Origin of the sequence: Pseudarthrobacter sp. NamE2 (assembly GCF_005796205.1) — a bacterium.
In the GTDB taxonomy this organism is placed as follows: Bacteria; Actinomycetota; Actinomycetes; order Actinomycetales; family Micrococcaceae; genus Arthrobacter.
The window spans coordinates 1-46210 of record NZ_VAHN01000021.1 but is presented as its reverse complement, the minus strand read 5'-3'; the positions used below and the strand labels follow the sequence as shown (position 1 = coordinate 46210).

General features: G+C 66.7%; 40 protein-coding genes, 1 tRNA gene and 2 pseudogenes. 18 read left to right on the top strand and 25 right to left on the bottom strand.

All coding sequences use genetic code 11. The features are described from left to right. Positions 1 to 564, bottom strand: a pseudogene (locus FDW83_RS17995) (isocitrate lyase); the annotation flags it as partial. Between the two features lie 176 nt (positions 565 to 740). On the opposite strand from FDW83_RS17995, the gene FDW83_RS17990 reads away from it, so the two are divergent. Then, entirely contained in the window at positions 741 to 2228 is a 1488-nt protein-coding gene (locus FDW83_RS17990) for a helix-turn-helix transcriptional regulator (RefSeq protein ID WP_138139442.1), read from the top strand. 399 nt (positions 2229 to 2627) lie between these two features. Here the strand turns inward: FDW83_RS17990 and FDW83_RS17985 are convergent, their stop codons facing one another. From FDW83_RS17985 to FDW83_RS17975, 3 genes are read right to left on the bottom strand one after another with little or no spacing between them, the layout of a single operon-like run. Further along, positions 2628 to 3638: a TAXI family TRAP transporter solute-binding subunit gene (locus tag FDW83_RS17985; protein WP_171027614.1), complete on the bottom strand. Its 1011-nt coding sequence runs from the start codon at positions 3636 to 3638 to the stop codon at positions 2628 to 2630. Then, positions 3622 to 5064 carry a HAMP domain-containing sensor histidine kinase gene (locus FDW83_RS17980; protein WP_138139441.1) on the bottom strand — a complete coding sequence of 481 codons (1443 nt, stop codon included), beginning with the start codon at positions 5062 to 5064 and terminating at the stop codon, positions 3622 to 3624. Before FDW83_RS17980 ends, FDW83_RS17985 begins: the two co-directional genes overlap by 17 nt. Continuing rightward, positions 5061 to 5729, bottom strand: coding sequence for a response regulator transcription factor (locus FDW83_RS17975; protein ID WP_138139448.1), 669 nt, complete (start codon positions 5727 to 5729; stop codon positions 5061 to 5063). Before FDW83_RS17975 ends, FDW83_RS17980 begins: the two co-directional genes overlap by 4 nt. Before the next feature lie 240 nt (positions 5730 to 5969). On the opposite strand from FDW83_RS17975, the gene FDW83_RS17970 reads away from it, so the two are divergent. Then, positions 5970 to 7388 carry an MFS transporter gene (locus FDW83_RS17970; RefSeq protein ID WP_138139440.1) on the top strand — a complete coding sequence of 473 codons (1419 nt, stop codon included), beginning with the start codon at positions 5970 to 5972 and terminating at the stop codon, positions 7386 to 7388. A gap of 82 nt (positions 7389 to 7470) precedes the next feature. Here the strand turns inward: FDW83_RS17970 and FDW83_RS17965 are convergent, their stop codons facing one another. Next, positions 7471 to 8328, bottom strand: coding sequence for a hydroxymethylpyrimidine/phosphomethylpyrimidine kinase (locus FDW83_RS17965; RefSeq protein ID WP_138139439.1), 858 nt, complete (start codon positions 8326 to 8328; stop codon positions 7471 to 7473). Positions 8329 to 8532: 204 nt separating this feature from the next. On the opposite strand from FDW83_RS17965, the gene FDW83_RS17960 reads away from it, so the two are divergent. Then, on the top strand, positions 8533 to 9258 hold the full coding sequence (locus FDW83_RS17960; RefSeq protein WP_138139438.1) for a queuosine precursor transporter: 726 nt from the start codon (positions 8533 to 8535) through the stop codon (positions 9256 to 9258). On the opposite strand, the gene FDW83_RS17955 is transcribed toward FDW83_RS17960, so the two are convergent. The 6 genes from FDW83_RS17955 to FDW83_RS17930 all read right to left on the bottom strand — a co-directional run bounded on the left by FDW83_RS17955 (position 9255) and on the right by FDW83_RS17930 (position 15008). After that, a complete protein-coding gene (locus tag FDW83_RS17955) occupies positions 9255 to 10310 on the bottom strand; it encodes a type IV toxin-antitoxin system AbiEi family antitoxin domain-containing protein (RefSeq protein WP_138139437.1) in 1056 nt (351 codons plus the stop codon). The two genes, FDW83_RS17960 and FDW83_RS17955, sit on opposite strands and share 4 nt — an antisense overlap. A 155-nt stretch (positions 10311 to 10465) precedes the next feature. After that, on the bottom strand, positions 10466 to 11776 hold the full coding sequence (gene tgt / locus FDW83_RS17950) for a tRNA guanosine(34) transglycosylase Tgt (protein ID WP_138139436.1): 1311 nt from the start codon (positions 11774 to 11776) through the stop codon (positions 10466 to 10468). Between the two features lie 45 nt (positions 11777 to 11821). After that, complete coding sequence (locus FDW83_RS17945; RefSeq protein WP_138139435.1) at positions 11822 to 12550, bottom strand: SRPBCC domain-containing protein; 729 nt, start codon at positions 12548 to 12550, stop codon at positions 11822 to 11824. 48 nt (positions 12551 to 12598) lie between these two features. Further along, positions 12599 to 13633: a DUF6707 family protein gene (locus tag FDW83_RS17940; protein WP_138139434.1), complete on the bottom strand. Its 1035-nt coding sequence runs from the start codon at positions 13631 to 13633 to the stop codon at positions 12599 to 12601. 88 nt (positions 13634 to 13721) lie between these two features. Then, positions 13722 to 14261, bottom strand: a complete 540-nt coding sequence (locus tag FDW83_RS17935; RefSeq protein WP_138139433.1) for an NUDIX hydrolase family protein — start codon at positions 14259 to 14261, stop codon at positions 13722 to 13724. A gap of 9 nt (positions 14262 to 14270) precedes the next feature. After that, positions 14271 to 15008, bottom strand: a complete 738-nt coding sequence (locus FDW83_RS17930) for a VOC family protein (RefSeq protein WP_138139447.1) — start codon at positions 15006 to 15008, stop codon at positions 14271 to 14273. A 107-nt stretch (positions 15009 to 15115) separates the two neighbouring features. Between FDW83_RS17930 and FDW83_RS17925 the strand changes: the two genes are divergently transcribed. Continuing rightward, on the top strand, positions 15116 to 15718 hold the full coding sequence (locus FDW83_RS17925; RefSeq protein ID WP_138139432.1) for a YdeI family protein: 603 nt from the start codon (positions 15116 to 15118) through the stop codon (positions 15716 to 15718). 218 nt (positions 15719 to 15936) lie between these two features. Next, the gene (locus FDW83_RS17920) at positions 15937 to 17928 is read left to right on the top strand and encodes a glycoside hydrolase family 32 protein (RefSeq protein WP_138139431.1); all 1992 of its coding nucleotides are present in this window, start codon (positions 15937 to 15939) and stop codon (positions 17926 to 17928) included. Positions 17929 to 17972: 44 nt separating this feature from the next. On the opposite strand, the gene FDW83_RS17915 is transcribed toward FDW83_RS17920, so the two are convergent. Continuing rightward, positions 17973 to 19211 (bottom strand): glycoside hydrolase family 76 protein, encoded by a 1239-nt coding sequence (locus FDW83_RS17915; RefSeq protein ID WP_138139430.1) that lies wholly within the window; start codon positions 19209 to 19211, stop codon positions 17973 to 17975. Between the two features lie 134 nt (positions 19212 to 19345). Between FDW83_RS17915 and FDW83_RS17910 the strand changes: the two genes are divergently transcribed. The 5 genes from FDW83_RS17910 to FDW83_RS17890 all read left to right on the top strand — a co-directional run bounded on the left by FDW83_RS17910 (position 19346) and on the right by FDW83_RS17890 (position 25277). Then, entirely contained in the window at positions 19346 to 20137 is a 792-nt protein-coding gene (locus FDW83_RS17910; protein ID WP_138139429.1) for an SDR family NAD(P)-dependent oxidoreductase, read from the top strand. Further along, positions 20134 to 21345, top strand: coding sequence for an acyl-CoA dehydrogenase family protein (locus FDW83_RS17905; RefSeq protein ID WP_138139428.1), 1212 nt, complete (start codon positions 20134 to 20136; stop codon positions 21343 to 21345). The genes FDW83_RS17910 and FDW83_RS17905 overlap by 4 nt, the downstream gene beginning before the upstream one ends. Before the next feature lie 47 nt (positions 21346 to 21392). Continuing rightward, on the top strand, positions 21393 to 21938 hold the full coding sequence (locus FDW83_RS17900) for a hypothetical protein (protein WP_138139427.1): 546 nt from the start codon (positions 21393 to 21395) through the stop codon (positions 21936 to 21938). Between the two features lie 113 nt (positions 21939 to 22051). Continuing rightward, positions 22052 to 24862 (top strand): phosphoenolpyruvate carboxylase, encoded by a 2811-nt coding sequence (ppc, locus tag FDW83_RS17895; protein WP_138139426.1) that lies wholly within the window; start codon positions 22052 to 22054, stop codon positions 24860 to 24862. A 109-nt stretch (positions 24863 to 24971) separates the two neighbouring features. Continuing rightward, positions 24972 to 25277, top strand: a complete 306-nt coding sequence (locus FDW83_RS17890) for a hypothetical protein (protein WP_138139425.1) — start codon at positions 24972 to 24974, stop codon at positions 25275 to 25277. A gap of 5 nt (positions 25278 to 25282) precedes the next feature. Here FDW83_RS17890 and FDW83_RS17885 read toward each other — a convergent pair whose 3' ends face one another. The 3 genes from FDW83_RS17885 to FDW83_RS17875 all read right to left on the bottom strand — a co-directional run bounded on the left by FDW83_RS17885 (position 25283) and on the right by FDW83_RS17875 (position 27021). Beyond that, on the bottom strand, positions 25283 to 25900 hold the full coding sequence (locus FDW83_RS17885) for a DedA family protein (RefSeq protein ID WP_138139424.1): 618 nt from the start codon (positions 25898 to 25900) through the stop codon (positions 25283 to 25285). Between the two features lie 73 nt (positions 25901 to 25973). After that, the gene (locus tag FDW83_RS17880; RefSeq protein ID WP_171027613.1) at positions 25974 to 26687 is read right to left on the bottom strand and encodes a bacterial transcriptional activator domain-containing protein; all 714 of its coding nucleotides are present in this window, start codon (positions 26685 to 26687) and stop codon (positions 25974 to 25976) included. A gap of 133 nt (positions 26688 to 26820) precedes the next feature. Continuing rightward, positions 26821 to 27021 (bottom strand): hypothetical protein, encoded by a 201-nt coding sequence (locus tag FDW83_RS17875; protein ID WP_138139422.1) that lies wholly within the window; start codon positions 27019 to 27021, stop codon positions 26821 to 26823. A gap of 213 nt (positions 27022 to 27234) precedes the next feature. Between FDW83_RS17875 and FDW83_RS17870 the strand changes: the two genes are divergently transcribed. The 3 genes from FDW83_RS17870 to FDW83_RS17860 all read left to right on the top strand — a co-directional run bounded on the left by FDW83_RS17870 (position 27235) and on the right by FDW83_RS17860 (position 30117). Further along, positions 27235 to 27432, top strand: a complete 198-nt coding sequence (locus FDW83_RS17870; protein ID WP_138139421.1) for a hypothetical protein — start codon at positions 27235 to 27237, stop codon at positions 27430 to 27432. Between the two features lie 60 nt (positions 27433 to 27492). After that, a complete protein-coding gene (locus FDW83_RS17865) occupies positions 27493 to 27693 on the top strand; it encodes a hypothetical protein (RefSeq protein WP_138139420.1) in 201 nt (66 codons plus the stop codon). 87 nt (positions 27694 to 27780) lie between these two features. Beyond that, positions 27781 to 30117 (top strand): hypothetical protein, encoded by a 2337-nt coding sequence (locus FDW83_RS17860; protein ID WP_138139419.1) that lies wholly within the window; start codon positions 27781 to 27783, stop codon positions 30115 to 30117. Here FDW83_RS17860 and FDW83_RS17855 read toward each other — a convergent pair. Further along, positions 30114 to 31115 (bottom strand): RluA family pseudouridine synthase, encoded by a 1002-nt coding sequence (locus tag FDW83_RS17855; RefSeq protein WP_138139446.1) that lies wholly within the window; start codon positions 31113 to 31115, stop codon positions 30114 to 30116. The two genes, FDW83_RS17860 and FDW83_RS17855, sit on opposite strands and share 4 nt — an antisense overlap. Positions 31116 to 31213: 98 nt before the next feature. Here FDW83_RS17855 and FDW83_RS17850 point away from each other — a divergent pair, with 98 nt between their 5' ends. Continuing rightward, positions 31214 to 31837: a helix-turn-helix domain-containing protein gene (locus FDW83_RS17850; RefSeq protein WP_138139418.1), complete on the top strand. Its 624-nt coding sequence runs from the start codon at positions 31214 to 31216 to the stop codon at positions 31835 to 31837. After that, the gene (locus FDW83_RS17845; RefSeq protein WP_138139417.1) at positions 31830 to 32522 is read left to right on the top strand and encodes an SRPBCC domain-containing protein; all 693 of its coding nucleotides are present in this window, start codon (positions 31830 to 31832) and stop codon (positions 32520 to 32522) included. Before FDW83_RS17850 ends, FDW83_RS17845 begins: the two co-directional genes overlap by 8 nt. 17 nt (positions 32523 to 32539) lie before the next feature. On the opposite strand, the gene FDW83_RS17840 is transcribed toward FDW83_RS17845, so the two are convergent. From FDW83_RS17840 to FDW83_RS17830, 3 genes are read right to left on the bottom strand one after another with little or no spacing between them, the layout of a single operon-like run. Continuing rightward, a complete protein-coding gene (locus tag FDW83_RS17840) occupies positions 32540 to 33370 on the bottom strand; it encodes an Fpg/Nei family DNA glycosylase (RefSeq protein ID WP_138139416.1) in 831 nt (276 codons plus the stop codon). After that, positions 33363 to 38471, bottom strand: a complete 5109-nt coding sequence (locus FDW83_RS17835; protein ID WP_138139415.1) for a DEAD/DEAH box helicase — start codon at positions 38469 to 38471, stop codon at positions 33363 to 33365. Before FDW83_RS17835 ends, FDW83_RS17840 begins: the two co-directional genes overlap by 8 nt. Before the next feature lie 56 nt (positions 38472 to 38527). Further along, positions 38528 to 40081, bottom strand: a complete 1554-nt coding sequence (locus FDW83_RS17830) for an FAD-dependent oxidoreductase (RefSeq protein WP_138139414.1) — start codon at positions 40079 to 40081, stop codon at positions 38528 to 38530. 193 nt (positions 40082 to 40274) lie between these two features. Between FDW83_RS17830 and FDW83_RS17825 the strand changes: the two genes are divergently transcribed. Then, positions 40275 to 40736, top strand: coding sequence for a DUF4383 domain-containing protein (locus FDW83_RS17825; protein WP_138139445.1), 462 nt, complete (start codon positions 40275 to 40277; stop codon positions 40734 to 40736). Positions 40737 to 40874: 138 nt separating this feature from the next. Here the strand turns inward: FDW83_RS17825 and FDW83_RS17820 are convergent, their stop codons facing one another. From FDW83_RS17820 to FDW83_RS17800, 5 genes are all read right to left on the bottom strand, one after another. Next, entirely contained in the window at positions 40875 to 41513 is a 639-nt protein-coding gene (locus FDW83_RS17820) for a DUF4232 domain-containing protein (protein ID WP_171027612.1), read from the bottom strand. Positions 41514 to 41615: 102 nt separating this feature from the next. Beyond that, complete coding sequence (locus tag FDW83_RS17815) at positions 41616 to 42365, bottom strand: YcnI family protein (protein WP_138139413.1); 750 nt, start codon at positions 42363 to 42365, stop codon at positions 41616 to 41618. An 80-nt stretch (positions 42366 to 42445) separates the two neighbouring features. Beyond that, positions 42446 to 43072: a hypothetical protein gene (locus FDW83_RS17810; protein ID WP_138139412.1), complete on the bottom strand. Its 627-nt coding sequence runs from the start codon at positions 43070 to 43072 to the stop codon at positions 42446 to 42448. A 98-nt stretch (positions 43073 to 43170) separates the two neighbouring features. Next, a complete protein-coding gene (locus FDW83_RS17805) occupies positions 43171 to 44244 on the bottom strand; it encodes a nitronate monooxygenase family protein (protein ID WP_138139411.1) in 1074 nt (357 codons plus the stop codon). Between the two features lie 64 nt (positions 44245 to 44308). Continuing rightward, on the bottom strand, positions 44309 to 44527 hold the full coding sequence (locus FDW83_RS17800; RefSeq protein ID WP_138139443.1) for a hypothetical protein: 219 nt from the start codon (positions 44525 to 44527) through the stop codon (positions 44309 to 44311). A 197-nt stretch (positions 44528 to 44724) separates the two neighbouring features. On the opposite strand from FDW83_RS17800, the gene FDW83_RS17795 reads away from it, so the two are divergent. Then, complete coding sequence (locus tag FDW83_RS17795) at positions 44725 to 45075, top strand: hypothetical protein (protein ID WP_138139410.1); 351 nt, start codon at positions 44725 to 44727, stop codon at positions 45073 to 45075. A 149-nt stretch (positions 45076 to 45224) separates the two neighbouring features. Here the strand turns inward: FDW83_RS17795 and FDW83_RS17790 are convergent. Next, positions 45225 to 45314 (bottom strand) — tRNA-Ser (locus FDW83_RS17790). Positions 45315 to 45580: 266 nt separating this feature from the next. On the opposite strand from FDW83_RS17790, the pseudogene FDW83_RS19310 reads away from it, so the two are divergent. Further along, positions 45581 to 46210, top strand: a pseudogene (locus tag FDW83_RS19310) (HNH endonuclease); the annotation flags it as partial.

The window sequence follows — 46210 nt, the reverse complement described above, 5'->3', positions numbered from 1 at the left end:
ACCGGAGGCGCCGGCCTGGATCATGGACTTCATCAGCTCGTAGGCGTTCAGCGGACCGCCGAAGCCGGCCTCGGCGTCGGCGACGATCGGGACCAGCCAGTCCTCAACGGACTGGACGCCCTCGGAGAATTCGATCTGGTCGGCCCGGAGCAGGGCGTTGTTGATCCGACGGACAACGGTGGGAACGGAGTTGGCGGGGTAGAGGGACTGGTCCGGGTAGGTGTGGCCGGAGTTGTTGGCGTCCGCGGCCACCTGCCAGCCGGAAAGGTAAATGGCCCGGAGCCCGGCCTTGACCTGCTGCACGGCCTGGTTCCCGGTCAGGGCGCCAAGGGCGTTGGTGTAGCCGCCGGTCTTGTGCTCCCCGGTGAGCTGCTTCCAGAGCTTTTCGGACCCGCGGCGGGCCAGGGTGTGTTCTTCGGAGACGCGGCCGCGGAGGCGGACGACGTCGGAGGCTGAGTAGTCCCGGGTCACACCTTCCCAGCGGGGGTTGGCGGACCATTCGAGCTCCAGGGCGGCGGCCTGCTGTTCGGGCGTCTGTGGGGTGGGCTCAAATGCTGCAGTCATCGTTGATCTCCTTGATTGAGCTCCGGATCTGGCAGGTGGGAACCTCGCCTTTGAGGTTCCCACCGGCTTTTCCGGTGCGGGCTTTCTTTCCGTGACAACTACTTTTCGGCACTTTCAGCCCCCTTTCCAGATGAAAACGATGGAAAGAAACGCACATCTTCACGTATTCTTCAAAAATGTCGCCTTCAAGCTGGAACAGGGAAGTTTCGCGGCCGTCGCCCTCCGCGTCCACCGCCGAACTGGACGTCATCGCACTGGGCCGCCGCGTCCGCCATCTGCGCAAACAGGCCGGTCTGACACTCGATGACCTGAGCGCCGCCGTCGGGACCGCTCCCAGCCAGTTGAGCCTGATTGAGAACGGCAAGCGGGAACCCAAGCTGACCCTGCTGCAGCACCTGGCAGGGGCTCTCAACATCAGCCTTGATCAGCTCCTCGGGGCAGAGCCACCAAGCCGCCGCGCGGCCCTCGAAATCGAACTGGAGCGGTACCAGCGCGGACCGCTCTACGAGTCCCTGAATCTGCCCAAAATCCGCATCAGTTCGCGCCTTCCTATGGATGTCCTTGAGGCCCAGGTGGGGCTGTTGCACGAGCTGGAACGCAAGATGAATGAGCAGGTGGCCACGCCGGAGGAAGCCCGCCGTGCCAACGGCGAACTGAGGGCGATGATGCGTGAGCGGGGCAATTACTTCCCGGAGTACGAGGTCGAAGCGCAGAAGGTCCTCAAGGAGGTGGGCTACACCACCGGCCCGCTGAGCCAGCACGTTATCGCGGACATCGCCGCGCACCTTGGATTCACCCTGCACCACGTGGGTGATTTGCCGCATTCCACCCGTTCCGTGACGGATTTGAAGAACCGCAAAATTTACCTGACCCAAAGCCAGCGGCAGGACCACGATCCCCGCTCCGTGCTGCTGCAGGCGCTCGGCCACTACGTCCTGGGCCATGAAACGCCCCGTAACTACGGGGACTTCCTCGCCCAGCGCGTGGCCACCAACTACTTTGCCGCGGCCCTTCTCCTTCCGGAGCAGGCAACCGTGGAATTTTTGCAAAAAGCCAAGGCGGCCAAGGAAATCTCGGTGGAGGACATCCGGGACGCGTTTGCTGTTTCCTATGAGACGGCGGCGCACCGCTTCACCAACCTGGCCACCAGGCACCTGGGCATAACCACGCATTTCCAGAAGACGCACCAGAGCGGAATCATCTACAAGGCCTATGAGAACGACGGCGTGAGCTTCCCGCAGGACCACACCGGCGCCATCGAGGGCCAGCCGTCCTGCAAAGCCTGGACGTCCCGGGCGGTGTTCGATGTGCCGGACAAGTTCAGTGCCTACAGCCAGTACACGGACACCCCCTCCGGGACCTACTGGTGCACCGCCCGCACGGAGCGTTCGGCCACCGGCGAGTTCTCCCTGAGCATCGGGGTGCCGTACCAGCACGTGAAGTGGTTCCGAGGCAGGGAAACCAACGCCCGGGCCGCGTCCAATTGCCCGGATCCCACCTGCTGCAAACGCCCGCCGGCAGAGCTGGCCAGTGCTTGGGCGGGGAATGCCTGGCCATCGGCGCGGGCGCACTCGCACCTGCTGGCTGCCATGCCGCCAGGTGCCTTCCCTGGCGTGGACGAGACCGAGGTCTATAGCTTCCTGCAGTCCCACTCGGGCATGTGAGCTACTCAGTGGTTCCGGTGGTGACATGGTCTGCCATGTGGATGTTGCAAAGCGTCGCGGGCACGTCGAGGCAAAGCATGTCAACCAGCACCTCCCCGACATCTGCGCTGATTCCCGCCCATTGATCCTCGCTTTGCTCGCTGTTCGGGGTATCCCAAACAGTGGGGAGCGAGCGCTCCGGCCTGCGACGGCCGGAAGCGCGCATGTGGATAAGTAGCCGGAACGTGCCCAACGACCGCTCAGGTCTGGCGGGCTCTCCCGCATAGCACCGCTCGTTTTCCTGAAAAAAGTGAACCGGGGTTTGGGCCAGAGCCACCTGCGTGAGCAGGCGTTCCGGTGATTGCTCCCGTGAGGTGGGAGAGGGTTTGCCGATGTGCTGCAGAAAGTGAGAGAGCGTCGTTAGCCGTGCAGCTCCCTGTAGGCGTCCGCGGCGGCCGGATGCAGCGGGACGCCGGCGGTGTTGATGAGGGTTTCCGGGCTGAGGAACTGTACGCCGAGGCTGGACTGAGGGATCAGTTCGCCCGCGTGGTGCACCAGAAGTTGGACCGTCCGCTCCACCGTTGCGGCATCCAGGTCCGCACGGCACAGCAGAAGGTTCGCCGCTCCCACAGTCCACACGGCCGGAACACCAGGGTAGCTGCCCTCCGGAACAAGGACGCGGTCGTACTGGGCGCCGTGCAGGCGGCGCAGTTCAAGCAGCAGCGACGAGAGGTCCAGCAGCGCCAGTGCCATGTCCTGCCCCGCCGCGGTGATCGCGGCGGTCGGCACGCCGCCGGACCAGAACAAGGCGTCCACGGTGCCCGCCTTCAGGGCGGTGAGGCCGTCGTTCAGGCCCAGGCTTACGACGGCGATATCACCGTCCTTACCCGGCACTCCGCCGGCGGAGGTACTCAGTCCCGCCGCCGCCAGGAGCCGCGGGGTGGTGAGGGAGGTCCCCGAGCCCGGCTGCCCGGTGGCCACCCTGCGTCCGGCCAACCCGGAGATGGCGGTGATTCCGCTGTCCCGGCGCACCACGCAATGCACGTAGTTCTCGTAGACCTTGCCGAGGGCCGCGACTTCCACTGCACCGGGTTCCTGCGGCTGCCCGGCGGCATCGGCGAGGGCAACGGCGAAGGTGGCCCGGCCTGACCGCAGCTCCGCGATGTTGTCCAGGCTGCCTCCGGTGGACAACGCCCGCGCCGAGCCGGCTACTCCGTGGCGTTCCAGGGATGCCGCGAGCAGGGTGGAAAATTCCAGGTAGAAGCCCCCGGGTTCGCCACCAGCCACGGTCAGTTCGTCCGGGCGGCCTTCTCTGCAGGCGGCAAGGGCGGAGGGCAGGGTTACAGCTGCCGCAAGGCCAAGACCGGCTTTCAAAACCGCCCTGCGGGGAGGGGCAGCGTAAAGGCCCGCGACGTCACGCACGCAGACCACCCGTTCCGGGAACGGAGTCAGCGGGTGCAACAGAAAATTCAAGCCGGGCGGAGAGGCCGTGCGGGGTGGCGGTGCCCAGAACCAGGCGCCCGCCGTTCGCCGCGGCCAGCTCGTCAACTATCGTTATGCCCAGGCCTGTTCCCCGGACCGTCGCATGACGGGGCGAGCGCCAGAACCGTGTGGCAGCCAAGGTGCGTTCCTGCTCGGAAAGCCCGGGCCCGTCGTCGGAAATTTCCACGGCAACTGCGTTCCGGGCCACCGTAACCGAGGCGCTCACTGTGGCCCCGGGGGCGTACTTTATGGCGTTGTTGAGGAGCTCGGCAATCATCTGGGAGAGCTCCGCGGGCTGGCACGAGACCAGCATTGGGCCCCGTGGGGGCGGAGCCAGGACCAGCCGTGCTCCGGCCCGTTCTGCCGCAGGAATGGCCCGTTCCACTTCCCCCTGCAGCACAGGATACGGATCAACCGGCCCCGCAGCGGAACGGTGGCCAAAGCTGCCGAAGGCGCGCACGCTGTCCTCGCTGGCACGGTGCTCCGCGGCAGCAAGCTTCAATACCCCGTCCAGGATCTCCTCCACCCGCTCCAGTTCGGCCATCACGTTGTCCGCCGCGTCGTGCTCCCGGGCAGTCCTCAGTTCCAGCTGGAGCACGTCCAGGCGCAGCCTGAGCGCACCGATGGGATTCCGCAACTGGTGGGAGGTGTCCGCAATCAGCTGGCGCTGCGACTCGATGCTGTCGCTCACGGTACGGGCCATGGCAGTGAAGGAACGGCTCAACTCGCGCAGTTCCGGCGGCCCGTCCTCGGGCAGGCGCCCTGCCCGCCCCGTCCTGGCCAGTTCGGTCACCGCGGTATTCAGCCGAAGGACGGGCCGGAGCACCCACCCCGTGATGCGGGCCGCCGCCAGCAGGAGCACAGCGGCAAGTACGACGGCGGCAGCCGCCACCAGGAGCCAGCGTCCGCCGAGCTTCTGGCGGGCTGTGTCGAGGTCGACTTCCAGGACCACGCCGCCCAGCACTTGGCTGGCGCTGCCGAACGGGCGGAAGATGAGTTCCGAACCGGACCCGAACGGTTCCAGCTGTGCCAGCGCCGTATCACTGACGTTGAGGCCGGTCCGCGACAGCGCGTCCCGGACATCGGTCCTTCCGTCGCTGAGGCCGCCGGAACTGAGTGTCGCCTGCTGCAACCGAACCACGATCCCTTCACCGTACAGGGACGAGTACGTGTCCATCTCCCGTTGGAGGCGCGTGGTGTCCCCGTCACCGGCGGCATCGAAAGCCACCTGCGCCAACCGGTTGAGCGACGCTACCCGGTTGATCTGGACCTCCTGGGTCAGTTCCCGCGAGGCAGAACCCAGGATGGTGCCGGACACGAGGAAGACCACCAGCAGGCACAGTACGCTGAGGACCCCCAGGACGCGCAGCCTCACGCCGGATCCGCCTCCACCCGGTAGCCCACCCCACGGACATTGATGATGAACCCGGGTTTTTGCAGTTTGGCCCGCAGTCCCGTCAGGTGCACGTCCAGAGACCGGGAGGATGCAAGGAAGGCGTCACCCCACAGCGCATCGAGGATCTGTTCCCGCGTCATCACGGAACCGGCGTTCCGGGCCAGGAGGGCCAGGAGTTCGAACTCGGTGGCGGTCAGGGTGAGTACCTCGCCGTTCCTGGCGGCCGTCCGGCGGCCCAAGTCAATTTCCAGGTCGCCCAGGGAGATGGTGTGCGGGGTGCTTCCGCTGCCTCGGCGCACGCGCCTCGTGACCGCCTCGATGCGGGCCAGCAGTTCCACAAGCTTGACCGGTTTGACCAGGTAGTCGTCCGCTCCGGACCGCAGGCCCAACACCACACTGCGTTCGTCGTCGCGGGCGGTCAGGATCAGGATGGGGCAGTCCGTGACCTGGCGGAGCTTGCGCAGCACATCCAGGCCGTCCATGTCCGGCAGCCCGAGGTCCAGCAGGATTACCTCGTAATCGCGGTGCGCCAGCAGGGCGTCCGACCCCCGTGACACCCTGGCTGCCTTCAGGCCCGCCGTGGCCACTCCCGCTGCCAGCGCGCCGGCCATGGCGTCGTCGTCCTCGACGATCAGCACGTCCATTGCCATGTCCTTGTCCTTAAAAGCCGGGGTTGAGCCGCATCCCTCGCCTTTGGAGACTACCGCCTTGCGGCATTTTCCGGCGGGACAAGCAAATTCCCGCCGCGGGGAAGGCTGACCGGGGCCGAAACCTAAGGAAGTGTTAGGAAACCTGCTCCCGCGTTGGTTGTGCCCTGCATCACCCATAGTTTGGTGGGGGTCCTCCGCGCTTTCGGGAGACTGTCACACCAAGGAAGGTTCATGATGAGCACCGAACAAGCAGCGCCGCTGACGGAGGCAGCCCCGTCGGAAGCGGCCCAGACCCGCCGGGCGGTGGGCAACATCCTCAAAGGTTCCGCCGGCAACCTCGTGGAGTGGTACGACCTCTACGTCTACACCGTCTTCGCCGCCTACTTCCAGGCGCACTTCTTCAACTCCAAGGACGACCTGCAGGCCGGGCTGGAGGCAATGGCCGTCTTCTCGACGTCGTTCCTCATGCGCCCCATCGGTGCCTGGTTCTTCGGCCGCTACGCCGACCGGAATGGCCGCAAAGCAGCGCTGACCCTCAGCGTGACGCTGATGTCCGCCGGGTCCTTTGCAATCGCCGTGCTGCCCACCCAGGACGTCATCGGAATCTGGGCCATGGTCCTGCTGGTGCTGGTGCGCCTGCTGCAGGGCTTCTCCGTGGGCGGCGAATACGGCACCAGCGCCACCTACATGTCCGAGGCCGCAACATCCCGGCGCCGCGGTTTCTTCTCTAGCTTCCAGTACGTCACGCTGGTGGGAGGCCAGATGCTGGCCCTGCTGGTCCTGGTGATCCTGCAGAACGTCCTTGGCAATGACGCCCTCACCGAGTGGGGCTGGCGCATCCCGTTCGCCCTCGGTGGTGCAGCGGCGCTGGTGGTGCTCTGGCTCCGCCGTTCCATGGAGGAAACGGTCTCCGCGGACCAGATCCGCGCCGCGCACGTTCCGGTTGCGGGGGAGGCCCAGCCCGGCACCCTGAGGCTGCTCTTCACCAGGCACTGGAAGCCGCTGCTGGTCTGCATCGGTGTGACGCTGGGCGGAACGGTGGCGTTTTACACATACACCAACTTCATCCTGAAGTTCATGAACGATACGTCCGGCATCGCCAAGACAGATACGTCGGTAATCAACTTCTGGGCGCTGTTCATCTTTATGCTGCTGCAGCCCGTCTACGGCATGATCTCGGACAAGGTGGGCCGCAAGCCGCTGCTGCTCTGGTTCGGCATCACCGGCGTGCTCTTCACCTGGCCGCTGCTGTCCACCCTGTCCGGCACGAAGGACCCGTTCACCGCGTTCCTGCTGATGCTCGGCGGGCTCCTCATCGTGGGCGGCTATACCTCAATCAACGCGCTGGTGAAGGCAGAACTCTTCCCGGCGTCCATCCGCGCCCTGGGCGTGGGGCTGGGCTACGCCATCGCCAACTCGCTGTTTGGCGGGACGGTTCCGCTGATCGGCGCCGCGCTGCAAAAGGCCGGCCAGGTGGACCTCTTCTTCACCTATGTCACCGTCGCCATCGCCCTGTCCCTGCTTGTCTACATCTTCGCCCTCAAGAACAAGAAGGCCACGCACCTGGACCAGGAACAGGGCCACGCCTGGGACGCTGGGAAGGCGGTGCAGCCGGATGACGACGGCGACCGCCTGGCCGCTGCCAGCCGCTAAGTACGCCAACGCGCACCGGCGCCCGTTCCCTACTGGGGAGCGGGCGCCGGTTTTGGTGCAGGAAGTGAGAGAGGGTGTGGGGTCAGCGGGCGCCGCCCTGCCACAGGGCCTCGAACGGTGCCCCGGACGCCACGCGGTTCCGGATGCCGGCGGTGACAAATTCCTTGGCGGTCCGGGCGGCTTCCAGGGGCGAGGAGCCCTTTGCCAGTTCCGCGGTAACGGCAGCTGCGAGCGAGCAGCCCGCACCGGAGACCGCCACTTCGCCGACCTTGGGCGCAGCCAGGACTTCGAGTGTCTCACCATCGTAGAAGACGTCGACGGCGTCCGGGCCTTCCAGCCGCACCCCGCCCTTTGCCAGGACTGCTGCGCCGCTGAGCTCGTGGATGCGGACTGCAGCGGCCTTGAGCGACTCGACGTCCGTGATCTCCACGCCGGACAGCGACTCTGCCTCGAAGTGGTTCGGCGTCACGAAGGTGGCCAGGGGCAGGATCTGCGCCTTGAGGGCCTGGTCCGTGTCCAGTGCGTGTCCCGGCTCCTGTCCCTTGCAAATCAGCACGGGATCCAGGACCACGTTGCCAAAGCTGTTGGCCTTCAGGGCGCCGGCCACCGTCGCAATGGTGGCGGGGCTGCCCAGCATCCCGATCTTCACGGTGTCCAGCACGGAAGGCGCTCCCGACGCCGGGCCGTAGGCCGCCGTCGTCGCCTCCAGCTGGTCCGCGATCACCTGCTGGTCCACCGGCACGAAGCGGTGGTTCCAGCTGTCGTTCGGGTTGAAGGAGACGATGCACGTCAGGTTGGCAATGCCGAAGACGCCGAGTTCCTGGAAGGTCTTCAGGTCGGCCTGCGCGCCGGCGCCGCCGGTTGCTTCGGAGCCGGCAATGGTGAGCACGACGGCGGGACCGGCGGCGGAGGGCGTTGGGTCAACGGAAACGGAAGTCATGCTCCCATCCTGCCATCCGGCGTCGGACGTTTTCCTTGTGTTGCTGTACAGCGGCAGCTGAGTCGGGGTGTTCAGGGCCACAAGGCCCTTCCATGTGGCTGGCGGGACGGGCGGGTGGGAGAATAGCCCCACCAGTGCTAATACAGCCGGCCGCCCTCTGTAGTGACGGGCACCGAGCGAACCACTTTGAAACGGAATTCCTTCATGTCATCTGCATCAGGCCGTGACGCCCTGCCCAAAACCACATCCCCGGGTGCCGCTGCCCGCTTCGCGTCCGTCGGGTCCCCGTATTTCGGCATCATGCTGGCGTTCATGGCGGCAGTGCTGATCCTGTCCAACATCGGTGCTTCCAAGGGCGTGGTGCTGGGACCAATCGTCACCGACGGCGGATTCTTCCTCTTCCCGCTGGCATACATCCTGGGCGATGTCATCAGCGAAGTGTACGGCTTCAAGGTGGCGCGAAAGGCAATCTTCACCACCTTCGCACTGTCCGTCTTCGCGTCCCTCTGCTACTGGATAATCATCGCCCTGCCCGGGTTCGATGACGAGTTCGGGGCCTCCAAGCAGGCCGCGCTTGAAGGTGCCCTCGGCCCCGTGCCGCAGATCGTGCTGGCTTCGCTGCTGGCATTCCTTGCCGGCCAGACCATCAACTCCTGGATCCTGGTAAAGATGAAGGCGCGTTCCGGGGAGAAATCCCTGTGGGCCCGCATCATGGGGTCATCAGTCGCCGGTGAATTCGTCGACACCCTGATTTTTTGCAGCATCGCCGCCTCCGTAATCGGGATCACGGATTTTGGCACGTTTGTGAACTACGTGGTGGCGGGTTTTGTCTACAAGACCCTCGTGGAGTTCATCCTGGTGCCGGTGACGGCGCTGGTGATCCGCTGGATCAAGAAGCGGGAACCGAGTTACGGGGCCGCTGCCGCCTAAAAGCGTCGGATCGCCGAGGACGCCGGAACGGTGCGGGGACGCTGTTCCGGTTCAGCGTCCCCGCACCGTTCCAGCGAATGCGACGGCGGCACCCGGGCTTCGGCGCCAAAGGCCGGCTGACGTCGGAGGGCCGTCAGGATCCGGTTCTTGAATTCCTGCTCGCGGAACAGGTCCTTCCATTCCACCCGGACAAAGAGCCAGCCATCCTCGGTGAGCGCCTTCTCGCGCCGCCGCTCCTGGAAGAGGACCTCGTTGGTGGGCTTGTAGTCGAAGTACTTAACCTTCCCGTCGAATTCGAGGGCCACCTTCTTCTCTTTCCAGGCGAAATCCAGCCGGTGCCAGCCCACGCGGCTCCGCATCTCCACCTGGGCTTCCGCCCTCGGAAGTTTCAGCCGGGCAATGAGGTCCCGCGTCAGCGTTTCACCCGCCGATTCAGCCCGGGCATCCGCGCTGGCGAGTACCGCCCGGAGGTTTCGTACTCCCCGGTACCCGGACAGCCCGGCTGCAGCAGCGTGCATAATGGCGGCATCCGCCCCAAGCCGGAGCGCGCTGTCCACAAGAATCAGCGCCTGGCGGTAGTCGAGCATCATCGCGCAGTCCACCACTGTGCGTTCAAGGGTGGTCACCCGGAGCGTGCTGCGGGTGGTGACTTCCGTGGCCGTATAAGGCCGGGTATGGCCGCGGACATCCTTGCCAAGGCGTTGACGGGACGGTGACACCCGGAACAACAGATGGATCAGGTCGTCCACGTTCCACAGGAAGAGGCCGTGGAGCCGCGCCGCCGAGGTGTGGCTGTAGGTAAAGCCCCCGGCCGACGTCGTCAACGTCCCGTAGGCGTGTGCATGAATCAGCTGCACGCTTCGCATAGTGGGGGACTGTTTCTCCCACACGGCAGCGCGGATGTAGCAGCCGTGCCGCAGCCGGATGAGCTCGCCGCCGGTGACCAGCTGCCGGATAGCGCGGGAATGGAGTCCCTTGGCATGCAGTTGGTCCGTCCGCCAGAGATCTCCTGTAACAGGAAGTGGCCGCAAGGATGCGGGGAGCCGGGTCATCCACCCAGCTTCCGGTGGACTTTGCGCGGGATGCAGGGGACGCCGTCGATATGTGGAAAACGCCGAGGACGCCGGAACGCTGCGGGGACGCTGTTCCGGTTCAGCGTCCCCGCAGCGTTCCGGCGATTTCGACGGCGGGAGGCCGCCCAGGTGCGTCAGGAGTAGTACCGGCCCAGGGTCTCGGCCTTGAAGTCGAAGAACGTGCCGGACTCGATGGCCAGCCGGGCGTCGTCCACCATCTTCACCACGAACCGCTCATTGTGGATGGAGATCAGCGTGGCGGAGAGCATCTCCTTGGCCTTGAACAGGTGGTGGATGTACGCGCGGGAGTAGTTGGCGCAGGTGTAGCAGTCGCAGCCGTCCTGCAGCGGCCCGAAGTCGCGCTTGTATTTCGCCCCGGACAGGTTGAACCGGCCGTACGGAGTGTAGAACGCGGAGTTCCGGGCCACCCGGGTGGGGGAGACGCAGTCGAACGTGTCGGCGCCGTTCTCGATCGCGGTGAAGATGTCGTCCGGCTCCGAGATGCCCAGCAGGTGGCGCGGCTTGTCCTCCGGTAGCTCCTCGTTGCACCACCGGACAATGGTGCCCAGGTTCTCTTTCTCCAGCGCTCCGCCGATCCCGAACCCGTCAAACGGCATGGCACCAAGGTCGCGGCAGGCCTTCCGGCGCAGGTCCTCATACTGGGCGCCCTGGATCACGCCGAACAGCGCCTGGTACGGCTTGCCCACACGGGACCCGGTCAGGCGGAAGTGCTCCTCGATGCAGCGCAGTGCCCATAGCCGGGTGCGCTCCAGGGACTCCTCCTGGTAGCGGCGCGAGTTCTGCAGCGTGGTCAGCTCGTCGAACGCAAACATAATGTCCGCGCCGATCTGGTGCTGGACCTGCATGGAGATCTCGGGCGAGAAGCGGTGGCGGTCACCGTTCAGGTGGCTCTTGAACCAGACGCCGTCGTCGTCGATGTGAGCCAGCCGCTCTTTGCCCGGGGCAACGGCGTCATCCGGGCCGGACACATCCACCGACTTCATGTCAATGACCTTCTTGAAACCCGAGCCCAGGCTCATCACCTGGAACCCGCCGGAGTCTGTAAACGTGGGCCCGGGCCAGTTCATGAAGGCGCCCAGCCCGCCGGCCTCGTCCAGGACGTCCGCGCCAGGCTGCAGGTAGAGGTGGTACGCGTTGGCCAACAGTGCCTGCGCGCCAAGGTCCGCCATGGATTCGGGCAGCACTGCCTTGACGGTGGCTTTGGTCCCGACGGCGATGAACGCCGGTGTCCGGATTTCACCGTGCGGTGTGGTGATGGTGCCGGTGCGGCCCAGGAACTCCCCGCCGTTCTCCTCAACCTGGATGGCGGATGGCGGGCACGATTCCGCCAGCCGGGTGCCCACGGCGAAGGAGAACTGTGACTGGGCCGGCAGCGGACCTGCGGGGGAAGCGGTTGCGGGGACGGAAACGGGGTTGGCTGGCACCGTACCAGTGTGCCAGCAATCAGCCCGGCCCCGGGAAACGGGCTGTCAGCTCACGGGCTGCGAGGAGGAGTAGTGCTGCTCCCGCCAGGAGTCCCAGGAAGAGCGGATGGCATCCAGCTTCGCGGCGCCCAGGTCATAGGTGGAGGCGATGATGAAGGACCCGTCACCCTCCGCCCGGACGTCCTTGATGGCGGGATGGTCGGCCACCACCAGGAGCCCTTCGCCGTGCTCCGCATAGCTGCGTACCGTGACCCCCACCTGGTGGCTGGTGCGGTACCAGACCTTCCCGCTGATCTCCTCGCCGGTGCCCAGGGTCAGTTCGTAGGGCTCACCCGGCGCTGGCAGGCCGGCCAGCCCGAGCTTCTCGATCGCGGAGCCCTGCCCTTCCGTCAGGTGCAGGAAAAGGGTGTGGCGCCTGCCGTGCGGGTGGCGTTCAAGCGCGAAGCGCAGCTGCTGCAGGAACGTGAGCCAGCCCTGGGTGATGTCCTCATCCCAGGCAGCCCACTCCGAATCGTGGTCCACGGCGCCGCGGGTCACGCTGACCTGCGTGCCGCCCGGAACCGGATGCAGTTCGAACGTGTCGCCGCCGTGGACGGTCAGGCTGGTGTGGTCCGAGGACTCCTCCACGTCGGCCGAAAAGTAGATCTCCTTGATCTCGGCGTCCAGGTCCTCGGCCTGCCAGCCGTGCCATTCGGCCACCTTGGACGGTTCGCGCAGCATGGTCCAGACCTGCGGCGCATCGGCGTTGATCAGTACGCTGAGGTTGTTCGTCATAGCCCCGAATGTACAACTCCGGCCCGGCCCCGGGTAGGGGGAATTTCCCTATGAACGGACGGCCTCGAGCTCGTTGGTGATCCGGCGCTCGAGTTCGGTCATGCCGATGGTCTCCGAGCCTCCGTGGGCGCGCAGGAACAGCAGGGATTCGAGGCGCAGCAGCCGCCATTCCCGCTCGGCGTCGTGGTTGGAGTTGTCGATGGACCGGAAGATTTCCTTGTCGTACAGGTTGGGCTCGTTGAGCGACCGCTGCCGGACCTTGGCCGCCATCCGCGCCTTGAAGGGGTCCGTTTCCTGGTTTTCCGGGGTCCGGATCAGTTTCTCGTACACAGCGGCGCGTTCGTTCTGGCCGTCCTGCCGGCAGATGTAGCTGGCGAGGGCCAGCGATGCCTCCACCGATGCCCAGCGCCCGGGATTGCCGTCGTAGGGAAGGACAGTCAGGAGGTCGGCCACAGCCAGCGCATGGTCCGCATCCTTGAGCGTGATAAAAAGCTCGTGCGCAAGGTCAGTGAGGTCTTTCAGGCAGCTGCCGGACTTGAAGTTGACGCCCTTGGACAGCCGGTCCGTCAGCAGCAGGACGCCCACAGCATCGGGGTGGACAGCGGCGGCGGCTTCCACCACGGACTCGGGGGTGCCGTCCGGCGCCGGGATCAGGGCGAGTTCCTCCTCGCTGGGCCCGTACGCTGCCGGCGGGACAGGCGGCAGGGGAGGCACGACGACGGCGGCGGGCGCAGGTGCGGAGGGAGCCTCTGCACCGGGCTGCTCCTGCCCTTCATCCGTTGCGCGCACGGCTTCACTCGCCTGCGCGGGCTGAAGCGGCGGTGCGGCCGCGAGCGGAAGGCGGGTGGCGGCGTCGGGCGTTCCGCCCACAACCGTTACTGAGGTGCCCACGGCAATCCGCAAGGTTCCGCCTCCGGACAAGCTGGCGAGCACCAGGGCGGGCGCACCGAAATCGTCCTGTTCCACCTCCACCTGGTGGATCTCCGCCGTCCGCTCGCCGTCAGGCAGCAGGATGACGCTGCCGGTGGACAGGGTTCCAGCCTGCTGTTCACGATGGTGCCGGGCGGCTGGTGTTTCGGTCATGGGAGTCCTTACGTTCTCTTGCGGTCCGCCCTACAGTCTACAAAGGCGGGCTGACAAAACCGGGGACCCCCAGGTTCCCGGAGCGGTCTCAGGATCCTACGCCGGCGAAGGCCAGGGCCTGGCGGATCAGGCTGCCGCGGCCACCGGAAAACTCCATCTGGACGCCGGGGCTGAGGACTTCTTCGGGGGTCATCCACGTCAGCTCCAGCGCGTCCTGGCGCGGCTCGCATTCGCCGGTGACCGGGATGACGTAGGCCAGTGACACGGCGTGTTGGCGCTCATCGGTGAAACCGGTCTGGGACGGTGCCGGAAAGTATTCGGCCACGGTGAAGGGAACCGGGCTGATGGGGAGCTGGGGGAACGCCAGCGGCCCCAGGTCCTTTTCCATGTGGCGGAGCAGGGCGGCGCGGATGGTTTCACGGTAGATGACGCGGCCGGACACGAGCGACCGGACCATGGTCCCGTCCGCGTCGGCCTGCAGCAGTGTGCCCACCTCGTTCACGTACCCCAGGGGATCCAGCCTGACCGGGACGGCCTCCACGTACACCATGGGCAGCCGCCCGCGGGCCTCAAAGAGGTCTTCTTCTGAAAGCCAGCCGGGATTCGGGTCAGGGGTGCGCACGTTCATGGTTAAGTTCTACCCCATGGGAAGGTGCCGGGAGATCCAGACCGTAGCAGGCACCGGGGGCGCGTCGTCCCCGGTCGCGTCGGGGTTGGCGACGTGAAGCGTGCTGCCGAATGCCTCCTCGGTAAGGCTGACCTGGAACCCCGCCGAGGTGAGCCGGTCACGCAGCGGTTCCAGGGCGCCGTCGTACTCGAAGCCCAGTCCGGACCGCGACGGCCCGGCGGCCGGCCGCACCAGCAGGATGCCGCCGTTCTTGGCCGTGAAATCCGCCGTCTCGTCGTTGTCCGGCACCGGCCTCGGCCGCGCGCCGATGTGGCGGAGCGTGCGGGCGGCGGCGTCAGCGTCCTCCGTAAACCAGACCCCGACGACCGCCAGCGCCGGGTCCGCTCCGCCGCCCTCCGTGCCTGCCGCGGCTTTGTCAGCCAGGAAGCTGAACCCGTCCGGAGCGGTAATCCGGCAGGCATCGCCGTGATCCACGGTGACCAGTTCCGCGGGCGTGGTCCCGTCTTCCTGCGCGGCGAGGTTGGTGCGGCGGGCGAACTCGGCCAGGTCGCCAACCTCAACGGCCAGGGCCGTGGTCCCGTCCTCGGCCGCTCCGCCGGCTACCTCATGGACTGCCAGCCGTCCGGCCCCGGCATCATAGACGCGGAAGCCGCCGTCGCCCTCGGTCAGGACCAGGCCCAACGCGGTGAGCAGCCGCTCCCAGGACTCAATATTGGACGTGAAGTGCAGGGGACGGACGCGGAGCATGGCACTGACCTTCATCTCGGCAACGGGACGTAAGGCCATGATGCCACGGGCGGAACCGAAGGGCGGCGGAACTTGTGCCCTACGGCTGCAGGGGCAGAATGGGCCACATGGCCGTGGAACTTGAGGAACTGCTGGTGCCTGACGCTGCCGCCTGGCGGTCCTGGCTGGAAGCCAACCACAAGACGAGTCCGGGAGTATGGCTGGTCCTGCACAAGAAGGGCGGCAAGGTGACCGAACTGGACTACGCGGCCGCGCTGGATGAGGCGCTGTGCTTCGGCTGGATCGACGGCCAGGCCAGGCGCAGGGATGACCAAAGCTCCTACCAGCGCATGACGCCGCGCGGTCCCCGCAGTGCCTGGTCGGCCAGGAACGTCACGTATATCGCTCGGCTGGAGGAAGCCGGAAAGATGACCGACGCCGGGCGTGCAGCCGTGGAGGCCGCGAAAGCTGACGGGCGGTGGGACAAAGCCTATGCCGGGCAGGCGACGGCGGAGGTTCCGGCGGACCTTGCCGCAGCGATCGCCGCGGTTCCCGCGGCCCAGGCGATGTTTGACGTCCTCACCAGGACCAACCGGTTCGCCCTGATCTACCGGACAAACTCCGTCAAGCAGGCGGCCACCCGCGAGCGCAAGATCGCGCAGTTCGTGCAGATGCTGGCCCGCGGCGAGGCGCCCTACCCGCAGAAAAGGCGTCCGGACGCCGCACCATAGCCGGCTTCAACCGGCCCGCGCAGTTTTTGTCCAGATATGCAGGCCTCCCGGCGGTGGAAGCCTGCATATCTGGACAAAAACTCCCCCGCTCCAAGGGATAGTTGCCGCCATAGTTGGGCTCACGCGCAGCGGGCCGGTAGAATTGCTGGTTCATTTGCGCTGGTGCCGTTCCCCATCCCGGGGGACGGCACTTGTGTTTCAGCGACGGAATTGAAGCCATGCCCCGAAATCCTCCCGGAACCTTACTTCCTGCCCTTCAACGCTTCGCCCGCCGGAACCGCCTCCTCCTCTGGACGGTGGCCGCCGTTGTTGTGCTGGTTTTGGCCGTGTCCCTGGTCCTGGCCGGAGATGTGCGGCCCGGTCCCGCCGGGGCTGCCGGACGTGCCCTGGAAAGTGTGGCCGCCGCCCAAGCGGCGGCGAAGGATCGGAGCGGCGGGTACGCTTCCCTCTGGGTCAAGGGCAACGACTCCACGCTGACCGAGCGCGGCGGCAGCATCCGGGCGGAAGGCACCGAGGACGTACGCAGCATCGAATGCGGCACCGGCTGGCTGGCCGGCACCCGGGTGGAGGGGACGGTCTTCCTCCGCAGCAGCGTGGACGGGAGCGTGGAAAAGGACGCGGCCGCCGTCGAACTTCCGGACTGCATCAGCGCCGAAGCGCGCGACGCTCTGCTCGCCGACCTTGGCGTGGAAAAGGCCTGGCCCGCGCCGGATGCGGCCAGCCTGGCGGCGCCCGCGGAGGACCCCGGCTTCCGCCCGGCCTACCACCTCACCCCGGACCAGCGCTGGATGAATGATCCTCAGCGGCCGTTCTTCCTGGACGGGCTGTGGCACTACTACTACCTCTACAACGTGGACTACCCCGAGGGAAACGGTACGGAGTGGTACCACGCCACCAGCACCGACCTGGTGCACTGGAACAACGAGGGTGTGGCCATCGAGAAGTTCCGCAACGGCCTTGGCGATATCGAGACCGGGTCCGCAGTGGTGGACACCGAAGGGACTGCCGGGTTCGGCAAGGGCGCCGTGATCGCCGTCCTCACCCAGCAGCACGAGGGCGTCCAGCGGCAGTCCCTGTTCTACTCCACGGACAACGGCTACACCTTCCAGAACTATGACCGGAACCCCGTGATGGAGAACCCCGGGGCCGAGCACTGGCGCGACCCGCGGATCGTGCGCGACGTCGCCAATAACCAGTGGCTGATGCTGCTCGCGGAGGGCCACAAAATCGGCTTCTACACTTCGAAGGACCTCAAACAGTGGACGTACGTGTCCGCATTCGAGCGTGACGGGCTGGGCATCCTGGAATGCCCGGACATCTTCCAGATGGACGTTGACGGCGACCCTGCCAAGCGGACCTGGGTGCTGGCTGCCAGTGCCAACGGCGCGGAGGAGGGCCGGACCACGGGGCTGGCGTACTGGACGGGAACCTTCGACGGCAAGGGCTTCACGGCGGACGGCGACCACCAGTGGCTCGACGGCGGCCCGGACTTCTATGCCGCCGTCACCTGGGATGACCCGCGGCTGACGGACGGGCAGCGGAAGGCCACCCGGCACGCGATCGGCTGGATGAACAACTGGGCCTACGCCCGGGAGCTGCTTACCGGCAACTGGTTCGGAGCGGCTTCGGTGGTGCGGGACCTCCGGCTGACGTCCGACGACGGCCGGCCGGCTTTGGTGTCCGCGCCCACGCCGGCGCTGCAGTCGCTGGAGGGTTCGCCGGCGGCGGTGCCCGCCGGGGTGCTGGGTGATGGAGGAAGCCTGACCGACGACGGCGCGCTGGCTGTTCCGGACAGCGGTGCGTTCAAGGTGGACCTGGAATTCGAGCGGCCGGAATCCGGTGCCGGCGAGGGGCGTCTGCTCCTGCAGGGCGGCGGCAGGACTTACGCCACTGTGGGCTACGACTTCCGCGCGGGCAAGGCCTTTGTGGTCCGGGACGGCGACGCCGTTGCGAATGCGGGCAGGGGCGAAGACATCGATCCGTTGTACCGTGACGCCCGCTCAGTGGAAGGGCCGAAGGGCGGCGGCACCGTCCGCCTTACCGCTTATATCGACAGGTCTTCCGTGGAGGTGTTCGTCGATGGCGCCAGCGAAAGCCTGACCTCGCTGGTGTTTCCGCACGGGGGGAAGAAGGAAGCCCGTCTGGTCGCCGGCGGCGGGGAAGTGAAGATTAAGGGCGGCACGGTGACGCCGCTCGCGGGGATCCGCTAAGCAGGTCCGGTTGAAACCCGCCTGCCCCCCGTCCAGCCATACCCTTACCGGTTGATGGCGGCCGCTGCCTCCAGTGTCATCCACGCCTGCAGCTGGGTGGAGAGTTCGACGACGGCACCCGCCGGATACGTCACAACAGCCGGTTGCGCGGCATGGATGGAGAAAATGCTCCTGTCCCGGTGCTGTTGGGCGGCTTCGCCGCTGGCCAGGCTGCGCCGTCCATCCCAGAGCGCCTGCGCCGTATCCGTGACCAGGCGGGCGGCGGTATCGCGGGTTGCTTGCGGAAGCCTTGCATCCCGCGCCGCGAGCGCCAGGTATCGGCACAGGATTCCGGTGAACAGGCCGCCGTCGCCCGTACCGTCGCAGCGGAGGACCTGCGTGCGGTCTGAAGTTCCGCCGTCGGACGTGCCGGCAACCCGGGCGGGCACCGTCAGCAGCCGGTCCACTCCCGCCACCACCTCCGCCACCCGCGTGAGGTTGGCGTCCCCGCCCAACTCAAGCAGGGCTCCCAGCACGGGGCCCTGGTTGTAGGTGTAGACCGCCCGGTCAATGGTGACGTTGCCCGCAGCGTCCCACCGGGCACCATCGAGGTAGAGCTGCTGCGCCGGATCGAAAAGCGTGCGGTCCAGCCAGTCGATGAGGGACTGTGCTTTGGCGCGCTGTCCCGTGCGGGCGTAGAAGAGGGCAACCGGTGCGGTGGCTGGGGTGTTCTTGAAGTCCCGCTTCTTGCTCCAGAACACCCCGCCGCCCATGTGGCCGGTGCTGGCCGCATCGAACTGCAGCGTCAGGGACCTGAAGAGGGCAGCGTTTTGGCGGCGGCCCGGTTGCCCCGTTACTTCCGCCAGTTCGTCAAGCCGGAGTGCGGCGAGCGCCAGCCAGGCCATGTCGTCGTAATAGTTGTTGACGTACGTGTTCGCATTCCGCAGCCGGATCCCCGTCAGCAGCCGGGATGCCAGCCGCCCGGCGCCCGGGCGGGCGGGCCCGCTGGAGCGGGTTGCCGGTGCCGTACCTGCTCCACGTTCACGTTCGCCCGTGTCCACCAGGCAGTCGACGTAGTGGGCCTGCCACCAGTAGTGCCAGGGGAACTGCAGGGCTGCGCGGGCACTGAGCCACCGCAGTGCCGCCCGCCACCCCGGCAGGGACAGTACCTGTTCCCGGGTGACAACGGCCAAATGGGTACCCGGAAGGAACAACAGCTTCCGGCCAAAGAGCGTAGTTACGGACCGTGCGGCGTGGTTGGCGCGGCCCTGCCAGAGGTCGGCCATTGATCGGCTGGAGCTCATGGAACCACCTTAACCGGGGCCTCTTCCGCATCCGGGGAGCAGGGATGGTGCGGAGCGTGCGCATTTCAGTTAACATTCACTAACTGATACCCCGCTGCTGCCAGTGCGGTGAGGCGCCACATCAAGGAGGATGGATGGACATCACAGGCAGCGTCGCGCTCATCACCGGAGGTGCGTCCGGCCTGGGGGCCGCCACCGCCCGCGCGCTGTTCGGCGCCGGCGCCAACGTTGTGGTTTTGGATCTCCCTTCATCCAACGGGGCGGCGTTCGCGGACGAACTCAACAGCCAGGCGGACGGAAAAACCGCCGTCTTTGCCCCCGCTGACGTGACAAGCGAGACTGGCGTGCAGGCCGCCGTCGACGCCGCCGCCAGCCTGGGACCCTTGCGGGTTGTGGTGAACTGCGCCGGAATTGCCACGCCCGGAAAGGTGCTGGGCCGTGAAGGGGTCCTGCCGCTGGAGGCATTCAACCGGGTTGTGCAGGTCAACCTTGTCGGCACCTTCAACGTGCTCCGGCTGGCCGCCGCGGCGATGGTGGCCACGGAACCGGTCGCCACGGAAACCGGCGGTCCCGAGCGGGGCGTCATTATCAACACAGCTTCCGTGGCGGCCTTCGAAGGCCAGATCGGCCAGCCGGCATATGCGGCGTCGAAGGGTGCGGTAGCGGCCATGACCCTGCCCGTCGCCAGGGAACTGGCGCGCTCGCTGATCCGGGTGGTCACCATCGCCCCGGGGATCTTCGAAACCCCCATGATGGCCGGCCTGCCGCAGGAGGCGCAGGACTCGCTGGGCGCGCAGGTCCCGCACCCTTCCCGGCTGGGCAAGCCGGAGGAATATGCCAAGCTGGTGGCGCACATCGTGGACAACGCGATGCTGAACGGTGAGACCATCCGCCTGGACGGCGCCATCCGGATGGGGCCGAAATGAGCCCCGCCGGCAACGCCGTGGATTTGCCCGCTGCGGACTTTTACTCCTACGAATCCCTGCTGACACAGCCGGAACGGGACAAGCTGGCCGAGCTCAGGGCTTTCCTGGCCGCCGAAATCACGCCATGTGCAGGGGAGTGGTGGAACAATGCCGAGTTCCCGGTCCACATCCTGCCCAAACTCGCGGCCCTCGAGTTGGATGCACCCGCCCGGCGCGGATACAGCAACCTGTTCGCGGGTTTGATGATCGCGGAGATGACCCGCGCGGACACCTCCATAGCAACGTTTTTCCTGGTCCACCACGGCCTTTTCGTTGAGGCGCTCCACACTTTTGGCAGCCCGGAACAGCAGCAGCGGCTGCTGGCGGATGCCTCGGATTTCCGCATCACCGGTGCCTTCGCCCTGACCGAACCGGAACACGGCTCCGACGTGGCAGGCGGGATGGAAACCCGGGCACGCAGGATCTCCTCGGCAACGGGAAGGCCCGACGACGGCGGGGACGCCTGGGTGCTTAACGGCGCCAAACGCTGGATCGGCAACGGGACGTTCTGCGACTACATGCTGTTGTGGGCCCGGGACGAGGCGGACGGCGCGGTCCGCGGCTTCATAGTGGACGCCAATCTTCCCGGCATTCGCCGCACCCGGATTGAAAACAAGACAGCACTCCGGACGGTGCAGAACGCGGACATCGTGTTCGAGGACGTGCAGGTAGCGGAGGCGGACCGGTTCGCCCCGATCAGCAGTTTCAATGACACCAGGGAACTGCTGCGGGGTTCACGGATCAGCGTGGCGTGGCAGACTGTTGGGCAACAGCTTGCGGCCTTCGACGTCGCCCGGCAGTACGCCGTCGAACGCCGGCAGTTTGGCCGGCCGATTGCGCAGTTCCAGCTCATCCAGCAGCAACTGGTGACCATGTTGGGCAATGCCGTGGCAAGCATGGGAATGATGGCTGGACTTGCCCGGCTGCAGGACCAAGGCAAGGCCGACATGCCGCAGGTGGCGCTCGCCAAGTCCTATCTAAGCGCACGGATGCGGGAAACTGTGGCGCTGGGCCGGTCCATCCTGGGCGGAAACGGCATCCTGACCGACTACCGGATGGGACGCATCTTCTCGGATGCCGAGGCGATCTATACCTACGAGGGATCGTATGAGATCAACAGCCTGATTGTCGGCCGGGCAGTCACCGGGCTGTCAGCCTTCGGCGGTTGAACGCCTTTTGCAACATCGGAAGTGGTGCGCACGGTTGAATAGGTGCTGTGGACATCTTTGCAGGGGTTGGCAGTGACTGGCTCAAGGCGTTGACATGGATCGCGGCGCTGGTGTGCGGGGCTGCTGTCCTGCTCTGGCGCCGCCGGCGCCCGGACCTCGCAGCGCTCGCCGCCGTCGTCGTATTTATGGCAGCCAGCGTCGGGGCGGGCATCTACGTCCTCAACCATCTGGGGGACGGGCGGTGGGGCGGCGACCGGGAGGCACGGCTCAATCCGCCGTCGCTCTCGGAAACACCGATGGTGGGGCAATTCCTGGGCCCGCTGGACGGGGCCCTGAACGGAATGGCCGACGGCGTGAACGAGTTTGTGGACTTTCGCGCCGCGCTTCCCGTGGCGCTGGAATTTTTCACCGCGGCAGGGTGGGCGCTGGTTGTCCTGGTGCCGCTGGGCCTGTTTTCGGCAACCGTCGGCGCAGCAAGGGCGCGGCGGCGTGACGCCGAGGCCGCTGCCGCGGTAGCCGAGGTGGCGCAGTTGCGGGCCGAGCTCGAGCGGGTCAAGCGTCACATAGGTTACCCGGCGGATGACATTATCTGAGACGAATTCCCCCGTGGCGCCGCCGTGCGGGTACCATCTTTAGTCAGTAACGTGGCTCACAGTATCCAGCGCAGTGTACGAGCCAAGTCCGAAACCCTCGAAAGATTGCTTCCATGGCTCACACTGCAATGCATCCCGAAACTGACCTTGCCGCCGAACTGAGGGCAGACGTCCGGCGGGTGTCCACCCTGCTCGGCGAGTCCCTGGTCCGGCAGCACGGGCCGGAACTCCTGGACCTGGTGGAGCAGGTCCGCCTCCTCACCAAGGAATCCAAGGAGGCTGCCCGCGGCGGTGCCGACGCTACCGGCCCCTGGAGCGCGCACGACGTCGTTGCCCAGGTCCGCGAGCTCCTCGGCTCCCTGCCCATTGAGCAGGCCACCGACCTGGTCCGCGCCTTTGCGTTCTACTTCCACCTGGCCAACGCGGCGGAGCAGGTGCACCGGGTCCGCGGACTGCGGACCCGCGCGGAGAAGGACGGCTGGCTCGCCAAGACCGTCGCCGAAATCGCCGGCCAGGCCGGCCCTGCCGTCCTGCAGGAAGTTGTCAACGGCCTGGACGTCCGCCCCATCTTCACCGCCCACCCCACCGAGGCCTCCCGCCGCTCGGTGCTGGACAAGATCCGCAAGCTCTCCGACGTCCTGGCCCAGCCCACCGCCGAGGGCACCACCGCCCGGCGCCGGCAGGACCGCCAGCTGGCGGAAATCATCGACCAGATGTGGCAGACGGACGAACTGCGCCAGGTCCGGCCCACCCCCGTCGATGAAGCCCGCAACGCCATCTACTACCTGGGCGGCATCCTCACCGACGCCATGCCCGAAATGCTGACCGAGCTGTCCGAGCTCCTGGACGAGCATGGCGTCAGCCTCGCCTCCAAGGACGCCCCCATCCGGTTCGGCTCCTGGATCGGCGGCGACCGCGACGGCAACCCCAACGTCACCGCCGCCGTCACCCGCGAAATCCTGCAGATCCAGAACCAGAACGCCATCCGCATCAGCATCGGCATGATCGATGAGCTGATCTCCATCCTGTCCAATTCCACTGCGCTCGCAGGGGCGGACAAGAAACTCCTGGAGTCGATAGACGCGGACCTGAAGAACCTTCCCGGCTTGGACAAGCGGGTCCTTGAGCTCAACGCCCAGGAGCCGTACCGGCTGAAGCTCACCTGCATCAAAGCGAAGCTCATCAACACGGGCAAGCGGGTGGCGGCCAACTCCAACCACGAGCACGGCCGCGACTACAGCGGAACGGACGAGCTGCTGGCGGACCTTGAGCTGCTGGAGCTCTCGCTGCGAAACCACTCCGCCTCCCTGGCAGCCGACGGTGCCCTGGCCCGGGTCCGCCGCGCCATCGCCTCGTTCGGCCTGCACCTGGCCACGCTGGACATCCGCGAACACGCCGACCACCACCACGACGCCGTCGGCCAGCTGATGGACCGGCTCGGCGGCCCGGGCGTGCGTTACGCCGAGCTTTCCCGCGAGCAGCGCTTCGAGGTGCTGGGCTCGGAGCTTGCCTCCCGCCGCCCGCTTTCCGGCCACCCGATCAAGCTCGACGGCGCCGCGGACGGTACGTACGACGTCTTCCGCGAGATCCGGCGCGCCCTGCGCATGTACGGGCCGGACGTCATCGAGACCTACATCATCTCAATGACCCGCGGCGCGGACGACGTCCTGGCCGCGGCCGTCATCGCCCGGGAAGCCGGACTGGTGAACCTCTTCGGCGAAAAACCCTACGCCAAACTCGGCTTCGCGCCGCTGCTGGAGACCGTGGAGGAGTTGCGCGCCTCGGCCGAGATCGTCGACCAGCTGCTCTCCGACCCGTCCTACCGCGAACTGGTGCGGCTGCGCGGCGACATCCAGGAAGTGATGCTGGGCTACTCGGACTCCAACAAGGAATCCGGCGTGCTCACCAGCCAGTGGGAAATCCACAAGACCCAGCGGAAGCTGCGCGACGTGGCGGCCAAGCACGGTGTGCGCGTGCGCCTCTTCCACGGCCGCGGCGGTTCCGTGGGCCGCGGCGGCGGGCCCACCTATGACGCCATCCTGGCCCAGCCCAACGGCGTCCTGGAAGGCGAGATCAAGTTCACCGAGCAGGGTGAGGTCATTTCGGACAAGTACTCGCTGCCGGAGCTGGCCCGCGAAAACCTCGAGCTCTCCCTGGCCGCCGTCCTGCAGGGTTCGGCGCTGCACCGCGACCCGCGCACCTCCGACGACCAGCGCGAACGCTATGCGCAGGTCATGGAGGTCATCTCCGACGCCGCGTTCGAACGCTACCGGAACCTCGTGGACCACCCGGACCTGCCCGCCTACTTCATGGCGTCCACCCCGGTGGAGCAGCTGGGCTCCCTGAACATCGGCTCCCGCCCGTCCAAGCGCCCCGATTCCGGCGCCGGGCTCGGCGGCCTACGCGCCATCCCGTGGGTGTTCGGCTGGACCCAGTCCCGGCAGATCGTGCCCGGATGGTTCGGCGTGGGGTCCGGGCTGAAGGCCGCCCGTGAAGCCGGCAACGGTGCTCAGCTCGCGGAGATGATGGAGCACTGGCACTTCTTCCGCTCGGTGCTGTCCAACGTGGAGATGACCCTGGCGAAGACGGACCTGGATATCGCCGGGTATTACGTGGACACCCTGGTGCCCAAGGAACTGCACCACCTCTTCCGGACCATCCGCGAGGAATACGAGCTCACCGTCGCCGAGGTGCAGAACCTCACCGGCGAGCACGTCCTCCTCGACGCGCAGCCCACCCTCAAGCGTTCGCTGGAGGTCCGCGACCAGTACCTGGACCCGATCAGCTACCTGCAGGTGGAACTGCTGCGCCGGATCCGCACCGAAAGCGGAACCATCAGCGGCGGCGAGATCGACGAGCGGCTGCAGCGGGCCATGCTCATCACCGTCAACGGCGTGGCCGCCGGCCTCCGCAACACCGGCTAAGACGCTCTCTCACTTTTCGCAGGCATCCGTCAAACGCTCTCTCACCTGGTGAAAGAGCGTTTGGGGTTTCTTGCAGGCAGTGAACGAGCGTTTGGATAGGGTGGAGGGCATGCCTTCGTTCCAGACCCGCCTCAAGATCACCGGGCTGCGGCCGGGGAATGCTCCCGAGTCCGTGATGGACACTGCCGTCGAGGTCCTTGGGACACGCCACCATGTTGAGTCGCACCAGCTGCAGATTTCAGGCGGGGTGCCGCAGCTGAACCTGCGCTTCCTCGTGGAGGCGACTGAGGACAGCGGTGAGGACCAGCAGGCGCGGGAATCGGCAGCCATGATGCGCGACGCCGTCGAACGCGTTGCGCTCACCGGCACGTTGAGCGTGCTCCGCCGCAGCCGCGGCAAGTGGCTGCCCGTCTAGCCTCCTCAGCCCAGCGGGCCCGGTTCCTCCACGGGGGAGCGGTTGCCGCGGCGGCGGGTGACAATGATCCCGACGACGGCGCCCACCACCAGCCCCAGCGCCACCCCGATCAGCGAGCTGGCCCAGAACGGCAGCTTGGTGGCCGAGCCGGTGACATAGCCCAGACCCACCAGCCAGCAGGCCCACAGCACGGCGCCGAGTCCGGCGCAAAGGCTGAAGCCGCGGACGGAAACGTTTGCGATGCCGGCTGCCGCTGATGTGGCCAGTCGGCCGCCGGGGATGAACCGGAGGCCAATGATGCCGCCATACGTTGATGACCGTCCAAGTTTGGCGAGCGCATCATGGATGCCCTGGTGGACCCGGCGGCCCCACCGCCAGCGGTCCAGGATGTGGCTGAGCCGGCGCCGGAAGAGCTGGAACACCACCATGTCGCCTATCCACGAGGCGAGGGCGGACAGTCCGGCCACCAGGAAGACGTTCGCGCGCCCGTCCGCGGAGAGTGCCCCGCCGGTGATGACCACCATCTCGGACGGAACGGGCGGAAAAATGGCATCACCGAGGACTATGGGGATGATCCAGAAGTAGATCGCGGCCCCCCAGCTGTCAGCGCTGCCGAAGTCCATGGGCACAAATTACCGCACTTTCACGTCTGCGAAGCCGGGGATTTCCGTCAAGATTCCCGCCTGCTGCGGGAGGTCACCGCGGATGGAAGGCGGACACCAGCTCCGTCAGCTGGTGGGAAGGCTGGACGCCGAGCTCTGCGTCCAGCCGGCTGGCGAACATTGAATAGGCGCGCACGGCTGCTGCCCGGTTCCCTGCCGCCAGGTGCGCCTGGACGAGAAGGAGATGCGCCGATTCCCGCAGCGGCTCGATGCTGACCGCAGACAGCGCCGCTATCACCGCCCGCCCCGGCTCGTTCCCGGCGAGATACTGCCTGGCCATGAGCTCCAGCGCGCCGAGCCGCAGTTGCCGCAACCGCTCCTGTTCGAATATCACCCAGTCGTCGTACCACCCGGGCAGCAGCTCGGCGCGGCTCAGGTGGTCCAGGTACGTCTCCGGGATCTGGATGCCCGGCTGTTCGCGCAGCATTGCCACGTGCCGCTGCAGCGCCCTCACATCCACGCTGACCGACTCATCCAACTCAAGGACGTCGGCCGTGGAATGGAGCAGGTGCGGGAAAGAGTGCGATATGCACCAGACACTTGTGCGAAGGTTCCCGGCTGCCTGCGTCTCACTGCTTCGGGGCCACAGCAGGCCGGACAGGAAACTGCGGCGACGGCACCCAAGGAGTCCGACGCATGCGATTAACCGCTGCTCCCGGCAGGCCACTGCCATCGTTGTGTTGCCCCGTTGCAACCGCCAAGCCCCCAACAGGCTCAAGTGCCATTCCTGTGCCAGTGCCACAGTCATGCCATTCCCCTTCAAACGGCGAACACTTGACCCCCAGACACCCATCGTGACACTTGGTCAGGTCATGTCAAGACACTTTACAAACATAGGGGGGAGGGGGCGTCCCCCAACGCGCCCCCCTCGCCAAGATATCTCAGGCGCTGGTGCCGCCACTTGCCTGTAGCTGGTCAAGCCAGCGCCGTACGGCCGAGAGGATTTGCTCGGCGTCGCCGGCAGCCTCCACTGTTTCCCTGTCATTGCCCGGATGGCTGGAAATAAGGCGGGCGCGGATTGCGTGGCCCTGCGCAGGCTCGGTCCACGCGCGGATTACCATCGTGCCTTCGTTGTCCGCCATACGCGGCCGCCTGCTTTCCTGGTGAGTTCAGAAGAATTGTCCTCGGACACGTTACTGCCCGGTATTACCCATCCTAAACGCACAAATCAGGCGGTAAACGGGCGGCCGGAAAAGCGCCATTGCATAAACAACGCAAAAATAACGCTCCGGTGATGAAACTGCCACGGGGTTCCGCGTTGACTGTTGGCGAGACATCGGGAGGGGGTGATTGAAATGACGGAACTCACCATCCAGGACCTGGACGGCCAGCAGGCTGAATTGCTGCCTTCGCGGGAGACCCTTTACCTGGACGCGAGCCTCGACTGGGCAGGCGTGATGGCGCACAACACGTCCCTGGCTGTAAATGCAGGCGCGTTGTTCTCAAACGCATACAGCGCTGCAGTGCAGGACATCAAGGTAGTCCAGCACTAGTCGGCTAACAGTTCTGGTAATTAGTCCCGGGTAATAACCGGGGGAAAGGGGTAAGGTGCCATGGCGGCATCAACCGCGTTATTGCCCGCGGAACTCGACGCCGAAGTTATGGAACTGCTGCCCGCAAGGGAAACGCTGTGCTACGACGTCAATGTCGCTCCCGTGATCGCTATAAACCTTTCGTTTGCCATCAATGCGGGCTCGATCGGTTCCGTCGCGAACTCGGCTGCGGTCCAGGAACTGCTGGTAATGCAACAATAAGCCGGCATGCATGCCGGAACCGGTGGGCGCGCTCCAATGCCGGAGTGTGCCCACCGAACCTATTCACCCGATGTATCGGCAGGGAACGTGACAACAGCACCGGATGCCGCCTACGACCAGCGTTGGTCGCTTGTCCCAGGACTTGCGTTCCTTGGCCCCGTGCAGGGTTCCGGCCTCAAGGACCGCAGCTACCTGCTACGGCGCGGTGACGGCCAGGTAGTGCAGCTCTCGGAGCTGCTGCACATGGTGCTGCTATCTGTCTCTGCTGAAAAGCGGCTGCAGGAGACGGCACGGGAGGTCAGTGACGCCTACGGCCGCGAGCTGAACGTCGCCGGGCTCTGCCACCTGTTGGACAAAAGGCTGGGACCGATGGGCCTGGTCCAGGTGGCGGCGGCCTCTGCAGATGCCCCTGCACCACCCACTGCGAATCCGCTGCTGGCGCTGCGGCTGCGGGGAACACTCCTGCCCGAAAAAACAGTCAACGTGCTGGCCCGGATCCTTGCGCCGCTGTATTGGCCGCCGGTTGTGGTGGCCGTCCTGGCGGCACTGGCAGCCCTCGATGTTGTGTTGGTCATCCAGGCTGACCTGATGGCATCACTGCAGCAGGTACTCCTCACCCCGGCGTTGCTCCTTGGCATCTTTGCCCTGCTGACAGCCGGGGCCGTATTCCACGAAGTGGGACATGCCACTGCGTGCCACTACGGCGGAGCGCGGCCGGGAGTGATCGGCGTCGGAGTCTATCTGGTTTTTCCCGCCTTCTTCACCAACGTGACCGACTCCTACAGGCTGAACCGGGCGGGCAGGATCCGCACGGACCTTGGCGGACTTTACTTCAATTGCCTGTGTCTGCTTGTGTTCGGTGTCGCCTACCTGGCATCAGGCCAAGGCTTCTTCCTGCTGGTGGCCGCCCTAATGCACATTTCCATGCTCCAGCAACTGGTGCCAACCCTCCGGTTCGACGGTTACTTCGTGCTTGCCGACATCGCCGGAGTGCCGGACCTCTTCAACCGGATCCGCCCGGTCCTGCTCAGCTTCCTGCCAGGCCGTCCGATGGATCCACGCGTCAAGGAACTACGGCCCTTTGCCCGCCGGATCGTCACCGCTTGGGTTGTTACAGTGGTTCCTCTCCTGGTCCTGGCACTCGGCTGGCTGCTGCTGACCCTGCCCGTTTTCCTGGAACAGACGGCCCGTGCGATCCGGCAGCACGCCGGGACTGCCGCGGGGGCCATTGGGGCAGGCGACCCGGCATCAGCCGCCCTCTCGGTCCTGTCCATCCTCCTGCTATCCCTTCCGGTGCTGGGCGTGGCCATCCTGCTGTACCGGCTGCTCATGACCGTCCTCACTTTGTTTCGACGCGTGGGGTACCGCGTCTGGAGCATGTTGCCGGGCCGCCGGGACGAGGGTCAGCAGATCGTCCGGCAAGGTCATCCAAGCCAGAAAGGAACTACGGCCATGGCCATCGATGTCCCGTCCGCTGGAGCGCGCGACGCCGTCCCCACCCTCCAGGACTTCCTCACCGAAAGGCCCGCGCCGCCGTCGGTCCTTGCCGAGGAAGGCTGGCAGGGTGCCTTGCGCAAATTGACCGGCAGCTCCATCAACCCTGCCCCCGGCCGCCGGGAGCGCGCGCATCTGCGCACAATCGAGGACGTGCAGCGCCGGCTGGACGGGCCCCGCACGGTGGTGGTGGTCAATCCCAAGGGCGGAGCCCACAAGACCACAGCCACCCTGCTTCTCGCCGCCACGATGGGTATCCAGCGCGGGGGCTACACGCTGGCGTGGGACAACAATGAAACCCGGGGAACCCTCGGTTGGCGCGCACCCATGGCCGGGCACTCCCGGACGGCCGTTGACCTGCTCCAGGAGGTGGACCGGTTCGAGGATCCGGTCCTGGGACGGATCGGGGACCTGGACAAGTACGTGCGCTACCAGGGCTCCACGCAGTTCGACGTGCTGGCCTCGGACGAGGACGCCGCCGGGGCCGCAACGATCGGCAGCCGCGAGTTCGACCGGCTTCATTCGGCGCTGCGTCGCTTCTACCGGATCATCATGGTGGACACGGGCAACAACATGCGGTCCTCCAACTGGGAGGCTGCCGTGGCCGCTGCGGACGAACTGGTGATTGTCTCCACCCTTCGCGAAGACACGGTGGCCAGTGCGGTATGGCTCATCGACGGGCTGCGCGAGCGCGGATACCAAGAGAAAGTCGGCAACGCCGTCACCCTCCTCGCCGCCCCGTCCCCGCAGATCGACCAGGATCTGCTTCGGAGGGCCCGCAGCCACTTTTCAGGCCTGACCCGGGAAGTCCTGGGCGTTCCGTACGACCGCTCCCTGGTGTCCGGCGCCCGGCTGAACTACCAGGCGCTGCAGCCGGCAACCCGCGAGGCCTGGCTGCACGCAGCTGCAGCGGTAGTGCGGGGCCTCTAAGTCACACCGGTCAGGGCGGACTGGCCCTTTGCGGCCTCACTCAGCTCCAGCGCACTGCGGTACTCCACCGGCTTCCCGGAGACGGGATCCACAAACCGGATGCCGCGGGCCAGGAGTTGCAAGGGTTTCAAGTAGTCATCCGGCGCCTTGTCCAGCAACTCCGGATAGAAGGCGTCGTTGACGATGCCCAGGCCCAGCGACGCCATGTGCACGCGCAGCTGGTGAGTCTTTCCGGTGTGCGGTTCCAGCCGGTAGCGCGCAAGGCGGGCAGGACCACCGGAAGCCGCACCCGCGGTGCCGGGTGCACCTGCCGCAGGCCCGCCGTCGAACGTTTCCAGGCGCTCGATTCGGGTCTCGGCATTCGGCTCGCCCCCAACCACCTCGGCAAGGAGGTAGCTCCGGGACTTGGTCATGCGGTTGCGCACCACCACGGGAAACTCGACGGCGGAATGCCCGGGAGCGGGCTCCGCGGCGGACACGCACTCGTACTCCTTCTGCACCTGCCGCTTCTCGAAGAGCACCTGGTACCTGCCGCGGGTCTCCGGGTTGGTGGAGAACAGCAGCACGCCGGCGGTCATGCGGTCCAGCCGGTGCATAGGAATGAGGTCGGGCAGGTCCAGCTGGTTCCGGAGCCGCACCAGGGCCGATTCCTGGATGTAGGTGCCGCCCGGGGTGGTGGGCAGGAAGTGCGGCTTGTCCACCACCAGCAGGTGCTCGTCCTGGTGCAGTATCCCGATCTCCACCGGAATACGCGTCTCCGGCGGCAGCGTCCGGTAATACCAGATGAAGGTGTGGTCCTGCAGGGGAGTGTCGCGGTGCAGCGGGACGCCGCCCTCGCCCACGATTTCGCCGGCGTCGAACCTGTCCTCGATGCCCTGCGGGTCGATGTGGCCCCAGCGGTGAATCATGTAATCCATCGCGGTGTCCCACGGCCCCTCGTCCGGCAGGCGCAGGCGGGTGGCATTAACGCCGTCGCGGACAGGAAGGGGGGATTGCATCACTGGCCTATTCTACTTTGCGGGCTACTTCAACCCTTCTCCTTCCGACGAGAAAAAAGTTCTTGACAAAAAAAGTTGTCGGTCTCGATACTTGAAGCATGCAAGACATTGCAGTGATTGAGGACCCGGCCGCGGCGGAAGCGTCGCTGGATCCGATCCGCGTCAGGATTCTCCGCGAGCTGGCCGAGCCCGCATCGGCCACCCAGCTCGCGGGGAAGGTAGGGCTCCCCCGCCAGAAGGTCAACTACCACCTCAAGGCACTGGAGCGGCACGGGCTGGTGGAGCTGGTGGAGGAGCGCCGTAAGGGCAACGTGACAGAGCGCGTCCTGCAGGCCATCGCCGCGTCCTACCTCATTTCTCCCGCAGCGCTGGCATCGGTGTCCCCGGATCCGCGCCGCTTCGCCGACAGGTTTTCCGCCTTCTGGCTGCTCGCGCTCGCCGGCCGGATGGTGCAGGAGATGGGAAAGCTGATCACGGGCGCCGCCGCGGCCCGGCAGAAACTGGCCACCTTCGCCATCGACGGGGACATCACGTTCCGCACGGCGGCCGACCGTGCCGCCTTCGCCGAAGAACTCGGCGTGGCGGTCACACGGCTGGTAGACAAATACCACGACGGCGCGTCCTCCTCAGGCGGAAGGCGGCACCGGCTGGTGGTGGCACTGCACCCCGCACTCAAGACAACCAACCAAACACCCACAAGCAAGGAGCAGGACAATGGCTGACAACCGCAACTTCGAGATCGTCTACGACACCGAACTTCCCGGCACACCGGAGCGGGTGTGGGAGGCTGTTACCACCGGCACGCCGGCCTGGATGTTCCCTACGGACGAGTGGCCGGACGTGAAGACGGTCAACGAATACCCCTCGCACCTGGTCTCCCGTATCGAGGGCCCTGACGGCTGGTTCAACCAGCTGGAGCACGTCCTGGAACCGCTTGAAGGCGGGCGGGCCCGGCTGCACTACGTCCACAGCGGCATCTTTGCCGAGAACTGGGACCAGCAGTACGACGGCGCCAGCCGCCACACCGAGTTCTACCTGCACACGCTGGGGCAGTACCTCCAGCACTTCGACGGCAAGCCCGTGGTTTTCACCGACATCCAGGGTCCGGCCGCGTCCCAGGTCCCGGACGGGTTCGTCCAGCTCCGCAAGGCGCTGGGTGTTGACTCCGCGGCGCAGGGCTCCCGGGTGGACGTGGAGCTCGACGGCGTGGGCCGGCTTACGGGCGAGGTGGACTTCTCCAACGAGCACTTCCTGGGCCTGCGGACAGCCGACGCCATGTACCGCTTTTTCGGCCGCAACGCCTGGGGTGCGCCGGTGGGGATGACCGTCCATGATTTCAGCGGCGCCGGTGGCTCCGAAACCACCGCCAAGGCCTGGGGTGGCTTCCTGGAGCGCGTGTACGAGTAGCGAGTGCAGCCGGCGCCCTACACCGGCGCCGGCTGGCAGTGCGGGCAGAAGTAAATGTCGCGTTCCTCGTCACCGTTCGGTTTCCCCAGCAGCCCCCGCCGGACGGGAGTGCCGCACTTCAGGCACGGCTTGTGCTCCCGGCCGTACACCCAGTAGCCGGGACGGCCCGCCATCCTGCCCACCGGCATGCCGCGCGCATTGAGGATGGTGACGCGCCTGCCCGGGCCAAGGTTGACCTCCAGCAGCTGTTTGGCGTCAGTCATCATGGTCCGGACGTCGGCAACCTGCGATACCGGGGTGGCAGGGTGCACGCCGGAGAGGAAGCACGCCTCGCAGCGGTAGATGTTGCCGATGCCGGCAAGGTTCCGCTGGTCGAGCAGGGCGACGCCGACCGGGATGTCCGGGGATGCCCGCACCCGACGTTCCGCCTCGTCCAGGTCCCAGTCGGGGCCGAGGAGGTCCGGCCCCAAAAACCCCACAATCGAGTCCTCCTTGGCCGTGGCCACCACTTCCAGGATGCCCAGGGAAAATCCGACGGCGTCCGCCACCGGCGTGCGCAGCACGCACCTTGCCGTATGGCCCGGTTTCCGCCACCGGCCCCCGGGCGGATAGACCTGCCATGTTCCCTCCATCTTGAGGTGGGAATGGATGGTAAGCCTTTTGTCGTCGGGCCCCACCACCCGCATCAGCAGGTGTTTGCCGCGGGGCACCACTTCCTCCATGGTCCAGCCTGCCAGGTTCAAGGTGGCGAAGCGCGGAACCCGGAAATCGGAGGCAATGAATTTTTGCCCCGCCAGGGCTTTGTGCAGTTGGTCTGCAGCACGCCAGACGGAATCCCCTTCAGGCACGGATCCTCAACCCCTTCGGCGTGGAGTATGCTCCGGCGGAACTGAGGGCGGACGCCACGGGGGTGTCGAGGATGTCGTGCCCGTTGACCTTTTCCATGACCAGCTTGTCCACTGCCCCGCGCGCCACAACACCCACCAGGGCGGCACCTGCGGCAGCCAGGACGGCTTCGTCGTCGCTGAAGGCCAGCAGGGTCTTGCCGCCGCGTTCCACGTAGAGGACCAGCGCTCCGTCCACCAGGACCACCAGTGCTCCCGCCTTGCGTCCAGGACGGTGGCCGGTGCCGGCGTCGTCCTGCAGGGCAGGCCACGGCAGCGCCGCGCCATACGGGTTGGCAGGATCGGTGGCGGCCAGGGCCAGTGCCACGGGCTCCGGTTTGGCAAGCTGCGTGTCTTCCGAGTAGGAGCGCAACCGGTCCACGGTGGCGGGCACGGCAAACTGGGCCGCCCCCAGATGCTCGATGAAGTAGCCGCGCCGGCAGCGTCCTGCTTCCTCGAGCCGGGCCAGCACCTTGTACATCAGGCCGAAGCCGCCCAGGATTTGCTCGGCCATCACCGAACCCCGGGTGACCACGCCGTAGCGGTCCAGCAGGAGCTCTGCCGTGGCGCGTGCGTGGATGGTGGGATCGAGTTCCGGCTCCGGAAGCGCGGACCACCGGCCAGCGGCCATGGGGGGAGTTGCCACTGCGGCGCTGCCGTAGCGGCCGCCGGCCAGCCCTGCCGATCCCATCAGCCCGGTGCCGTGGGAACGGCCCAGCCTGCTAAGCCTCGGTGACCTGGCCCGCGGGGCGCGTGCCACCTGCCGGTGCGCGGTGTGGCCGCCGGCGGTCAGGGCCCGGACAGGGGCGAAGGTGTCTCCGGTGATCCGGCCCGCCCACACCAGCTCCCAGAGGGCGGTGACCACTTCCTGGTCGCTGAGCACCGTATCCATACCGCCGGCAACATCCGTCAGCTGCCGGAAAAAGTAGCCGCCGCCGTTGTTCCGCAGATGGTCCAGCAGGCGCTGCCCGGCGTCGCCCGGCTGGAACTCCGGAACCGGGTTCAGGGTCAGTTCCGCTGAGTCGGCCAGGTGCAGGCTGATCCAGCCGTCGTTCCCGGGCAAGGCCCCGGCCCCGGACCAGAGAACTTCGCCCGCTGCCATCAACTCGTCCAGCATGGCCGGCTGGTAGTTGGACACGCGGCCTGCCAGGATGAGCGGTTCCCACGCCGATGCGGGAACGGGCACGCCGGAGAGCTGGTCGATCGCCGTGACGATGCCGTCCAGCCCGCGGAGCGAGGGCTGGCCGCGGCCGCCGCCCGGAACCCGCACGTGCTGCCAGGCAGGCAGGAAGCGCCCGTAGGCGGCGGTATCCACCGGCTCAACTTCGGCGCGCAGGGCTGCAAGGGAACGACGGCGGAGCTTCCGGAGGACCTCGGCATCGCACCATTCACTGGCGACAGTATGCGGAAGCTCCGGTGACGTTGCCGCGGCTGCAGTTCCTGCCGGTTCCGCAACAGGCTGGGTGGTCCCGAGCCCGGTATCCGCATCGGCGCCGTCTGCCGGCTGGTCGGCCGTTGCCGTGCCGGGTGCAGTGGCATGCGGCCGGAACTCACCTTCCACCACACGCCCGTCCGCGGCCAGCCGTTTCAGGGCCGTGCCTACCACCGCGACACCGAGCCCCAGCCGGGTTGCCGCCTCGGCGGCGGTGAAGGGGCCGTGGGTACGGGCATAGCGGGAGACGAGGTCACCAAGGGGATCGGCCACCGGCTCGATGAACGCCAGGGGCACGCCCATCGGCAGCGGCACTCCCAAGGCGTCGCGGAGCCGGGCGGCGTCCTCTACTGCAGCGAACCGCTCCACGCCGCCGATGTTCACTTTGATGGCCCGGTTGGCGCGCTGCAGGGCAGCCAGGTGGGCGGTGGCTTCGATGATGCCGGCCGCGGAGTTCAGGTTCCGGGTTTCGGCGGGCTCGCTTTCGGCATCGGTTTCTACAAGCTCAACCGCCGGGGTTTCGACAGGCTCAACCTCCGGCTCACCTGCCGGCGCCAGGCGCGCGGCGACTTCCTCCGGGGCGAGCGGACCGAGCAGCCGCAGCAGGTCTGCCACACCCTCGAGGCCCCGCATCCGCCGATCCGGCGCCAGGCGCTGCAGCTCCCGCTCGGTGGCTTCGATGACCTTAGCATCCAGCAACTCCCGCAGCTCCACGCGGCCCAGCAGTTCGTTGAGCAGCGTGGAGTCCAAGGCCAGGGCGGCGGCGCGCCGTTCGGCCAACGGGGAATCGCCCTCGTACAGGAACTGCGCCACGTAGCCGAACAGGAGCGACTTGGCGAATGGCGAGGGCTGGGACGTGGTGGTCTGCACAATCCGCAGTTCCCGCCGTTCAACGGACGCGGCAATGTCCTTTAGGGCCGGGAGGTCGTAAACATCCTGCAGGCATTCACGCACGGTTTCCAGCACAATCGGAAAGGTGGGGTACTTCCGGGCTACGTCCAGGAGCTGGGCCGAGCGCTGCCGCTGCTGCCACAGCGGCTGCCGCTTGCCCGGGGTTTGGCGGGGGAGCAGGAGCGCGCGTGCCGCACATTCCCTGAACCGGGAAGCGAACAATGCACTGCCGCCAACCTCTGCCGTGACAATCTGTTCAAGCTCCTCGGGGTCGAACAGGAACAGCTCGGCCCCCGGGGGCTCATCCTCCATCATGGGCACACGGAGGACAATGCCGTCATCGGCTGCCATCGCGGAGCCGTCCATGCCGTACCTCTGATGGAGCCGCTGCCCCACAGCGAGGGCCCAGGGCGCGTGCACCGGCATGCCGAACGGGCTGTGAAGGATGACCCGCCAGTCGCCGAGTTCGTCGTGGAACCGCTCCACCACCAGCGTGGCGTCACTTGGGACCACTTCCGTGGCCTGTTTCTGTTCCGTCAGGTACTGGATGAGGTTGTTGGCAGCAAACTCGTCCAGGCCGCTGGCCTTGCACCGTTCGGTGGCCGGACCGGCGTCCGAAGCTGACAGTTCCCGGACAAACGCGCCCAGGGCGCGGCCCAGGTCCACCGGCCGGCCGAGTGAATCGCCCTTCCAGAACGGCAGCTTGCCGGGCTGGCCGAAGGCGGGGGAGACGAGCACGCGGTCATGCGTGATGTCCTCGATTTTCCAGCTGGTGGCGCCCAGCGCGAAGACGTCGCCAACGCGGGACTCGTACACCATCTCCTCGTCCAGTTCGCCCACGCGCCGGCCGCCCTTGGGTGCCGGAGCCGGCTTTCCGTCTTCAGACGGGGAGGCCGAACCCTCGATTTCGGTGCCGATGATGTAGACGCCGAACAGGCCGCGGTCCGGAATGGTCCCGCCGGAGGTCACCGCCAGGCGCTGGGATCCCGGCCTGCCCTCGATGGTGCCGGCGTTGCGGTCCCAGATGATCCGGGGCCGCAGCTCCGCGAATTCATCCGACGGGTAGCGGCCTGCCAGCAGGTCCAGGGTCGCCTCGAAGGCCGAGCGGGGAAGCGACGCGAACGGCGCGGAACGCCGGACGGTGGCGAACCATTCCTCCACGTCGATGCTTCCCAGCGCGGTGGCGGCCACGGTCTGCTGGGCCAGGATGTCCAGGGGATTGGCCGGGATGCTGAGCCGCTCGATCTTGCCGTCAAGCATCCGCTCCACGGTGATGGCTGTGTGGACCAGGTCCGCCCGGTGCTTGGGGAACAGGACGCCCTGCGAAACTTCGCCCACCTGGTGGCCGGCGCGTCCCACGCGTTGCAGGCCGCTGGCCACCGACGGCGGTGACTCCACCTGCACCACCAGATCCACGGCACCCATGTCGATGCCGAGCTCCAGCGAGGACGTTGCCACCACGCAGCGCAGGCGTCCGGATTTCAAGTCGTCCTCAATCAGCGCGCGCTGGTCCTTGGAGACCGAACCGTGGTGGGCCCTCGCCAGCACCGGATCCGCGCCGGCCGTGCTCCCCGCCTGCGCCATCATGTGCGCAGGCGTAGCTGTTGAAGCAGGAACACCCGACGGTGGGGCATCGGGCATGGACCCCCAGTCGCCTTCCAGCCCTCCCGCGCCGTGATCGTCCCAGCCGCCCCCGACGGACACCAGTTGGCGCTCGGCGTAGATCTCATTGAGCCGGGCCGTCAGCCGTTCCGACAGCCGGCGGGAGTTGGCAAACACGATGGTGGACTGGTTGGCCAGCACCAGGTCCACGATCTTTTCCTCAACGTGGGGCCAGATGGAGGCCTGGGGCTGCAGGCCGGAGGCGGGGCCTGAATCGAAGGCGCCCGCGGCGCCTTGGAGATCGGACATGTCCTCCACCGGCACGGACACGGTGAGGTCCCAGTTCTTCTTCGCTGGCGGCGCCACAATTTCCACGGGCGCCGACCCTGCAAGGAACTGGGCCACAAGCTCCCGCGGCTCCACCGTGGCGGAAAGCCCGATTCGCTGGGAAGGCTTGGGCAGCAGGGCATCGAGCCGTTCCAGGGAGACGGCAAGGTGCGCCCCGCGCTTGGTCCCGGCCACGGCGTGCACCTCGTCGATGATGACGGTGTCCACCTCGGTCAACGTCTCGCGTGCCCTGGATGTGAGCATCAGGAACAGCGACTCGGGGGTGGTGATGAGGATGTCCGGCGGGTTGCTGAGCAGGGTCCGCCGGTCCGCTGCCGTGGTGTCGCCGGACCTCACGCCCACACTGATAAGGGGAGCCGGCAGGCCCAGCCTCTTGGCCGTCTGCGTGATGCCGATCAGCGGCGAACGGAGGTTCCGCTCGACGTCGACACCCAGGGCCTTCAACGGTGAGATGTAGAGGACGCGGGTTTTGCGTTTCGGCGCCCGGGGTTGCCGGCCTTTAGCCTTCCCCCCTGCAGCCGGGGGAGCGGCAGCCGGTTCCGGAACTGCCGCGGCGGACGTGAGCAAACGGTCCAGTGCCCAGAGGAAAGCAGCCAGGGTTTTGCCGGAACCGGTGGGAGCAACCACCAGGGCATGGGAGCCGGAGGAGATGGCATTCCAGGCCCCCGCCTGGGCAGGCGTGGGCCCGGAGAAGGCGCCCAGGAACCACTCACGGGTGGGCCTGCTGAACTGTGCCATCGGTACAGGGGGCGCTGCGCCAGCCGCACCAGTTCCGGACTTTTCCTGGCTCATGCCTCCATCATGCCCCAGGGCACCGACAGGACGGCCGGTGCCTCCGGAACCTTCGCTCAAGCCTTCCCATCCCGCGGAAGGTCCTTGGTTGCCGGGCCTTCCAGGAGCTTGCCTTCATTGGTAAAGCGGGAGCCGTGCAGCGGGCAGTCCCACGTCCGTTCGCTGTCGTTCCAGTGCACAACGCCGCCGAGGTGGGTGCACACCGCCGACAGCTTGCAGGTGGTCCCGTCCACGGTGGAGACCGCTACCGGACGGGTGCCCTCCCGGTACACCTTGCCCTCGCCCTCGGCAGGAATAACGGGAGCCGGGGCGGGAGCAGGAGTCTGGTCCTTACCCCGCTTCAGCGCCTTGGTACCCTCCGTCTTCAGGCCCTCGGCAGCGAGCTGCCCCCAGCCCGAGGCCATCTTGGCCGCAACGCCGGCATTCAAGGCGACCGCGGAAAACGCCCCGGATGGGGAGGTGACGCGGTGGTGGATGGTGTCGGCCCATGGCACATGGCCGCCCAGGATGTCCGCGGAGATCCCCACGGCGGCAGCCACCGCATTGGTCATGCCCCACTTGTTGTAGCCGGTGCCGAAGTAGATGTGCCCCTTTCCGCGGGGCATCTTGCCGAAAAACGGCATGAGGTTGGTGGCCATGTAATCCTGCGCCGACCACGCATGGGTGGTCACCGCGCCGGGGTAGTGCTGCCGGGTCCAGTCGAGCAGGCCGTTGAGGTGGGCCCGTTCCGATGTGGTGCGGCCCACGTGGTGGCCGTGGCCGCCGACCAGCAAAAGCCTGCGGCCGTTGTGCTCGTAGTCGCGCAGGGAATGGGTGGGCTGTTCCACGGAGATGTACATGCCGGGAGGCGGCGCCTGCCCTTCCTGCAATTCGAGGGCCGCGGCATAGGACCTGCTCGGCTTCAGTTTGGCGAAATACAGTCCACGGTCCAGGACAGGGATGCCGGTGGCGATCACCACCCTGTCCGCCCTGACGCTGCCCCGGGTGGTCTTGACTGCGGAGGGACGGTCCCCGGTGACGTCCCGCAGCCGCACGCCGCTGACCACCGTCCCGCCCCTGCCGCGGATGTCCGCCACCAGAGTATCCACCACCTCCATGGGATGGATCTGCGCCTGGTCGGGAAGGCGCACCGCGCCGTGCACCGCGAACGGCAGGCCGGCGTCGCGGACGTACTCCATGTCCAGCCCGGCAGTGGTGCCGGCGCTGACCTCTTCGCGGAGCTTCTCCGTCGCCTCCGGGGTGGTGGCGTAGGTGTAGGCATCGCGGCGCTGGTAGGGGACCGCGTGGTCATCCAGGTAGCGGAGCAGCCATGCCTGGCCTTCCCGGTTGCCGTCTACATAGGCCTGTACCTGTTTCTGGGAGTACTGGCGTGCGAGCTGGGAGAGGAACGTGCCCTGCAGCAAAGTGACCTTTGCCGTGGTGTTTCCGGTGGTGACGGCACCGGGAAAGCGTGCCTCGAGGACCAGTACCTTTTGCCCCGAGCGTGCCAGCAGGAGCGCCGTTACCAAACCGGTGAGTCCCGCGCCGGCCACCACGGTGTCATACCTGGTGTCGGGCTCGAACGGATCAGAAGTGAATGCCGCGCGGCGGTCCAACCAAAGTGACGTCATCCCAACACAACCTGCCTCCCGGTCCTATATGCGCTGGTGGGGCCCATTTTTGTAATGGGTCTGTTACAGTCCACCCCTTTCAGCGCCGCATTTGCTAAGTATACTTAGTTTGTCTGGGTTTATGTCTATGGTCAGGCGCAGCCCGGCAGCCATGGAAACGCTAACGACAACAGCAGGAGTAATCATGACAAGCATGAGTTCCGACGGTCGTACAGTAGGCCGGACAAACATACAGAAAGCAGCCCTCGCCGTGGGAGCGGTCTTCCTCCTGGTAGGTGTCCTCGGGTTCATTCCGGGCATCACCGCCCAGTACGAGACCATGGGCTTCGCCGGACATGAGTCCCAAGCCCTGCTGCTGGGCATCTTCCAGGTATCAGTGCTGCACAACATCGTCCACCTGCTGTTCGGCGCGGCCGGCATAGCCATGGCCCGCAGTGCCGCACAGTCCCGGAACTACCTGGTCATCGGTGGCGCGATCTATCTGGTGCTCTGGCTTTACGGTCTGCTGATCGGCCCGGATACCGCAGCCAACTTCGTGCCTGTGAACATGGCGGACAACTGGCTGCACTTCATCCTGGGCGTTGGCATGCTCGGCCTTGGGCTTGCCCTCTCGCGCGGCACGGCCCGCGCCGGACGTCCCACCACGGCCCACTAACCAAGCACACAACCGAACACCGTCGTACCGGCCTGCCACAGGCCGGGTGCACACAAAAGGAAACTGCGGGCGGTCCGGCAATTGCCGGACTGCCCGCAGCCGTCTCCGAGGTTGTGTGCCAAGCGAGGTGGAGGGCTCCTATGCCGGCTGGAACGCGCCAATGCTCAGCAGCGTGACGGCGGCATTGCTGCACGCCTTGGTGGGTTGGGGCAGGAACAGCGAGGCTGTGTCCTCCGGAGGATAGATCCGGTAGCCTGCAGCATCCACCATGCCGCAATCCATGTAGTTCCCGGCCTGGGTATAGCGAAGCACTGCTGAACCGGTTTGGCCCGGTGCCAGCAGCACCTCCGTCACCGGGGTGGATTCATCCCTGGTGGCGGGGGCGCCGATGGGGGCACCGGCATTATCCGCGGCCAGGGACACTCCCGGGAAGCCTTTGAGGATGCAGGGTTCCGTGCCGGTGTTGGTGAGGCCGAGCATCATATAGACACTGCCTGCTGCGCCTCCGCCGGACGCGTCTGTAGCGGCGGAAAGTCCCGCTGCCTTGCAGAGGCCGGGGGCTGCGGGCGCAGCAGAGGTGGGAGGCGCCGTGGCCGACGGCGCTGCGGACGTGGCAGGCGGCGTGGACGATGCAGTGGGGCTGGCTGGGCCAATGCCCGGTGCCGTCGTCGTGGTTTCTGCCTGCGGCTGGCTGGTGCCGCAGGCGGCAAGTGTCAGGGCGGCAGCTCCGGCCGCTGCCGACATGGCTATCCCCTGGAAGATTTTCTGAGACCTCATGCCACCACCTTTGCGGCAGCTGTAGCCGCCGTCAACGACGGCACGTCCCCGGACAGCATTTGACGCCCGGATCGTGATGATCCGGGCGTCACAATGCAGCGGCTAGCTTGCGTTCCGGGCGGCTTTACGGCGGGACGTGCTGCGTACCAGGGCCGCGCCGCCCAGGACCAGTCCGCCCAGGCCCGCAGCAAGACCCGCCCAGCTGCGGGCTTCGGCTCCGCTGTCCGTTACGGCGGACGCCTGCTCGGTTGCTGCCTCGGTGGCGTGTGACGAGGCTGCGGCCGCGCCGTGGCCGTCGGCGCTTTCCGCGGCCGTGACGGTGATGGACGGTGCGGGCGCCTCAAGGGAGTGCGGGTCCTCGCCGTCCTTGGCGATCTGGGACCAGTCGGTCTGGCCGGTCTCGCAGGTCTGCAGCGTGGGGAAGTGCAGGGTTGTTCCGGCCACGTCCGGGAGTTTCACGGACAGGACCAGCGTGTCCCGGAGTTCGTGGGGGAGTGGGGTTTTCGCCGTGTAGACGATCTGGCTGGTTCGTTTGGTTATGGATGTTCCGTCTGCCAGCTTCTTGGGTTCGGGCAGCTGCTCCGTAACTTTTTCCACCGTCCAGTTCGGGTTGACCGTGGGCTGGGCGTCATTGAGCTCACCAGGCAAGGTGATGGCCACCTTGGTGGTGCCGGATTCTTCGCATCCATGCGGAATTGCGAAGGTCAGCAGGGCGTAGGAGTTGGCGGAGGTCTTGTCTGGCGTGACGCCGACATGGGCTGCGGCGCCGCCCGCCCCAGCAAGCATCAGTGCAGCGGCGCCGCCGGCAGCGGCAGCGGTAGTCAGGGAACGGCGGAGGGATGAGGTGTTCATGGGGTTGCCTTTCTGGCGCACGCCCGGAAGCGGGGTGCAAAGTGTTGGTGCCCTGCACCGGAACCAATGCCCGGCGGGGCTTAGGAACAAAGCGCGACGGCGGAAGGCGGGCCGCGTCGGCTGTCCTGCCGGAGGTTCCGCCAGGGAGGGCGGGGCGCGGCGGCAGGCGGGAATACAACGGAAACAGGAGGGACGGCGTCGGGCGCTGTTGGCTGCGGGAGGCCGGCCAGGGGACGCAGCCAGGCAGCCAGTGCCCAGAGCGCGTCTTCGCCTTTGGCCAGCAGGAACGCGGAGGCCAGCGTGGCCAGCACGTGGGCGGCCAGCATCAGCTGTGCCGGACCGGACTCAGCAGGCGCCGTGTGGCCGGCAGCCAAAACCAGTTCGGGGAGCACTCCGCCGCCATGCTGATGGCCGTGCTGGGCGGCCGCCGGACCGGTTGCCAGGGCCGGCGTGCTCAGCGTGGCGAACAGCTCGTGCAGCGCCAGTTGCCCGGCACCAAGCAGGGCTCCCATAGACGTAAAGGACAGCCGGAGCCGGGTCGCTGCGGTGCTGACGAGTGCGGTGAGGGCCAGGACGGCCAGCAGGATGCCGGGGGCGGGGAGCTGGCCGCCGCCTGCCACGTGCGCTCCTGCCGCGAGGGTAAGGATGACAGCGGCAAGGGCGGAGGACCGGACGAGGTGGAACGGCGTGCGGCGGTGCGTCGGCACGGATCTCCTCCCCGGTGCATTGGCAAACGGGCCCGGGTTGGGCCGGGCCGTCCAAATTCTATCGGTGATTTGCCGCGCGGCAGGAGCCGGATGGGTTGTCAGCTGCCGCCGGTTAGCAGCTCGGCGAGAACGTCGGCGGCTGTCCCGTGCCGGAGCAGGGGAGCGGACTGGCCTGCCCACAGGGACATCAGTTCCGTGTTTCCGCGGGCAGCAGCCTCGGGCCTGAAGCGTCCCGTCAGCCAGTTCTGGACCGGGAACGGCGCGATGTTCCGGGCATCAGACAGGTCCCGCACCACCCGGTTGGGGATGCCGCGCGCAAGCCTGCCGCTGAGTGCACGGGTCAGGACGGTATGCCCGGCGGCAGGGCTGTGCAAGAGTGCACGGTATTGGGCCGCGGCGGCGGACTCCCGGGTGGCCAAGAATGCGGTCCCCACCTGCACCGCGTCGGCACCGAGCGCCATGGCAGCGGTGAAGCCGCGGTGGTCCGCAATGCCGCCCGCCGCTATCACCGGGACTTGCACCGCGTCCGCTACCTGGGGGACCAGGGAGAAGGTGCCCACCAGGGACTCTTCCGCGGGCTTGAGGAAGGAAACGCGGTGTCCTCCGGACTCCATCCCGCTGGCAACAACGGCGTCCACGCCGCCTTCCTCCAGCGCGACGGCTTCATCAACGGTGGTGGCGGTGCCCAGCACCTTGATGCCGCGCCGGTGGGCGTCCTCCACCACGTCCGGCGCCGGGACGCCAAAGACGAAGCTGACGACGGCGGGACGGGCTTTCAGCGCAGCCTCCACCTGTTCGCCGTAGTCGGGCATGTACCGGGCGGGCGCGTCCGGCAGCGGGATGCCAAGTTCCTCGAAATACGGCGCCAGAACTTTGCGGTAACGGTCAAAGTCGGCCTGGTCCACTTCGGTGGCTTCGTCGCCGGTGGGCACCCAAAGATTGAGTGCGAAGGGCCTGCCTGTAGCGGCACGAAGCTCCGCTGCCGTCCTTTGGATTGCGCCGCCGTCGTACCCGTACAGGCCGTATGAACCAAGCCCGCCGCCGTCGCTCACTGCCGCGGTGAGCTGCACGGAGGAAACCCCGCCGAACGGGCCGAGGACCACGGGAACGTCGATCCCCAGCAACTCGGTGAGCCGCGTGGGGCGGGGTGCGGGACGGGCTGGCGCGGTCATGGCTCTCCTTGGCTGGGCCTGCAGGTGCAGTACCCAGTCTTGCAGGTACCGGCCCGGTGCTTGGTCAGCCAGCTGCGGGCGGCGGACCGGCCAGGTCGTAGCCGTCAGCGATGTGGAACATGCGGCGGCCGCCTGCGGGCGCAATGACCCACACAACGTCGCCGTCCGCGGTGCGCGCGTCCACGTGTCCGGCGTGGATGCGCGCGCCGTTCCGCCGGAGCTCCACGGTGTCGCCGATTTCCACATCGTCCCAGCGGACAGGGCTTTTGACGCGGTTCGCCATTGAATTCACGGGTTTTCCTTTGATGGGTTGTCGTGCGGGTTTCTGCCATCAAACAGGTCCCACCCCTGCGGCTTCAATGGAGAAGTGACTACGGCCGGGGCGGTTTGCTTGTGCAGCCCTCCAGCCCGGCTGTAGGCCCGGCGGAAGACGCGGCGTTAGACTGCCAGCGTATGTGTCGGCGATCTAAGGAGAAGTTCATGGACTACACCGGAAGCCAGTCAGAAAAGGTTGTTCCTGCTGGTGAACTGGGCCGCAACCATATCGGCCAGACCATCAGCTTCCAGCCCAACGAGTTCACTGTCGTCTTTGGAAAGCTCGCCGGAATCGCCCGGACGGAAGCGATGGTTTACCTGTCCCTTCAGGGCGTGGGCAACGGTACCCACTTGAAGGATGAATACGACCTGCCGCTCGCGCACGACGTGTACGTGCCGGTGGACGTGATCAGCAACGCCGAGTCCACCATCAAGGACCTGTTCGGCAAGGTCCAGGAAAACCTGCGCGGAGCGGGCCACAAGGGTGGCGGCGAGGACCGGACAGACAAGCTCTAGCAGCCTTCACAAACGGAAAGCGGACGACGGCGGGAGGTTCCCGCCGTCGTCCGCTTGCTTTTGTTCGACCTGGAGGAGGGACTCGGCGCTGAAGGCTTGCGGGCAAGGAAAAGACCCTGGTTTCTGAGGGAAACCAGGGTCTTTTCACGTGGCGGTGACGGTGGGATTTGAACCCACGTTGGCTGTTACACCAAACAACATTTCGAGTGTTGCACCTTCGGCCGCTCGGACACGTCACCAACCTCAATAGGGTACCGGAGTAAGGTTCACATCCCCAAAACGGAAGGTTTAGAACGGTAAATGAGCCCGTAGAAACCTCGGTGGTTGTGCCCGTCAAACCCCGGGCGGGACCCGGTGGTTGAGCTTGTCGAAACCCGGGGTGGGACCCGGTGGTTGAGCTTGTCGGTACCCGGGGTGGGACCCGGTGGTTGAGCCTGACGAAACCCCGATTTCCGGGCTCCCGGCCTCTGACCAGGATTGTCAGACCCTCTTGGCATGCTTGGGTATGAAAAGCGGAGCGACCTGGGGCGGGGGTGGCAGGGCCGGGATTCTGGCTGCTGTTGCGTCGGTGGCTGGTTTCGTGGATGAGCTCGCCCGTATTGTTGCCGGCGGCTCCGCTGTTTCAGGTAGTCCTGATGCTGGCTCTTCTGATGCCCTGGCCGCGGGGGCTGATCCGTTGCGGGTGTTCGCGGATGACTGCCTGGACGGTTTGGCGGTGCAGCGCAAGCTTGAGGCCGCCGCTGCCGCGGTGAAGGTGCTGCTGGTGGGCGGGCACGTCGGCGCCGTCGCTGCGATGGAGGACCCGGCGGCGGGTCCGGAATGGGCCAAGGGCCGAGAGATGGCGTCCGTGGCCGAGGTCGCCTGCGTCCTGACCATCGGTGAACGCGCCGCAAGTGCCCTGATCGGTGAAGCCCAGGCCTTGACCAGTTCATTGCCGGCGGCGCTGGATGCGCTGCAGGCCGGGCAGGTGTCGTGGCAGAACACCAAGGTCCTCATCGACGAGACCACCGGGCTGGACCCCGCCGCCACTGCGGCGCTGGAAAAGCACTTTCTGAACCCCGACGCTCCGGGTGCCGGCCCTGGTGGTGTTGCGGGGGTGTTGCCGCCGGCGAGGTTGCGGCCGAAGGTGCGCTCG

Coding starts and splice junctions, on each gene's coding strand:
- FDW83_RS17865 (WP_138139420.1), top strand. CDS start 27,493: ATGGCGGCATCAACCGCGTTATTGCCCGCGGAACTCGACGCCGAAGTT.
- FDW83_RS17815 (WP_138139413.1), bottom strand. CDS start 42,365: ATGAACACCTCATCCCTCCGCCGTTCCCTGACTACCGCTGCCGCTGCC.
- FDW83_RS17955 (WP_138139437.1), bottom strand. CDS start 10,310: ATGACCCGGCTCCCCGCATCCTTGCGGCCACTTCCTGTTACAGGAGAT.
- FDW83_RS17920 (WP_138139431.1), top strand. CDS start 15,937: ATGCCCCGAAATCCTCCCGGAACCTTACTTCCTGCCCTTCAACGCTTC.
- FDW83_RS17825 (WP_138139445.1), top strand. CDS start 40,275: ATGAGTTCCGACGGTCGTACAGTAGGCCGGACAAACATACAGAAAGCA.
- FDW83_RS17795 (WP_138139410.1), top strand. CDS start 44,725: ATGGACTACACCGGAAGCCAGTCAGAAAAGGTTGTTCCTGCTGGTGAA.
- FDW83_RS17935 (WP_138139433.1), bottom strand. CDS start 14,261: ATGAACGTGCGCACCCCTGACCCGAATCCCGGCTGGCTTTCAGAAGAA.
- FDW83_RS17930 (WP_138139447.1), bottom strand. CDS start 15,008: ATGCTCCGCGTCCGTCCCCTGCACTTCACGTCCAATATTGAGTCCTGG.
- FDW83_RS17855 (WP_138139446.1), bottom strand. CDS start 31,115: ATGCAATCCCCCCTTCCTGTCCGCGACGGCGTTAATGCCACCCGCCTG.
- FDW83_RS17910 (WP_138139429.1), top strand. CDS start 19,346: ATGGACATCACAGGCAGCGTCGCGCTCATCACCGGAGGTGCGTCCGGC.
- FDW83_RS17845 (WP_138139417.1), top strand. CDS start 31,830: ATGGCTGACAACCGCAACTTCGAGATCGTCTACGACACCGAACTTCCC.
- FDW83_RS17940 (WP_138139434.1), bottom strand. CDS start 13,633: ATGACCGAAACACCAGCCGCCCGGCACCATCGTGAACAGCAGGCTGGA.
- ppc (WP_138139426.1), top strand. CDS start 22,052: ATGGCTCACACTGCAATGCATCCCGAAACTGACCTTGCCGCCGAACTG.
- FDW83_RS17870 (WP_138139421.1), top strand. CDS start 27,235: ATGACGGAACTCACCATCCAGGACCTGGACGGCCAGCAGGCTGAATTG.
- FDW83_RS17880 (WP_171027613.1), bottom strand. CDS start 26,687: ATGACTGTGGCACTGGCACAGGAATGGCACTTGAGCCTGTTGGGGGCT.
- FDW83_RS17830 (WP_138139414.1), bottom strand. CDS start 40,081: ATGACGTCACTTTGGTTGGACCGCCGCGCGGCATTCACTTCTGATCCG.
- FDW83_RS17970 (WP_138139440.1), top strand. CDS start 5,970: ATGAGCACCGAACAAGCAGCGCCGCTGACGGAGGCAGCCCCGTCGGAA.
- FDW83_RS17975 (WP_138139448.1), bottom strand. CDS start 5,729: ATGGACGTGCTGATCGTCGAGGACGACGACGCCATGGCCGGCGCGCTG.
- FDW83_RS17835 (WP_138139415.1), bottom strand. CDS start 38,471: ATGAGCCAGGAAAAGTCCGGAACTGGTGCGGCTGGCGCAGCGCCCCCT.
- FDW83_RS17850 (WP_138139418.1), top strand. CDS start 31,214: ATGCAAGACATTGCAGTGATTGAGGACCCGGCCGCGGCGGAAGCGTCG.
- FDW83_RS17820 (WP_171027612.1), bottom strand. CDS start 41,513: ATGAGGTCTCAGAAAATCTTCCAGGGGATAGCCATGTCGGCAGCGGCC.
- FDW83_RS17805 (WP_138139411.1), bottom strand. CDS start 44,244: ATGACCGCGCCAGCCCGTCCCGCACCCCGCCCCACGCGGCTCACCGAG.
- FDW83_RS17960 (WP_138139438.1), top strand. CDS start 8,533: ATGTCATCTGCATCAGGCCGTGACGCCCTGCCCAAAACCACATCCCCG.
- FDW83_RS17915 (WP_138139430.1), bottom strand. CDS start 19,211: ATGAGCTCCAGCCGATCAATGGCCGACCTCTGGCAGGGCCGCGCCAAC.
- FDW83_RS17800 (WP_138139443.1), bottom strand. CDS start 44,527: ATGGCGAACCGCGTCAAAAGCCCTGTCCGCTGGGACGATGTGGAAATC.
- FDW83_RS17925 (WP_138139432.1), top strand. CDS start 15,116: ATGGCCGTGGAACTTGAGGAACTGCTGGTGCCTGACGCTGCCGCCTGG.
- FDW83_RS17990 (WP_138139442.1), top strand. CDS start 741: ATGTCGCCTTCAAGCTGGAACAGGGAAGTTTCGCGGCCGTCGCCCTCC.
- FDW83_RS17945 (WP_138139435.1), bottom strand. CDS start 12,550: ATGACGAACAACCTCAGCGTACTGATCAACGCCGATGCGCCGCAGGTC.
- FDW83_RS17885 (WP_138139424.1), bottom strand. CDS start 25,900: ATGGACTTCGGCAGCGCTGACAGCTGGGGGGCCGCGATCTACTTCTGG.
- FDW83_RS17905 (WP_138139428.1), top strand. CDS start 20,134: ATGAGCCCCGCCGGCAACGCCGTGGATTTGCCCGCTGCGGACTTTTAC.
- FDW83_RS17890 (WP_138139425.1), top strand. CDS start 24,972: ATGCCTTCGTTCCAGACCCGCCTCAAGATCACCGGGCTGCGGCCGGGG.
- FDW83_RS17875 (WP_138139422.1), bottom strand. CDS start 27,021: ATGGCGGACAACGAAGGCACGATGGTAATCCGCGCGTGGACCGAGCCT.
- FDW83_RS17965 (WP_138139439.1), bottom strand. CDS start 8,328: ATGACTTCCGTTTCCGTTGACCCAACGCCCTCCGCCGCCGGTCCCGCC.